The 57671-nt window shown below is 70.8% G+C and carries 35 protein-coding genes (1 of these 35 running past the window's edge); 19 read left to right on the forward strand and 16 right to left on the reverse strand.

Translation table 11 applies throughout. The annotated features are described in order from the left end of the window. Nucleotides 1-181 precede the first annotated feature (181 nt). Entirely contained in the window at nt 182-391 is a 210-nt protein-coding gene (locus tag ACWDXC_RS43155) for a hypothetical protein (protein WP_219501795.1), read from the reverse strand. A 57-nt stretch (nt 392-448) separates the two neighbouring features. Continuing rightward, nucleotides 449-925 carry an ATP-binding protein gene (locus ACWDXC_RS43160; RefSeq protein WP_219501792.1) on the reverse strand — a complete coding sequence of 159 codons (477 nt, stop codon included), beginning with the start codon at nt 923-925 and terminating at the stop codon, nt 449-451. A 256-nt stretch (nt 926-1181) separates the two neighbouring features. Here ACWDXC_RS43160 and ACWDXC_RS43165 point away from each other — a divergent pair, with 256 nt between their 5' ends. Together ACWDXC_RS43165 and ACWDXC_RS43170 are read left to right on the forward strand one after the other, a co-directional pair. Next, the gene (locus ACWDXC_RS43165) at nt 1182-2012 is read left to right on the forward strand and encodes a helix-turn-helix domain-containing protein (RefSeq protein WP_219501790.1); all 831 of its coding nucleotides are present in this window, start codon (nt 1182-1184) and stop codon (nt 2010-2012) included. After that, on the forward strand, nt 2000-2215 hold the full coding sequence (locus ACWDXC_RS43170; protein ID WP_033411412.1) for a DUF397 domain-containing protein: 216 nt from the start codon (nt 2000-2002) through the stop codon (nt 2213-2215). Before ACWDXC_RS43165 ends, ACWDXC_RS43170 begins: the two co-directional genes overlap by 13 nt. Before the next feature lie 277 nt (nt 2216-2492). Here ACWDXC_RS43170 and ACWDXC_RS43175 read toward each other — a convergent pair whose 3' ends face one another. Together ACWDXC_RS43175 and ACWDXC_RS43180 are read right to left on the reverse strand one after the other, a co-directional pair. Next, nucleotides 2493-3695: a cytochrome P450 gene (locus ACWDXC_RS43175; RefSeq protein ID WP_246644275.1), complete on the reverse strand. Its 1203-nt coding sequence runs from the start codon at nt 3693-3695 to the stop codon at nt 2493-2495. 31 nt (nt 3696-3726) lie between these two features. Then, nucleotides 3727-4548, reverse strand: coding sequence for a TetR/AcrR family transcriptional regulator (locus ACWDXC_RS43180; RefSeq protein ID WP_219501788.1), 822 nt, complete (start codon nt 4546-4548; stop codon nt 3727-3729). 110 nt (nt 4549-4658) lie between these two features. Here ACWDXC_RS43180 and ACWDXC_RS43185 point away from each other — a divergent pair, with 110 nt between their 5' ends. Genes ACWDXC_RS43185 through ACWDXC_RS43200 form a run of 4 tightly spaced genes read left to right on the forward strand, consistent with a single transcriptional unit; the run spans nt 4659 to nt 9071 of the window. Continuing rightward, on the forward strand, nt 4659-5117 hold the full coding sequence (locus ACWDXC_RS43185) for a (2Fe-2S)-binding protein (protein WP_219501954.1): 459 nt from the start codon (nt 4659-4661) through the stop codon (nt 5115-5117). After that, nucleotides 5114-6103 carry an FAD binding domain-containing protein gene (locus ACWDXC_RS43190; protein WP_219501786.1) on the forward strand — a complete coding sequence of 330 codons (990 nt, stop codon included), beginning with the start codon at nt 5114-5116 and terminating at the stop codon, nt 6101-6103. Before ACWDXC_RS43185 ends, ACWDXC_RS43190 begins: the two co-directional genes overlap by 4 nt. Continuing rightward, nucleotides 6100-8370, forward strand: a complete 2271-nt coding sequence (locus ACWDXC_RS43195) for a xanthine dehydrogenase family protein molybdopterin-binding subunit (RefSeq protein ID WP_219501784.1) — start codon at nt 6100-6102, stop codon at nt 8368-8370. The genes ACWDXC_RS43190 and ACWDXC_RS43195 overlap by 4 nt, the downstream gene beginning before the upstream one ends. Then, on the forward strand, nt 8367-9071 hold the full coding sequence (locus ACWDXC_RS43200; RefSeq protein WP_219501782.1) for a TetR/AcrR family transcriptional regulator: 705 nt from the start codon (nt 8367-8369) through the stop codon (nt 9069-9071). Before ACWDXC_RS43195 ends, ACWDXC_RS43200 begins: the two co-directional genes overlap by 4 nt. 4 nt (nt 9072-9075) lie before the next feature. Here ACWDXC_RS43200 and ACWDXC_RS43205 read toward each other — a convergent pair whose 3' ends face one another. The 11 genes from ACWDXC_RS43205 to ACWDXC_RS43255 form a co-directional block, all read right to left on the reverse strand. Then, nucleotides 9076-11964 (reverse strand): carbohydrate binding domain-containing protein, encoded by a 2889-nt coding sequence (locus ACWDXC_RS43205; protein ID WP_449992622.1) that lies wholly within the window; start codon nt 11962-11964, stop codon nt 9076-9078. A gap of 128 nt (nt 11965-12092) precedes the next feature. Continuing rightward, on the reverse strand, nt 12093-14141 hold the full coding sequence (locus tag ACWDXC_RS43210; RefSeq protein WP_449992624.1) for a carbohydrate binding domain-containing protein: 2049 nt from the start codon (nt 14139-14141) through the stop codon (nt 12093-12095). A gap of 591 nt (nt 14142-14732) precedes the next feature. Beyond that, nucleotides 14733-15983 carry a glycosyltransferase family 4 protein gene (locus ACWDXC_RS43215; RefSeq protein ID WP_219501775.1) on the reverse strand — a complete coding sequence of 417 codons (1251 nt, stop codon included), beginning with the start codon at nt 15981-15983 and terminating at the stop codon, nt 14733-14735. Next, a complete protein-coding gene (locus tag ACWDXC_RS43220) occupies nt 15980-17284 on the reverse strand; it encodes a lipopolysaccharide biosynthesis protein (protein WP_219501773.1) in 1305 nt (434 codons plus the stop codon). The genes ACWDXC_RS43215 and ACWDXC_RS43220 overlap by 4 nt, the downstream gene beginning before the upstream one ends. Then, complete coding sequence (locus tag ACWDXC_RS43225) at nt 17281-18546, reverse strand: glycosyltransferase family 4 protein (protein WP_281426851.1); 1266 nt, start codon at nt 18544-18546, stop codon at nt 17281-17283. The genes ACWDXC_RS43220 and ACWDXC_RS43225 overlap by 4 nt, the downstream gene beginning before the upstream one ends. Further along, nucleotides 18546-19313 (reverse strand): NTP transferase domain-containing protein, encoded by a 768-nt coding sequence (locus ACWDXC_RS43230; RefSeq protein WP_157383174.1) that lies wholly within the window; start codon nt 19311-19313, stop codon nt 18546-18548. Before ACWDXC_RS43230 ends, ACWDXC_RS43225 begins: the two co-directional genes overlap by 1 nt. 1 nt (nt 19314) lies before the next feature. Continuing rightward, nucleotides 19315-20016: an HAD family hydrolase gene (locus ACWDXC_RS43235; RefSeq protein WP_449992628.1), complete on the reverse strand. Its 702-nt coding sequence runs from the start codon at nt 20014-20016 to the stop codon at nt 19315-19317. Beyond that, a complete protein-coding gene (locus tag ACWDXC_RS43240) occupies nt 20013-21278 on the reverse strand; it encodes a 2-phospho-L-lactate transferase CofD family protein (RefSeq protein ID WP_449992630.1) in 1266 nt (421 codons plus the stop codon). Before ACWDXC_RS43240 ends, ACWDXC_RS43235 begins: the two co-directional genes overlap by 4 nt. Beyond that, complete coding sequence (locus ACWDXC_RS43245; protein ID WP_219501765.1) at nt 21275-22063, reverse strand: glycosyltransferase family 2 protein; 789 nt, start codon at nt 22061-22063, stop codon at nt 21275-21277. The genes ACWDXC_RS43240 and ACWDXC_RS43245 overlap by 4 nt, the downstream gene beginning before the upstream one ends. Before the next feature lie 58 nt (nt 22064-22121). Then, nucleotides 22122-22793, reverse strand: coding sequence for a hypothetical protein (locus ACWDXC_RS43250; RefSeq protein ID WP_219501763.1), 672 nt, complete (start codon nt 22791-22793; stop codon nt 22122-22124). Nucleotides 22794-23245: 452 nt separating this feature from the next. Then, nucleotides 23246-26584 (reverse strand): alpha-amylase family glycosyl hydrolase, encoded by a 3339-nt coding sequence (locus ACWDXC_RS43255; protein ID WP_449992634.1) that lies wholly within the window; start codon nt 26582-26584, stop codon nt 23246-23248. A gap of 402 nt (nt 26585-26986) precedes the next feature. Here ACWDXC_RS43255 and ACWDXC_RS43260 point away from each other — a divergent pair, with 402 nt between their 5' ends. From ACWDXC_RS43260 to ACWDXC_RS43320, 13 genes are all read left to right on the forward strand, one after another. Continuing rightward, nucleotides 26987-28012: a LacI family DNA-binding transcriptional regulator gene (locus ACWDXC_RS43260; protein WP_219501751.1), complete on the forward strand. Its 1026-nt coding sequence runs from the start codon at nt 26987-26989 to the stop codon at nt 28010-28012. Between the two features lie 327 nt (nt 28013-28339). After that, nucleotides 28340-29632 carry an extracellular solute-binding protein gene (locus tag ACWDXC_RS43265; RefSeq protein ID WP_219501749.1) on the forward strand — a complete coding sequence of 431 codons (1293 nt, stop codon included), beginning with the start codon at nt 28340-28342 and terminating at the stop codon, nt 29630-29632. Between the two features lie 23 nt (nt 29633-29655). Further along, nucleotides 29656-30636 (forward strand): carbohydrate ABC transporter permease, encoded by a 981-nt coding sequence (locus ACWDXC_RS43270; protein ID WP_308125647.1) that lies wholly within the window; start codon nt 29656-29658, stop codon nt 30634-30636. Beyond that, nucleotides 30633-31499: a sugar ABC transporter permease gene (locus ACWDXC_RS43275; RefSeq protein WP_219501744.1), complete on the forward strand. Its 867-nt coding sequence runs from the start codon at nt 30633-30635 to the stop codon at nt 31497-31499. Before ACWDXC_RS43270 ends, ACWDXC_RS43275 begins: the two co-directional genes overlap by 4 nt. Nucleotides 31500-31548: 49 nt before the next feature. Further along, nucleotides 31549-33120, forward strand: a complete 1572-nt coding sequence (locus tag ACWDXC_RS43280; RefSeq protein WP_449992639.1) for a glycoside hydrolase family 13 protein — start codon at nt 31549-31551, stop codon at nt 33118-33120. Further along, nucleotides 33114-34154, forward strand: coding sequence for a LacI family DNA-binding transcriptional regulator (locus ACWDXC_RS43285; protein WP_449992642.1), 1041 nt, complete (start codon nt 33114-33116; stop codon nt 34152-34154). The genes ACWDXC_RS43280 and ACWDXC_RS43285 overlap by 7 nt, the downstream gene beginning before the upstream one ends. Nucleotides 34155-34179: 25 nt before the next feature. Continuing rightward, a complete protein-coding gene (locus ACWDXC_RS43290) occupies nt 34180-36702 on the forward strand; it encodes an AMP-binding protein (protein ID WP_449992645.1) in 2523 nt (840 codons plus the stop codon). Nucleotides 36703-36764: 62 nt separating this feature from the next. Further along, the gene (locus ACWDXC_RS43295; RefSeq protein WP_449992648.1) at nt 36765-39833 is read left to right on the forward strand and encodes a non-ribosomal peptide synthetase; all 3069 of its coding nucleotides are present in this window, start codon (nt 36765-36767) and stop codon (nt 39831-39833) included. Between the two features lie 3 nt (nt 39834-39836). Beyond that, complete coding sequence (locus ACWDXC_RS43300; RefSeq protein WP_219501734.1) at nt 39837-40811, forward strand: hypothetical protein; 975 nt, start codon at nt 39837-39839, stop codon at nt 40809-40811. A gap of 34 nt (nt 40812-40845) precedes the next feature. Next, nucleotides 40846-42435, forward strand: coding sequence for a condensation domain-containing protein (locus ACWDXC_RS43305; RefSeq protein WP_449992651.1), 1590 nt, complete (start codon nt 40846-40848; stop codon nt 42433-42435). Further along, a complete protein-coding gene (locus ACWDXC_RS43310) occupies nt 42425-48850 on the forward strand; it encodes an amino acid adenylation domain-containing protein (protein WP_449992654.1) in 6426 nt (2141 codons plus the stop codon). Before ACWDXC_RS43305 ends, ACWDXC_RS43310 begins: the two co-directional genes overlap by 11 nt. Continuing rightward, on the forward strand, nt 48847-49017 hold the full coding sequence (locus tag ACWDXC_RS43315) for an MbtH family protein (protein ID WP_344219774.1): 171 nt from the start codon (nt 48847-48849) through the stop codon (nt 49015-49017). Before ACWDXC_RS43310 ends, ACWDXC_RS43315 begins: the two co-directional genes overlap by 4 nt. After that, nucleotides 49014-54365 carry a non-ribosomal peptide synthetase/MFS transporter gene (locus ACWDXC_RS43320; RefSeq protein ID WP_449992658.1) on the forward strand — a complete coding sequence of 1784 codons (5352 nt, stop codon included), beginning with the start codon at nt 49014-49016 and terminating at the stop codon, nt 54363-54365. The genes ACWDXC_RS43315 and ACWDXC_RS43320 overlap by 4 nt, the downstream gene beginning before the upstream one ends. Before the next feature lie 68 nt (nt 54366-54433). Here ACWDXC_RS43320 and ACWDXC_RS43325 read toward each other — a convergent pair whose 3' ends face one another. Next, on the reverse strand, nt 54434-57671 hold the 3' portion of the coding sequence (locus ACWDXC_RS43325) for a S8 family serine peptidase (RefSeq protein ID WP_449992661.1). The gene runs 113 nt beyond the window's last position; 3238 of the gene's 3351 nt are visible here — the last part of the coding sequence; its start codon lies beyond the right edge, outside the window; it ends in the stop codon at nt 54434-54436.

Consider the following 57671-nt stretch of genomic DNA (forward strand, 5'->3'; position numbering starts at 1 on the left):
GCTCGGCGGCGCAGCTCGGCGGGGTAGGGAGACTTACCTGGCATGGACTCGATCCTCTCAAGAGATCAAGTCTCCACCGAACCCGGGGCGATTCAGAGAGCACCTTGTCACGGGACACGGGAGAGCCTTCCTGTACGAGAGATGGGAACAAGCGTGAGGTAGGGATCGCGGGCCGAGGCGATCACCGGCTGAACAGGGAGCGGTCATTGGTTTGTCGGCGGCGGGCCCACAAGTGGTGCCCGAGCACGGCAACGACGAAGACGCTCTGCCCCAGCACGAGCACCGCGACGATGACCGGGAGCGGCACGCTTCCGGGGGAGGCGGTGATCCAGCCGCCGAAACCGGCAGTGACGAACAGCGGTAAGAGCACGATCAGGTGATGGCGTCGCACAGAAGCTCTTGTTTCTCTGATGTCAGCCAGAACTCCAGGGTGAGGCTCCTCCGCTGGCTAGATCGGGGTGTGGAAGAGTTCCTCTAGTTGCGCCGGGGTGGGCTCCCGGTCGAGGTGGCACCACACGCAGCGGTATCCACCACTGGGCAGCCGGTAGCTTCCCCACCGGCCGCGCGACAGGTTGTCCACGATCGCCAGCCCACGCCCGTGTTCGGAATGCAGATTCGGCCCCTGCGTCGGGATGCGGGCCGGTGCCGAACAGCGTGAACCGGGATCGGTCACCACCAGCCGCAGGATGGACTCGTCCTGAGACAACTTGAGCGTGATCTGGCCAGGGGAGCCGTCAGCAGTGGTGGCGTCGGCGTACTTCACGGCGTTGGTGACCAGCTCCGAGGTCACCAACATTGCGATCTCGAAGGCGGCACGCTCGGTTCCCAGCCACGCACGAACCTTCTGCCGTGCCAGATATGGTGCCTGATCGCTGCACGGTAGCTGGGTGAATCCGAGTTCCTCAAAGTGGATGATGGGGGTCATGGGATAGATCACCGAATTTGCCTCGCTACTTCCCGATCACCGGTGCTTCTATGTGAAGAATGCGCGAAATGATTAACACGTCTGCTCGCCGCTTCGTGTAGCTGGTCGGCGTGGTTCAAGCTGATCTGAGGAGACCATCTCAGAAAACGCCTGCGTGATGGCCCCAATGCGAAGCACTTCCCAGGCACGAACCAGGTGTGCTACTACACATGCCTGTGCTTTTCTCGTGTGTTCTCGGGACGGAGGCTTCATTACCATGGAAAACGGCGAGCCGGAAGCCGAATTGAAAGCACCGAGAGTTGAATTCGGTGCCCATCTTCGTGATTACCGCATAGCTGCAGGGAAGCGGCAAAAGGAACTCGCTGCAATGCTCGGCTGGTCAGTATCGAAGATCAGCATGGTCGAGCGTGGAGAGCGCCCAGCGCATGAAGACTTCGTCCGCGCCGCCGACTCTGCACTTGGAGCAGATGGCGGGCTGCTAGCCCGTTGGCGCGAGACCGTCGAATACGCCACCCGATGGCCCATCTGGCTGGCTCAACTGGCGGAGATCGAACAGCAGGCAGACACCCTGCAAACCTGGCAGCCACTGATCGTTCCTGGCCTGCTCCAGACTCCGGAGTATGCACGAGCCATCTTCAGCGGCAGACCCGCCATCACCTCTGACGAGGTCGAACACAATGTCGCCGCACGCTTGGAACGCCAGCGTGTACTTCAGCGTGACAGAGGGCCTACCCTATGGGCGATACTGGATGAAGGAGTCCTGACCCGACCGACCGGCAGTGAGGCGGTGATGGCCGAGCAGATGGCTCACTTGGCCGCCCTGGATGAGCACCCCCGCATCAACATCCGCGTGCTCCCGCACAACTCCTGGCTGACCACCGGCTTGCAAGGAGCTTTCATTCTCGCTGGCGGGCCAGGGATGCCAGATATGGTCTACCTCGAGTCCATCATCACAGGCCAGATCACGGCCGACAGCGAACGCGTCCGCGAGGTCAGGCTGAAGTACGAGATGCTGCACAACGAAGCCCTGCCCCGTCGAGCTTCGCTGCAGCTCATAAGGGAGATGGCAGAGAAATGGACGAACTGACCGAAGAACTTCTCAAGAACGCTGCATGGCGGAAGGCCACCCGCTCTGGCGATAGCGGTGACTGCTTGGAAGTGGCGCCCCTGCCTGACGGCCGGGTGGGCTTGCGCGACACGGAGCGCCTCGATCTCGCTCCGTATGTGGTCTCACCGTCCGTCTGGGCAGCGTTCGTCGATGGTGCGAAGAAGGGTGAGTTCGACTTCTAGTACATGCCGTCACGGGAGACGGCCGGAGGCTCTTCGGTACTAGCCGAAGACCCTCCGGCCTTCCACTCGATCGTGGCCATCTTGCGGGCGGCCTGCCGCCGACGACGACCGTGTGATCCGCATCCCCTCCACCTGACACGGCACGTGCCACCGCCGACGTCGTCCCTGGACGCGGCCTCGCCGACACGCCGTCCCGCCGATCATCACGTCTTCTCTTAACGCCTGCTCACAGCCCGTTGATTCAGACGCGAAAAGAGTTCCTCCCGCGCCTGCCATGTCACCAGGTGAGCATCAGTGACTTCAGGCCGAAGATGGCGTTGAAGGCGCGGTACTCGATCTGATCGAAGGGGTCGGCCAGGGCGAGGAGGGGGAAGCGCCGGAACAGGGCGGGGAAGGCGATGCGCATCTCCGCGCGGGCCAGTGGCGCTCCGAGGCAGTGGTGCACGCCGTGGCCGAACGCGAGGTGGCCGAGGTCTCCGCGGGTGATGTCGAGGCGGTCGGGATCGTCGATGAAGGCGGGGTCGCGGTTGGCGGCGGGCAGGGAGGCGGTCACGAGCGACCCCGCCGGGATGGTCTGCCCGGCGATCTCCACGTCGGTCGTGGTGATGCGGGGCGGCATCGTGTGCAGGATGGACAGCCAGCGCAGCAACTCCTCCACGGCCGGTTCGATCCGGGCGGGGTCGTCGCGGACCATGGCGAGCTGGTCGGGGTGGCGCAGCAGGGCCAGGACACCCAGGCCGAGCATGTTGGCGGTGGTCTCGTGCCCGGCGATCAGCAGCAGCCCCGAGATGCCGACGAGCTCGTCGGTGCTGAGGTCGTCGCCGTGTTCGCGGACCAGCATGCCCAGCATGTCCTCGCCGGGTCGCGCCTGCGCCTCGGCGACCAGGCCGGCCATGTACGCGCGGTTCTCCCGCGATGCCGCCAGCCGCTCCTGCATCGGTGACGACATGTCCAGCATGCGGGCCGAGCGTGCCTGGAACTCGCCGCGGTCGGAGTAGGGCACGCCCAGCAGTTCGCAGATCACCAGGGACGGCACCGGCAGCGCGAAGTGGGCGATCAGGTCGGCCGGCTTGCCCGCGCGCTCCAGGTCGTCGAGGGCGGATTCGACGATCTCGGTGATGCGTGGTTCGAGCCGGCGCATCCTGCGCATCGTGAACTCGGCGGTGAGCATCTTGCGCAGCCGCGTGTGCTCCGGCGGGTCGAATCCGATCAGGTTGCCGGCCCGCAGCCGGGCCTGATCGTCCTCGCTGATGTCGCTTCCGGCGGCCAGGGTGAACGGGGCGGGCCTGTTGCTGCTGAACCGGACCGGGTCCGACAGCATCTGGCGGACGTCGTCGAAACGGCAGAGCATATAGGCGGGCATGCCGAACGGCGTCATCGTCCGCACGACGCCTTCGCCGTCGCGGATCCGGGTCAGCTCCTCGACGGGGTCGAACCCGTCGCGTCGCATCTGGACCGGCAGTTGTGGAGCTTCGGACATGGTCTGCTCCTTGCGAGGTGGTGGGTGGGGCCTACGTGTGCTCGATCCCGGCTTCGGGGGTGGCGACGGCGCGCAGGAACGCCTCGGCGAAGACCGCACAGGTCTCCTCCATGCTGGGCAGGTCGAAGCCGGGGACCTGGTCGAGGGCGGGGCGCAGCACGAAGTGCATCACGGCCGGGGCGATGAGCTGCTGGATGAGCAGCGGCATCGGCAGGGGGCGGATGCGTCCGGCTGCCATTTCGTTGGCCAGCCATCCGCCGAGGCCGGCGAGCTTGCGGGGGGTGAAGTGCTCCAGCAGGCGCCGCAGGGCGGGCTCGCCCGGACGGGCCAGCGCTTCGGCGAGCATGGCCGGCATCACCCTGGGCTCGCGGGTGAGCGCTTCGGCCAGCAGCAGGTAGATCCGGTTCACGGTCCGGCTCAGGTCGGCGGGCGTGTCGGTGACCACGTCCTCGACGTTCAGGAGCGGCATGTGGCGTTCGAAGATGGTCCGCAGCAATTCGTCCCGGCCGCCGAAGGTGACGTACAGGCTGGGCAGCGAGCAGCGGGCGGCGGTGGCGACCGCGTCGAGGGTGAGGGCGGCCAGGCCGTGCTCGCCGATCAGGCGGGCGCCCGCCTCGATCGCGCGTTCGCGCACCGGGCGCTGCCCGCCGGGGTCCACCCCGGCGGCGCGTACGGCCGCGTCGAGGGCCTGGCGGGAGCCGCCGACGCGGCGCAGCAGGGTGCTCCGGGAGACGCCGGCCTCCTGGGCGATCGCCAGGACGGGCACGTCGGCGACGTCCTTGCCCAGCCGTTCGGCGGCCCGCAGGGCGGCCTCCACGAGGTCGACGGGAACGCGGCCGTCGGTGTCCGGCATCCGCGCCTCCCCTGGACCGTCACCGTCTCGCTGTGACACACTGATAATCATAACATCAAGCGAAGTTCCAATGCTGGACCCGGCAGGAGAAGCCCGTGCCCGAGATACGGATGAAGGTGAACGGCTCCGTCGCCTCGCTCGAGGTGGAGCCGTGGGTCAGCCTGCTGGACGCGCTGCGCGAGCGGCTCGGCGTGACAGGGCCGAAGAAGGGCTGCGACCAGGGCGCCTGCGGCGCGTGCACGGTGCTGGCCGACGGCGTGCGGATCAACTCCTGCCTGGCGCTGGCCGTCCAGTACGACGGCCGCGAGATCACCACGATCGAGGGGGTGTCGCATCCGCTGCAGGAGGCGTTCATCCGCCACGACGGCTTCCAGTGCGGCTACTGCACCCCAGGCCAGATCTGCTCGGCGATCGGCATGCTGGCCGAGCACACCGCGGGGATGCCCAGCGCCGTGGCCGACTCCGGGCCATTGACCGAGGCCGAGGTCAGGGAGCGGATGAGCGGCAACCTGTGCCGCTGCGGCGCCTACAACGGCATCGTGGACGCGATCATGGAGGTCTCAGGATGAGACCGTTCGCCTACGTCAAGGCTGCCGACGTCGAGTCGGCGGTCCAGGCCGCCGCCGAGCCCGGCACGAAGTTCCTGGGCGGCGGCACCAACCTGGTCGACCTGATGCGCGAGGGCGTCGAGCAGCCCGACACCCTTGTGGACGTCACCGGCCTGCCGTACGACACGGTGGAGGAGCTGCCCGGCGGCGGGCTGCGGGTCGGCGCGATGGTGCGCAACAGCACCCTGGCCGCCGACCGGCGGGTGCGCGCCCGCTATCCGGTGCTGTCGCAGGCGCTACTGTCGGGAGCCTCCGGCCAGCTCCGGAACATGGCCACCGTGGGCGGCAACCTGCTGCAACGCACCCGCTGCCCCTACTTCTACGACATCGCCTCGGCCTGCAACAAGCGCGAGCCGGGCAGCGGCTGTGACGCGCTGGAGGGGTTCAACCGCGGCTGCGCGATCCTGGGCGTGAGCGACCACTGCATCGCCGCCCACCCGTCCGACATGTGCGTGGCGCTGGCCGCGCTGGACGCCGAGGTGGAGGTGCGCGGCGTGAGCGGCACGCGGCGCGTCCCGCTGGCCGGCCTGCACCGGCTGCCCGGCGACACTCCGCAGGTCGAGACCGCGCTGGAGGCCGGTGACCTGATCACGGCGGTCGAGCTGCCGCCCGTTCCGGTCGCGGCCCGCTCCCGCTACCGCAAGGTCCGCGACCGCGCCTCCTACGCCTTCGCCCTGGTCTCGGTCGCCGCGGCCCTGGGGGTTGACGACGGGACGATCAGCGAGGTACGGCTGGCGCTCGGCGGCGTGGCGCCCAAACCCTGGCGTGCCCGGGAGGCCGAGCGGCTCCTGACCGGCGGACCCGCGGACGATGCGGCCTTCCGCCGGGCGGCCGAGGCCGAATTCGCGTCCGCGACCGTACGGCAGGGGAACGCGTTCAAGACGACCCTGGCCGTCTCCACCATCGTGGCCACGCTGCGCGAGCTGAACGAGGGAGCGGCGCGATGAGCGTCAAGTACGCCGAGACCGAGCCCGCGACCGGCAAGTCCACGTACGTCGGCCAGGGCGTCGACCGGCGCGACGGCCCGGCCAAGACGACCGGCCAGGCTCGCTTCGCCGCCGAGTTCCCTTATCCGGACCTGGCCTACGCGGCGCTCGTGCACGCCACGATCGCGCGCGGCCGCATCACCGCCCTCGACACGACGGCGGCACGCGCGGTGCGTGGCGTGATCGACGTGCTCACCCACGAGAACGCGCCGGCGATGAAGCCCGCGCCCAAGATGAGTGTCCTCGACCTCAGCTCGATCGCCTCGGGCACCTCGGTCAACTACCTGGCCACGGACGAGGTGCACTGGAACGGTCAGCCGATCGCGGTCGTGGTCGCCGAGACGCCCGAGACGGCCCGGTACGCGGCGTCGCTGGTGCGGCCGTCGTACCAGGAGCTGCCCGCCTCGGTGGACTTCGCGGCCGAAGAGCCGAACGCGGTCCCGGAAAAGGGCATTCCGATCATGGAGAGCGGGGCCGACAAGGGAGACGCGCACGCCGCGCTGGCCGCCGCGCCGGTCTCGGTGGACCTGCGCTTCAGCACGCCGCCGTACAACCACAACGCGATCGAGCCGCACGCCACGACCGCCGTGTGGGACGGCGACCACCTGACGCTGCACGAGGGCGCGCAGAACATCCCCTGGCTGCGCAAACACCTGGCGCAGCGGTTCGGGGTGCCGGAGACGTCGGTCCGGATCCTGTCGCCGTACGTCGGCGGCGCGTTCGGCGGCAAGTCGCGCGCCTGGGCGGGCACCCTGCTGGCCGCGCTGGCGGCACGGGCGACCGGCCGCGCCGTACGGCTCGCGCTCACCCGAGCGGGCGTCTACCACACCGTCGGCGGCCGCACCCCCAGCGCCCAGCGGGTCGCGCTCGGCGCTGACGCGGCAGGACGGCTGACCGCACTGATCCACACCAGCGTCTCCAGAACCGCCCGGATCGGCGGCATGCCCGAGCCGATCACCGCGGCCTCCCACCACCTGTACGCCGCTCCCAACATCCATCTGGCCCAGAACGTCGTCCAGCTCGACCTGCTGCCCAACACCTTCATGCGCGCCCCCGGCGAGTCCATCGGCACCTTCGCCGTGGAATCGGCCATGGACGAACTCGCCTGGCAACTGGGCATGGATCCGATCGAGCTGCGCATGCGCAACGAGCCCGAGCGGGGCCCGGTGGGCGGGCAGCGGTTCACCCACCGCATGCTCAAGGAGGCGTACGCGCTGGGCGCCGAGCGGTTCGGCTGGAGCGAGCGCGACCCGCGCCCCGGCGTCATGCGCGACGGCCGCTGGCTGGTCGGCATGGGCGTGGCAACCGCCTTCCACCCGTCGATGCGCATGCCCGCGCAGGTCACCGTCCGGCTGGAGGCCGACGGCACGCTCGTGGTGCGCAGCGGCATGCACGAGATGGGCATGGGCACCGCGACCGTGCAGGCCCAGATCGCCGCCGACGAGATGGGCGTCCCGCTGGAGTCCGTCCATGTGGAGTACGGCGACTCCGACCTGCCGCCCGGCCCCGGTGCGATCGGCTCGGTGCAGACCGCCAGCGCGGCGGCGGGCGTGATCGACGCCTGCGCCAAGCTGAAGAAGTCCGCCCTCGCCCTGGCCCGCCGGGCGCCCGGCTCACCCCTGCGCGGCCGCAAGCTGGAGGAGCTGCAGGCCCGCGACGGCGGCCTCCACCACGCCCGCGGCAGCCAGACCTACGCCGAGATCCTGACCGCGGCCGGCCGCGACCACCTGGAAGCCGAGTCCAAGGCGGGCATGCTCGGCTTCGTCGCCCGCACCGTGCTCGAACGACGCCGGAAGGTGCGGGCGGCGACCGGCGCGCAGTTCTGCGAGGTCCGGGTGGATCCCGACACCATGGAGGTACGCGTCTCGCGCTGGCTCGGCGTCTTCGACGTCGGCACCGTGATCAACGCCAAGACGGCGGCCAGTCAGCTGCGTGGCGGCATCGTGATGGGCATCGGCATGGCCCTGTCGGAGCAGACCCTCATCGACGGCCGCGACGGGCGGATCGTCAACCCGAGTCTGTCGGAGTATCACCTGCCGGTGCACGCCGACGTCCCCCACATCGACGTGCACTACCTGAACGAGCCCGACCCCACGACGCCGCTCGGCCTGCTCGGCATCGGCGAGGTCGGCATCACCGGCGTCGCCGCCGCCGTGGCCAACGCCGTACGGCACGCCACCGGCAGACGTGTCCTCGACCTGCCCATCACCCTCGACAAACTGCTGTGAATCAGACGAGCGACCGCGACAGCCCGATCGCGCGTTTGCGGGCCGGACGCCGCCCCGGCAATCCCGACACTCGGGAGGCGATCCTCGCCGCTGCCCGCCACCTGTTCGCCGACAAGGGTTACGACAGCGCCTCCATCAGGGCCGTCGCCACCCGCGCCGAGGTCGACCCGGCGCTGGTTCACCACTATTTCGGCGCGAAGGACAAGCTCTTCCTGGCCTGCGTCAGCGCCCCGTTCGACCCGGCGGACCTGATGCCGAAGGTCCTGACGGCACCTCGCGCCGAGCTCGGCGCCGCCTTGGTGCGGGCCATCCTGGGCATCTGGGACTCTCCCGCCGGCAGCGCGGCCGCGGCGTTGCTGGGCTCCAGCTTGAGCAACGAGTGGATCGCGCGGCTCCTGCGCGAGTTCCTCACCACCCAGGTCCTGCGGCCGGTGCTCGAGCACCTTGGTATCGGCGAACAGGAGGCACCTACCCGGGCCGCGCTGGCCGCCACTCAGCTCATCGGCCTGGTCGTGATCCGCTACGTCCTCAAGCTCGAACCCGTCGCCTCCGCCTCGCCCGACCACCTGGTGGCCGCCACGGGCCCCACCGTGCAGCGCCATCTGACCGAAGCCCTGCCCGCCGCACTGCTGAACGGGCCGGTCCCGGGACCGGCCGAAGCGGGGAGCGCACCACCGCGCGCTCCCCGCTCCATCTCTTAAGGAACTACTTGAGGTACGGCCCGTCCGCTCCGATCTTGCCCGGAGCCGGGTTGCCGGCCTGGTCGAGCACGTAGGCGCGGACGTTGCCCTTGCCGGTGAGGGCGATTGACAGGGTCTGATCGGTGACGATCTTGACATCCCCGGTGACCGCGTCGATGTACTTCCCGTTGGGGATGCCGGTGAACGTGGCGCCGGAGGAGACGGTGACCAGGACGAAGCTGTCGGTGGACCCGCTGGTGTAGCGGCGCTTGTAGGCCATCTGCCCGGTCACGCCTTCGGTCGAGTACTGCCCCATCTGCAGCGCCGGGATCGTCCGGCGGATCTGGTTGAGCCGCTGCAGGTGCTTGACCAGCGGCTGGCTCAAGGTGGTCGCGACAGGTCCCGACGCGCTGGAGACCACCCCGTAGTCACTCGCCGTGACGGTGCCCTCGATCTTGTCGCCGTAGTAGGCGCGGCCCGTCGTGGCGATCGGGCAGCTGGGCCCGCAGTCGATCTGCTTGCCCTTCTGGAACTCGATCTCCGATCCGTAGTAGAGCGTGGGAATGCCACGGAAGGTCCACATCAGACTCATGTTCTCGGCCCAGGCGTCGGTGCCGCCGGCGTAGCGGTTGTGCGACTTGTTCGGTCCGAAGTCATGGGAGTCGACGTAGACGGTGTTGTAGGTGGCGTCGTTGACGCTGTCGTCGGAGTCCTTGCCGTTGTTGAAGGCGTTCTGCGCGTCGGAGAAGTTCATGTGCATGCGCATGTCGATGATGTTCATGCCGGAGAACTTCGAGTGGTCCGGAGCGTGGTACTCGTTGCCGTTCAGGAAGGCGTTGGTGCTGGTGGGCTGGTTGCCCGGGCCGAGCTGCCCCTCGTAGTTGTACTGCTCGATCGCAGCCTTCTCATCGTCGGCGCTGTACTCCTTGCGCTCCTTCCAGGTGAAGAACTGCGCGGAGTGGTTGACGGAACCGCGGTTCCACTTGTCGTTGACGAAGGCGGCCACCTCGCCGAACACGTAGAAGTTCTTGGCCTTCTCCTCGCCGAACTTCTCCTTCACCCGGTCGTAGATCGCCGGCAGGAAGCGGCGGTTCCAGGTGACCCGCGGGATGTGCACGGCAGTGTCGATGCGGAATCCGTCGACGCCCATGTCGATGTACCGGTTGTAGGCGTCGATGAGGTACTTCTGCACGTCGGCGTTCTCGGTGTTGAAGTCGGCCAGGTCATCGTGCAGCCAGCAACTGCGCGAGTCCTCGCCCTCCCAGTTGCCGATCCAGCACGGGTGGTAGTACTTCGTGGGGAACATGCCCGAGGTCGGGCTCGGCCACTGGCAGTTGTAGATGGTGTATCCCTCGGGGCTGTACCACTGCGTCGGGGTTCCCCAGTTCCGGCAGGTGTTGCCCGCGGGCTCCGCGGTCGACCACAGGTCGCCGTTGTACGGCCGCCCCTTGGCCATCTCGTTCTGCTCGGCCGACATGTCGGGGTCGTCACCCTGGTGCTCGACCATCGGGTCGTACTCTTGGCCCGGCACCTTCTTGCTGTACATCCATTTCCACTGCTCGTCGCGTATGCCGTAGATGGGCGGGACGAACAGGCCCTTTGCGCCCCAACGGGAGCTGTGATTGTAGACCACGTCCTGGAAGATCTTCAGGCCCTTGGCGTGCGCCTTGTTGATCAGGTCCTGGTAGGTGTGTCCGGGCGTCTCCAGACGCGTGTCCACCCGGTAGAAGTCCCAGCCGTGGTAGCCGTGGTAGTCGTAGTCGGAGCGGTTCAGCACGACCGGGGTGATCCAGATCGCGGAGAATCCGAGGCCCTTGATGTAGTCGAGCTTTTCGATGAGGCCCTTGAAGTCGCCGCGGAACATCGGGTCGTTGTTCACCGCGTTGCCGGACCTGATGTGCTGGCTTCCGCCCCGGTCGTTCGAGGTGTCGCCGTCGTAGAACCGGGCCGTCATCACGAAGTAGATGGAGTCCTTGCGAGGGTCACCACCGAGCGGAGTGCCCGGGGACGACGGCGGCGGCCCGTCGCCCGTCTTCACCGAGACGACATCGGAATACGCGGACTTGTTGCCCGCGGCGTCCAGCGCCCGCACCTTGTAGGTGTAGGACGTTTGGGGGTCCAGTCCGGAGTCCTTGTACGTCCTGCCGGAGGCGGATCGGACGACCGGGGTCTCGTTGCCCTTGGCCCGGCTGATCTCGTAGCCGGTGACGCCTACCTTGTCGGTCGACTCCGTCCAGGTCAGCGTGACGGCCGTGCCCGACGCGGTCGCCGTCAGATTCGTGGGAACGGTCGGCGGAGTCGTGTCCGGCGGCTCGGTCGTACAGGGCTCGGACGCGCCCGCGGTCACGACGCCGTTCTTCACGGTGGTGGTGCCGGTGCCGAGGGTGTAGTTGTTGCCGTGGTTGTTGTCCCAGGTGCCGTTGTTGTTGAAGGTGGCCTGGAAGGTGGTGGCGGTGCCGAGGTCGACGGTCTTCTTTTTCCAGCCGGTGCAGGCGGTGTCCATGGCGATGCCGGGGACGGTGGTCCAGGTGCCGCCGATGCCGTAGTGGATGTTGGCTCTGGTCCAGGTGGTGGAGTAGTAGACGGTGGCGGTGTTCTGGGGGTTGGTGCCCTGGCAGGGGTCCGTGGCGTTGGCGGTGGCCACGCCGTCCTTGACGATGGTGGTGCCGGTGCCGAGGGTGTAGTTCTTGCCGGTGTTGTTGTCCCAGGTGCCGCTGTTGTTGTTGAAGGTGGCCTGGAAGGTGGTGGCGGTGCCGAGGTCGACGGTCTTCTTCTTCCAGCCGGTGCAGGCGGTGTCCATGGCGATGCCGGGGACGGTGGTCCAGGTACCGCTGATGCCGTAGTGGATGTTGGCGTTGCTCCAGCTCGACTTGTAGAAGACCGTGGCGCTGTTCGCGGCACGGGCTGCGGTCACCGGTATCAGGCTTGATAACACTATGATCGCCGCGGCCGCGGCTGAGTACAGGCGCTTCATTGCCGTTCCTTCTGTTGGGGGATGAGAGTCGTCCCGGCCCGGACGAGGCCGAGACGCCCCGGCGTCGTCTAGCTGCCGCAAGGGTCGGTGGCGTTGGCGGTGGCCACGCCGTTCTTCACGGTGGTGGTGCCGGTGCCGAGGGTGTAGTTGTTGCCGTGGTTGTTGTCCCAGGTGCCGTTGTTGTTGAAGGTGGCCTGGAAGGTGGTGGCGGTGCCGAGGTCGACGGTCTTCTTTTTCCAGCCGGTGCAGGCGGTGTCCATGGCGATGCCGGGGACGGTGGTCCAGGTGCCGCCGATGCCGTAGTGGATGTTGGCTCTGGTCCAGGTGGTGGAGTAGTAGACGGTGGCGGTGTTCTGGGGGTTGGTGCCCTGGCAGGGGTCCGTGGCGTTGGCGGTGGCCACGCCGTCCTTGACGATGGTGGTGCCGGTGCCGAGGGTGTAGTTCTTGCCGGTGTTGTTGTCCCAGGTGCCGCTGTTGTTGTTGAAGGTGGCCTGGAAGGTGGTGGCGGTGCCGAGGTCGACGGTCTTCTTCTTCCAGCCGGTGCAGGCGGTGTCCATGGCGATGCCGGGGACGGTGGTCCAGGTGCCGCCGATGCCGTAGTGGATGTTGGCGTTGCTCCAGCTCGACTTGTAGAAGACGGTCGCGGTGCTGTCGCCCGTCGGGGTCGGGGTCGGGGTCGGGGTCGGCGTCGGGGTGGGGGTCGCGGTCGGCGAGGGCGAGGTGCCGGCTCGGATGGCGACGGCGCTCTTGGCTGGCACGGTGACCGTCGCCGTGCCGGCGGCATCCACCGTGACCGAGCCGCTGCCCGCGACGTTGGGGTACGTCCCGGCGGGCAGGCCGGTGGTGAAGGTGCGGGTGACGCCGCTGTTCTCGTTGTTGATGGCCACCCAGCCCCTGTCACCGCGGCTGAAGGCGATCAGGTTGCTCCCGTTGTCGGTCCAGTTGCCGACGGAGGTACCCCTGACGGCGTTGTGGAAGCCCACCATGCCGGACATCTCGCGGTCGAAGCAGGTCCAGCGGCCGTTGGAGCAGTCAGTGTCGGTGACGAACCCGCCGTTGGCGGAGGGTGGCCCGCCCTCCCTGTCGCTCCAGGTGAAGGAGGAGTAGACGTTGGGCTTGCCATACGGCCAGGCCAGCATGAACACGTTGGCCAGCTTGTAGGTGGCGCCGTACTTGTACGTGAGCGTGGAGTCGCCCCGTTCGGTGTCGTGGTTGTCCACGAAGACCATGGCCTTGTCGCTGCCCACCGACAGGCCCCAACTCTGGCCGAAGGTCTGCAGCGACTTGATCTGGCCGGTGAACTGCTCCTTGAGCTTGCGGCCGTAGACGAACTCGTCCACGTCGCCGACGCCGGTGTACTGGCTCGGCTGGACCGCCTCGTTCTGGCCGTAGATGACTTCCTGATGGATGTAGGGCGACCCCTTGAGCCTGGACTTGATCGCCGCGAGGTCGTCGGGGCTCATGTGCTTGGCGGCGTCGATACGGAAACCGTCGACGCCCAGGTCGATCAGCTTGTTCAGGTACGCGGCGATCTGGTCGCGCACGTGGTCGGAACCGGTGTTGAGGTCCGACAGGCCGACGAGCTCGCAGTTCTGCACCCGCCAGGCGTTGTTGCCGTAGTCGGCGTCGTTGATGCCGCAGGCCGGCTGGTGGAAGTCCTGGGAGGAGTACAGGCCGGGGTAGTCGTACTTGCTGAAGCCGTAGCCGCCGTAGCTTGTCGAGCCTTGTCCGGTCATGTGGTTGATGACCGTGTCCACCTGGACCTTCACGCCCGCGGCGTGGCAGGCGTCGATCATCTGCCTGAACGCGTCCTGGTCACCGAACTTGCTGGTCAGGTCGTACCGGGCGGGCTGGTAGATGTCCCACCAGACCGAGCCTCCCTTGGACATGGAATCGGACGGCGGGGACACCTGCACCGATCCGTAGCCGGCCGGGCCCAGGACGTCGGTGCACTCCCTGGCCACCGACTTCCAGTTCCAGTTCCACAGGTTGACGGTGACGCCGGGGCCGGAGGCGGCGTTGGCGGGCTCCTCGGTGAGAACCGGCAGCGCCACGGCGGTGGCCGCCACCGCGGCCGCGCTTAACGCGCCCGCAACGATTGCTTTGTAGAGTCTCATGGTGGGGGTCTCCAGATTGAGGACGGGATCCCGTGAGGGCGGGCCGGGTGGGCGAACACCTGGCCCGCTTCCATGCGAAACGCCTGCCGAGAGGCGTACGGGTTGGCTCGGCTCGACGACGCGAGCCGGCGTGACGATGCTGTGTCGTCCTCGTTCCGCGCCGCTGCGGAGTGCTTGAGAACGGAACACGGAGACGAACTGGCCGCCCGGCCCCGTACATCGTGGGCGTTGGGGGAGGGGGCGGCGCCCTCGGAGGGGTGGGGGATGGGCACACCGTAGGGGCCTCCATGTTCAGGTTTCCTAGGTGTTGCCTGGAAGTTACTCAGTGGCCATCCGGATTGCAATAGTTTGCAGAGAATTCCAGAATATCTCTCGGTCTATCTCGCCACTCTTGCTATCAAGTGTCCGTTTTTTCGTGGACATCCACACGCGTCAGTGACTAAAAGTAACGGGAAAGAAGCGGTCCGCGTGAAGCCGGGGAGGTAATTGTGGATCATTGCAAAGAGCGCGGAAAGCTCTTGCGGTGACCGTAGAGGGGTCCGCAACGTTGCTGTCTCAAGTCCATGCAATGGCTCTGTTCGGGGGAGAGGTTCACCCGTCCGAGACGACGGGGCGCAAGGCGGCCTTGTACACCGCGTGCGTCTCGTCGGCGGCGCGGGCCCAGCTCAGCCGCTCGCGGACGAGCCGCTCGCCGCGCTCGGCCAATGCCCGGCGCAGGTCTGGATCGGTCATGACCTCGATCACCGTACGGGCGATGTCGCCAGGCTCATCGGCGCGTACGAACCGGACGGCGGGCTGATCCTGGTCGCCGAGGAAGACCTTGGAGAAGCCATGGCCGAGGATCGTCGGTCTGGCCATCGCCATGGCCTCGGTCGCCACCAGGCCGAACGGTTCGAAGAGGGAGGGAAAGACACAGGCATTGGCCATCTCGTAGTACTCCAGCAACTCCTGGCGGTCCACCCAGCCGCCGGAGTCGAGCACCCGCCCGTCCAACCCGCTCTGAGCGACGATCCGCCGTACCCCGGAGTGGTCACCCTCCCCGACGATAACCAGCCGCAGCCCCGGGACGGCGGCCGCGATCGGCCGCATGGCCTCCAGCAGCTGGTAGATGCCCTTCTGCCGTTCGAGGCGGCCCACGAACAGCAGCACGGGGTCCCCGGCGGAGATCCCGAGCCTGGCGCGCAGGGCCTTGCCGCCTGCACGAAGCCTGTCCCGGGCGCCGCCGGTGGCCAGAAGCCGTTCGAAGGTGCCACCCAGGCACACGACGTCGATCGACGCCCGATCCCAGCCGGAGGCGGCCAGTTGCTCCCGGACCTCGGGCGTGGGGACGATCACGCGCCGGGCGACGCGCGCCAGCCACCGCTCGATCGCCGCGAACACCGCGCCCGCGAGGTCGCTCCGCCCGCGGTGCACCCCGTACTCCGTGGTGTGGACGTGGAGCACCACAGGGAGCCGCAGGACATGGTGGCAGAGTAGGCCGGCGAGGAAGTTCGTCGAGTCGTGGACGGCGACCAGGTCGGGCCGCCCGTCCCGCCCCGCGCGCCACAGCCGCAGAAAGTACCGCCAGTTGCTCGTCACGACCGTCAGCACGAGCAGGACGACGTCCGTGCCGCGCGTGCGGTTGAGGCGTCGGCGGCGGCCGAGCACGCCGAGGACGCGGCTCATTGGCCGATACACGGTGACCCCGCCGTTCCGCTCGTGCACCGGGAGGCGGCCGTCGTTGAGCGTGAACACGGCAAGCCGGTGACGGGCCGCCAGATGAGGGGTGATCTCCTCGATGTAGCGGCCGAGTCCGGCCGTGATGTTGGGCGGGAACTGGGTGATGATCTGGGCGATCCTCATGGTGACGTCTCCGGGGCGGGGCAGGCGTCCACGGTCTCCGCCCGGCTGTACGTCCGCCGGCAGACGGCGACGATGAGGGCGACCAGGACGAGGTTGGACAGCGCGAACGCCCACAGTCCGCCGGCCAGGCCCTGCCAGGCGATGAGCGCCGCCTGGCAGCCGAGCACGAGGGGAGTGCCCGCGACCTGGGCGACGATGAGGGCCCTGGCCCCTCGCACCCCGTCCATGAGCAGAGCGAGCGAGTACAGATTGAAGACGGTGTGGACGCCGATCCCCACGGCCGAGAGCGCCATCAGCCCTGGCGAGTAGGGGTAGTCGGCACGCAGCAGTAGGAAGAACACCGCGCTGGCCGCGAACGAGACGAGCGCGGTCACGGCGAAGACGGCCGGGGACAGGCGGCCGATGCGCCGCAAGGCCGTCGGCTTGTGCATGGTCGCCAGCGTGGGGAGCAGCACCAGGCCGACGCCGTCGGTGAACAGCACCCCCAGCAGCCGCTTGGGGAAGTTGTTGTAGATCGAGTAGACGCCGACGTCCGCCTGGGCCGCCCAGTGGTTCAGGAAGATCACGTCGACGCCGAACAGCACGGTGGTGAGGGCGGTGAGCGCGGTCAGATAGGCGCCGTGACGGTACAGCGTGCGCGCCAGCGCCGCCGACCAGAGGCGCGGCACGACCCGGAAACCCGCCGTGGCGGCGACGGCGAAGAGCACGTTCGACGCGATGAGGGCGGCGAGGTAGAGGTAGGCGTCCCCGATCCCGGGGACGAGCAGGCAGTACGCCGATGTGCCGAGGTAGGCGACGGCCACGGCGAGCTTCAATCCGGCGGTGAGCGCGTACCTTCCGAGCCCGCGCAGGAAGCTCTCGGTCAGGTACGCGGCCGTCAGGGACAGCGCCAGGGCGAGCCCGAAGCAGAGCGTGCGGACGTCGACGCCGAACACGGCGGTCAGGACGGGGGCGGCCAGCACTCCCGCGACGCACAGCGCGGCCCCCAGCACCAGTGTGGAGAGCAGAGCCGTCGTCACGAGGGCGGGGCGGTCGGCGGGCTCGGCCCGCGGCAGTTCCTGGTACATCACGAAATGCAGGCCCATCACCATGGGCACGACCACGATCAACCCGATCGACAGGACCACCGTGAACCGGCCGAAGGCGGCGGCGCCGAGCCCCCAGGCCACGGCCAGTGTGGTCGCCGCCGAGATCCCGCTGGCGAAGGCGTTCACCAGAGCCGGTCCCACCGGCCGGCCCTGGACGGCGAGGAGCCTGGCGACCCGCGCGGGCACGCCGGTCGCCGTCCGCGCCGGGGTCACCGCGTCGCCTCGCCGTACGCCGCCAGGGTGTGCTCGGCCGTTCGGGCCCAGCTGTAATGCTTCCGCACGTACGCCGCGCCGCGCCGGGCGAGCCGGTCCGAGCCCTGCGGGTCGTCGAGGCAGCCCAGCAGGAGCGCGGCCAGCTCGTCCGGATCGTCGTGGCCGCAGCGCAGCGCCCCGTCGCCGACGACCTCCGGCGAGTAGCCGGGACCGACGACGACAGGCCGGGCCAGTGCCATGGCCTCGACGGCGACCAGGCCGAACGGCTCGTACACGGAGGGGAAGACGCACACGTCGGCTGCGAGGAAGTGCGCGAACACCTCGGCGGACGGCAGGAACCGGTTCCCCGCGACCACGTGGGCGGCGGTGCCGGTCTCCTCGATCAGCCGGGCCAGCACGGCGGCGTCGTGGGTCTGCGGGAGCTCGGCGCCGACGAGCACGACCCGGGTGCCGGCGTGCTCCTCGACGAGCCGGGGTACGGCACGTACCAGGGTGTGGACGCCCTTGTGGGACGACAGGCGGCCGGCGAAGACGACGAGCCGGCCCTCGCCGCCGGGCAGGTAGCGGCGCCGGACCTCCGAGCGGATCCGGTCGCGCTCCTCCTCGGGCAGGGCCGCCAGCCGCAGGAGCTCGGGATCCTCGAAACCGTGCGGCACGACGCGCACCCGGTCGGCCGGCCAGCCCCTGGCCGTCAGCTCGTCGCGCATCGCGGCGCTCGGCACCACGATGAGGCGCGCCAGCCGGGCCTGGGCCGTCTCCAGCGCGTCGAGGACGAGGGCGTGCCGGGGGCGACGCCGTCCCGGAGCCGCGTTGAGTTCGCGGGTGTGCACGTGGAACACGACCGGCAGGCGGCCGAGCACCCGGCACAGGATCCCGGCCGGGCAGCTCATCCAGTCGTGCACCGCGACGACCGCTCCGGCTCGTCCTGGCCCGGAGCGGCCCGCCTCGGAGCGCAGGATGCGTGCGGCGGCGCGCAGGTTGAACACGAGCAGCCCGGCCGTCCTGCCCAGCAGCCGCAGGGGCCGAGGAAGACGGGGATTCCCGACGAGGCCCAGGCCGGCCGAGGTCAGCCTGTGCAGCGTGAGGTCGCCGGAGCGTTCCGTCCGGGGGGTCCGGCGCCGCCCGGCGGCCCCCAGCACCTCGATGGGGATTCCGGACTCGCCGAGAGGGGCCGTCATCCTCTCGGCGTACCGCCCGAGACCTCCCACGATCTCCGGGGGAACCTCTGAGCAGACGGCGTAGATCCGGCTCGGACGGTCCATCAGTCCGCCCGCCGCAGGTAGGCCGTCCGGGCGAACTCGAGGTCGGCCGGAGTGTTGATGCCGCGCGCCTCGTCCGGGTCGCCGACCGGCACCGCGGTCACCGGCCGGCCCTGCCGGGACAGACAGGTGAGGAACGGCAGGAAGTTGATCTCGCCGGTGACCGCCCCGGGAACGGCGTCGGCCAGGAACCGGTTCCATGCCTCCGTGAGCTCGCGGGTGCCGAGACAGAAGACGCCGACGTCGCCGAGCCCGCCCGGACGGCACCGGTCGCCCTCGCGGGACATCCGTACGCGCAGCAGCCTGGAGGTCGCGGCGTCGTACTCGTACTCGACGTACGGGTCGGGCAGCGGGACCAGGGGGAGGACGAGTCCCGGCCGGTCCGGCGAGGCCGTCCGCGCATGAGCGCGCACGACCCGTCCGAGCGTCGCGGTCGACACGTTCGCCTGGTCGCCCCAGACCACCAGGATGGCGTCGTACCCTAGCCAGTACGGGGCCGCGCCGAAGACGGCGTCGCCCATGCCGGTGGGCGTGGCCTGGACGCTCACGGTGACCTGCCCGCGGGCGATCTCCTCGGCCGCGAGCCGCCGGAACGGGCCCTCTCCGCTGGGGGAGAGCACGACGTGGATGTGCTCGACCCATGGCCGCAGGCGGCGCAGGAGCAGGGACCAGACGGTCACACCGTCGGCGATCTCCAGCATGATCTTGGGGATTCCCGTGCCGAGTCGGCTGCCCTGCCCGGCCGCGGGAATCACCGCACAGGTACGCAAGTCACTCACTGTCGTCCGTCTCCACGTCGATGAGGTGGGCGAGCTGGTCCAGGTGCCGCACCGGCAGCGCCCCCTGGGCAGGCAGGGCCGCGTGGACCTGGAGGGTCACCAGCCCGGCGCCGAGGGCGGAGGCCACCCCGTGGGCGGAGTCCTCCAGCACGAGGCAGTCGGCCGGGTCGAGGGACCACAGCCGGCAGGCGTGCAGGTAGAACCGAGGGTCGGGCTTGGCGCAAGCGACCTCGTCGGAGGTCAGCACCGCTCGGAAACAGCCGGTCAGGGCGCAGGCCGACAACACCCGCCGCACCGACTCACGGCTGCCGCTGGTGACCAGGTAGAGCGTGCGGCCGGTGCGGTTCAGGCGCTCCAGGAGCCGGCGGGCGCCGGGAAGGAGGGACACCATGCCGGCCTCGACGTGTTCGCGGTACAACTCCTGCTTGCGCCGGATCAGACGCTCGGCGTCCGCGGGGGCCGCGCCCAGCGCGGTCACCACCTCGCGTGTGCCGGCCCCCGCGTGGTCGCCGTAGCGGAAGGAGGTAAGCAGCTCCGGTGCAATCTCGGCGAGGGCCTCGCGGAAGGCCGCCTCGTGGACGGGAGAGGAGTCCACCAGCGTGCCGTCCAGGTCGCACAGCCAGACTCGCCGGGTGGAGACCAGCCTCGCCAGGTCGGCGGACAGGGCGTCCGTCCGGACGCGGACCACGCTCATACGGTCCTCACCAGGGCAGTCTCGCCGGCGGTCGTGCCCACGACGTCCGCAAGGGCGGCGAGCGTACGCCGGCCGCAGTGCACGCCTGGGCGCTCGGGATCCTCCAGGTCCGTCACGATCCAGCGCGCCCTTTCCCAGCCGCCGCCGTCCACGGCGCCGCCGAACGTGACCCGATGGCACAGGACGTGGGTCACCGTGCGCCGCTCGTTGTACGGATCGCCGAGATAGGACAGGGTGCGCCGCACCAGCGCGCGCGGGCCCAGCCCCTGGACGTCGTGGTCGTCGTGGATGTTGACCACGAAGACCTTGGCGGCGGCCCGGCTGGCGGAGACGGCGTCCGCGACGCCGGGAGTGAGATACGTGGGCAGGAGCGAGGAGTGCGGTGTCCCGGGACCGTACACGATGAGGTCCGCGTCGCGGATCGCGCGGTCCGCCTCGGGGTTCAGCGTCACCTCGGCCGCCGCGCCGGACAGAACCGGCCGGACGAGTTCGGCGGGAAGCGCCTGGAGCTCGGCGCGGCGCTCCCGGCCGACCGGCTCACGCAGCAGGTACAGGTCGGTGATGGCGGTGTCGCACTGAGGGGCGACGATGTCGGCCTCGTCGGTGAGGATGAGGCCGTCCTGCTTGAGAGCGGTCAGGTAGGCGTTCTCGCCGTTCGTCACGTTGAGCAGACGGGCCGGTGACCGGAAGGTCGCGGCGCACGCGCGGACCGCGGCGTTGAAGTCCTCGCCCAGTCGCAGGTAGGCCCCGGCGAACAGCAGGTTGCCCAGCGCGCAGCCGGTGAGGTCGAGCTCCTCGGGGTCACGGCCGAGCCGGCCCAGGATGAACGACAGGTCCCGCACCGCTGCGGCACGCGTCTGGGCCGGCAGCGCGGCGAACGTCCGCCGGTCCTGATGACCGCCGATGCCGTCGCTCGGGGAACCCTCCGCCGATTCCGGGGCCGCCAGCGCGCGGACGATGGCGGCGAGGTCGTGGTAGGTCGCCCCCGGCGGTAGCCGGTGTTCCAGCAGGGCGATCATGGCAGCCTGCGCCGGAGTGCCGGCGTCCAGGTGAAGCAGGAGGTTCTTACGGAAGTCCGACGGGCCCAGCATGCCGGGGAGGTAGCGCCGGAGCATCCCGGTGGACGAGCCGTTGTCGTACCCGTTGATCACCACCGACAGGGTTGTCCCGGGCATTCGTACGAGTCCACGAGCGATGCTGGACCCGCCGCGGCCGCCGCTGAACAGCACCGCGGCCACTCCTTCGAGGTGTTCCACGGTCATCCCGCCTCCTCCGAGCCAGAGGCAGTGCGTAGGACGCCTCGGCGCAGCAACCAATGGCGGTAGCCGAGATAGGCGACGAACAGGGCGCGGTCGCACGCGCCGCGCCAGAACCGCCAGCCGCGTCGGCCGCTGCCGCGCTCCCGATGCTCGATGGGGACCTCGACCCACTGGTGGCCGATCTCGGCGACCCGCGCGGTGATCTCGGTCGAACAGTTCATCCCGCCCGCCTCCAGCGGCAGCGCCCGGAACAGCGGGCCGTGCATCACCTTGAAGACCGAATTGAAGTCGCGGTAGCGCGTGCCGTGGAGCAGGTTGCTGATCGCGCCGCTGGCCGCCGACCCCCACCGGTACGCCAGGCCGTCGGCCTTCCTGATCCGCGCACCGGAGAACGCCACAGCCTCCCCTGCCTGGACCCTCGGCAGGACGCGGTCGAGGTTCGCGATGGGAAACTGCCCGTCGGAGTCGAGCAGTACGACCCAGTCGAACCGGGTGCGGGCGACGGCGGCGGCGATCGCGGCGCCCGCCCCGCGATTGCGCTCGAACGTGACCACCACCAGCTGAGGGCAGTCGTCCGACAACCCGGCCAGGACGGCGCTCGTGGCGTCGACGCTGCCGTCGTCGCAGACGACGATCTCCCACTCGCCGACCGACGGATGCCGCTCCAGGTACTCCCGCCACTCGGTGACCACGGCCGCGATGGTGTCCGCCTCGTTGTAGGCGGGCGCCGCCACGGAGACATCGATGGTGCGGGCAGCGGTCGAGAGGCCGCGGGGAATGGTCAGCATGGTTCCACCTCCTCTGGCTTCGGGTGAACGGGTGGGCTGGTTCCGACGACGAGGCCGGTCATCGCACCCGGGCGGAGGACGCGATTCCCAGCAGGCGATCGATCCACCGATCCAGCGGGAGCAGCGCGACCCCGACGACGATCGGGACGTGCGCCAGCGCGAACAGGATCGTCGCGCCGAAAGAGATGGGGCCGCCGGTGAACACCGCGATGTGGGGAGCGTCGATACGTTCGGGGATCGGGATGGGGTTCACCAGCTGCCACATGATGTCGAGGAAGCCGGAGAACACGATGAGGACGCCGTTCACCGCGATCTTGAGGCAGTTTCCGGGGCTTCCGCCCCCCAGCCGGTAGGCCGCGGCCACGCTCAGCACGATCCCGGGATAAAGCAGCAGGTAGAGGTGCGTGTAGAAGCTGTCACCCTGCACGCGGGCGGTGTCGCCGTAGTAGAAGTAGCTGATTCTGGGGAGCACGTAGCCGGTGAAGAAGACGAGCGGGACGTACAGCAGCCAGTACAGGCGCCGCGATGCCCACGGGAAGAACGCAATCCCGCAGCACAGACAGGCGAACGCCAGCAGCTTGAGTCCGAGTTGCCACGCCGCCTGGATCTCCCGGCCGTGCGGCGTGGCCAGCCAGACGAACGCGGCTCCGCCCCCGCCTCCGAGCAGGGCGATCCACCAAAGGTGAGGAGCCCAGGCACGCGGTGACCTGAGAACGATGTCGCCGGGCAAGGGATTCTTCTCACTCACTAAATGCGGGGCGTCACTGTCCGCCGTCATCGACCGGCCTCCGGGAAAAATAAAGGAAGACGCACGTGCTGCGCGCAAGGGAGTTCTACGGGCGAAAGACTGTGGCCAACTTCGCCTTACTGTCAACACTCTTGCAATAATTCCCGCAGGTCAGAAAAGGAGATCACGCTGACGAGCTGAAATGAGTTTCCCTTGGTGCCGCATCTTGCAATGGGCGGAAGGGCGATTGAACTTTCGCCGGCGAAAGGTGGCGAAGGGAAGAGGTCGCCAGCAGCGGGGACAGAAGTAAGGGTGGCGCCTGCGATTCCGAAAAGGCGCAGAGTGAATCGCAGGATGTTGTCGCACTTCTTGCCTGCCGAAGCCCCGTTCCATGGAACGAGGTCAGGTCCACGGGCTGGGCGCTCGACGCCCAGCCCGTGGCGATGGGGTCCGGGCTAGCCGGCGAGGCGGACGCCTCGGGCGGTCAGCAGTGCCCCCTGTGCGTCGCGCTCCACGGCCACGACCTGGCCGCGGCGCGCCTGGTCGATCAGATCCTCGTCACGCGGATCCACGCGCAGTGCGGCGTAGGAGGCCAGCTCGGGCCAGGCGGCCCGCTGCTCGTCGGTGAGCGTGCCCGGCACCAGGCGGATGACGCGGTAGTCGCCGGTCAGCTCGCCCTTGTCGTGGCCGATGCCGTCCGGGGCGAACGCCAGCGTGTACTGGCGCGCGGGCCCGGGCCGGACGTTCCACGCGATGGTGGAGCGGTCGATCCAGTGTGCCTCCGCCTTGCCGAGGTCCACGTCCGCGACGCGGGCCGGCGGTTGGGGCAGGATGTGGCCCGGCGAGGCGGCCAGGCGCCACACCTCGTGACCGGTGGCCGTCACATCCAGCGACTGATCGTCGGGAAGGTCCTTCTCGTCGCCCTTGTGCAGGATGTAGCTCACGCTCTTGCCGCCCTCGGTGAGCGGCACCTCGAAAACCGCGCCGAACGCGTCGTACCGGGCCGGTCGCAGCGGTGCCGACCACTCGGTGGGCTGCCGGACGTCACCCCACAGATGCAGCCCCCAGCCCTCGTAGTCGCTGCCGGGCCGCCGGTAGTGCAGGATCATGGTGTTACGCGCCGCGGCCTCCGAGGGATGCACCCGCTCGGAACCCGAGTTCACGTACGCCTCCGCCTGAAGGCCGGGCGTCACCGCCTGGTCGCCACCGGGGTCCTTGGCGTCGCCGCGGTGGATCACGAAGTTCACCGGGATGTCCGCGTCACGCACCGGGACCCGCCAATAGGCCCCGAACGCGTCGGTTCCGTCAGGCACGCGCGGATCGCTCCACTGCGTGGCCGCGCCGTCGGCCAGGCCCTCGCCCCACAGATGCAGGCCCCAGCCGGTGTAGGCCGCGTCCGGCCGGTTGTACCGGATGGTCACGAACCCTTGGGCGGCGGCCCGGGAGACGTGCACGTCCTGTTTGCCCTGGACGAGCCAGATCTCACCGTTTCGTGTCGGATTGACGGTGCGTGGGGCGCCGTCGGCGCCGTTCGCGCCTCGCACGGTCAGGGTGACGTTCGCGGCGTTCTCCCGGAGCTTGATCCAGGCGAAGCGACCGAACGCGTCCTGGCCGGTGAGCGGCGCGGCGCCCGGCTGCGCGACATCGCCTGAAACCTCCAGGTCCCAGCCGTCGTAGTCGCCTCCCGGCCGCGCGTAGTGCACCACCAACCAGTCGCGTCGTGCCGCCCCGGGCTCCGGCGCCTGTGGCTCGGGGCCGACCACGGCGGAGGCCCTGGCCGAGGCCAGCCGTCCTGCGGAGTCCTCGACGACCGCCTTGTAGGCGATGGGTGTCCCCGCCCGCAGCCCCGTCAGGTCGTGGAAGACGCGGAAGGTGCGCCCGTTGGGCGCGGTGTCGGTGCCGAGGACCCGCCAGGGCCCCGAGCCGGCCTTCGCGGCGAAGGTGACGCGGTCGAAGCCGGTGCCGGGAACGGTCGCCTTGATCTCGACGCGGCCGTCGCCGTCGGCACCGCGGATCTCGGCGGCCGGCAGTTCGAGGGCGATGGACGGGCGCGCGGCGGGGGCGTCGAGCGGACGTGCCGCCTTGTAGACGACAGCCGACAGCGGCGGGACGGTGGTGGTGAGGACACGTGCGGCGTCGGTGCGCAGAACGTGGGGACCGGCGCCGTACAGCCTGGTGAAGCTCATGCCCGCCGAGTAGGTGAGGATGGCGGTCTTGGCCGGTTGTTCGGCGTTGTTCACCGCGACGACGTACTCGACGCGCCGTCCGGCGTCGATGCGGGAGAAGGCGTACACGCCGCCCTGCGCCAGGCGCTCGATCTGCGCGCCGTCGGCCAGGGTCGGGTGGGTGTCGCGGAGCCGGGCCAGGGCGGCGATCCCCTTGTAGAGCGGGTGCCCGGTGTCGTAGTTGTCCGTCGCGTGCGTGGAGGTGGTGCCGATCAGGTCGTCCGACAGGTAGGACGCCGCCTTCGAGGCGAACATCGGCTGCCGGGCGTCCCTGTCGCCGCCCTTGCCGGTGAAGCCCTGCTCGTCACCGTAGTAGACGACCGGCTGACCGCGCGTCAGGTACATCAGCTCGTGCGTGAGCAGGTCCCGGCGCAGCAGTTCCTCGTCGCTCGCGCCCGGATTGTCCTGTGTCAGGAAGCGGCCGATACGGCCCATGTCGTGGTTGCCGAGGAACGTGGGCAGACTGGAGGCGTCGGAGTCGGCGTCCGTGTAGGAGTCGTCGGCGGCGTACAGGCGCGACAGGCGGCTCGCGTCGGCGGTGCCGCCGCCGTAGGACCGCGCGGCCTCCTGGAACGGGAAGTCCAACGTGGCGTCCATGCCGCCGCGGGTGGAGTAGCGGCTGGTCTCGGACGGGTCGCTGGAGTACACCTCGCCGAACATGAAGAACCGCTCGTTGCCGAGCCTGGCGGCGTAGCCGTGCAGCGCAGGGGAGAAACGCTCCCAGAACTCCATGTTGACGTGCTTGGCGGTGTCGATGCGGAAACCGTCGATGCCGGTCTCCCGCACCCACGTGCGGTAGATGTCGATCATTCCCTGGACGACCTCGGGCCGCTCGGTCCACAGGTCGTCGAGCCGCGAGAAGTCACCGTGCTGCGAGCTCTCCCCGGCGAAGGTGGAGTCGCCCCTGTTGTGGTACATGGTGACGTCGTTCAGCCACGCGGGCTTCTTGACGACGCCGTCCACGGGCACGGGCGTGTACGGGAACGCCCCTTCGTCCACCTTCGGGAACGGCGTCGAGCCGTCGGCGTGATCGCGGTCGTCGAAGGGTTCGCCCTTCGCGTCGACGTACGGATAGGCGGCCTTGGAGCGGTAGCCGTACTGCTTCTCCTGGTAGTCGATGCCGTCGGCGGTGTGGTTGGTGATGATGTCGAAGAAGACCTTCATCCCGCGCCGATGGGCCTGCTTGACCAGCTTCTTCATGTCGGCGTTGGTGCCGAGATGGGGGTCGATGGAGGTGAAGTCGGTGATCCAGTAGCCGTGGTAGCCGGCCGTCGTCCCCTGCACGGGACGGTTGCGGAACGCCGGTGTGATCCACAGAGCCGTGGTGCCCAGGCCCTTGATGTAGTCGAGCCTGGCCATCAGCCCCGCAAGGTCTCCACCCTGGTAGAAGCCGGTGTCGGTGGGGTCGAAACCGGTGGCGAGCCGGTCGCCGGACAGCCCGCCACGGTCGTTGCCGGGAGCGCCGTTGGCGAAGCGGTCCGTCATGGCGAAGTAGAACCGCTCGCGGCTCAGTGGGAGTTCGCGGCGCTGTCCGGCCAGCTGCCGGTCGCTCGGTTCGCGGTCGCCCATCCTCTGAAGGGCGGGTGGCGCCGTGCCGGCTTGGTGGTGAGTGGCCGCCTGGGCGGAAGGGACGGGAAGGGGCGGCGTGAGCGGGAGCAGCAAGGGGAGCGCGAGCAGAGCGGACGCAAGCCCGAGCCGGGGTAAGCGGTGAGAAGGGGCGTTCAGGGGCACAGAGGCCTCCAGAGGGCGATCAGTGTTTCGCAACTGGTTCCCGGAAACTACTCATGAGATGAGGCTTCTGCAAGAGCTTGCACAACTGTTGCAGGACAGAATCTGGGCGACGGACACCGCTGCAGGGCTCCGTGTCCGGCGGTTCAGCGCCTCCCGGCAGCTCACCGAGTGTCGTTTCCGCTTGCAAGCAGTGAAAAGGCGCGCGTCATGGCGGGAAGAGGAGACGGTAAAATCACCGGCATGACCATGCGCCTCGCCGACATCGCCGCCCAAGCGGGCGTGAGTGAGGCGACTGTGAGCCGGGTGCTCAACGGCAGACCGGGAGTGGCGGCCGACACCAGGCAGGCCGTCCTCACCGCTCTTGACGTGCTGGGCTACGAGCGTCCGCTGAAGCTGCGGCAGAACCAGACCGGGCTGATCGGCCTGATCCTGCCCGAGCTCAACAACCCCATCTTCCCCGCGTTCGCGCAGGTCATCGAGAGCGCCCTGGTGCTGTCGGGCTACACGGCCGTGCTGTGCACGCAGACTCCCGGCGGCGTCACCGAAGACGACTACACCACCCTGCTGCTCGAACGCGGCGTCGCCGGAATCATCTTCGTCAACGGGCTCCACGCCGACTCTCGCTCCGACCGCACCCGCTACGTGCGGCTGGCCGAGCTGGGCCTGCCGATGGTGCTCATCAACGGCTACCGTCCCGACATCCCCGCGCACTTCATCTCCAACGACGACGTCGCCGCGCTCGACATGGGGGTCAACCACCTGGTGTCCCTGGGCCACCGGCGGATCGGTCTCGCGGTCGGGCAGGAGCGTTTCGTGCCGACCATCCGCAAGACGCAGGGGTTCGAGCGGGCCATGGCCGCCTACGCCGACGTCACCGACGTCACCGAGCTCGTCGTCAACACCCTCTACACCGTCGAGGGCGGCCAGTCCGCGGCGCAGCAGTTGCTGGAGCGCGGCTGCACGGCCATCTGCTGCGGCAGCGACATCATGGCCATCGGTGCGATCAGGGGCGCCCGCCAGCTCGGGCTTCGCGTGCCGGAGGACGTCTCGGTCGTCGGCTTCGACGACACGCCGATGACGGCCTACCTCGACCCGCCGCTGACCACCATCAGGCAACCGGTCCGTGACATGGCCCTGGCGGCCGTCGCGAGTCTGCTGGACGAGATCCGCGGTCTACCCGCGCCCCGCGCGGAGCTGCTGCACCGCCCTGAGCTGGTGGTCCGCCGCTCGACGGCGCCGGTCCGCGCCGCCGTTCCCACTCGCTAGACCCCTGCCGGGTCCCCGTGAGGGCCCGGCTTTCGCCATTCCCTCTTCCGGGCGGATGCCGGCGTGGACGTCGTCCCCTAATCGCTCCGTTTGGGTGGGTGCAAGCGGAATGTCCTCGATGTGTGTCCTGTGTCCTGAAGGTGTCTCATTCAACTACGAAGAGTAACGGCCTGACGTCTTGCTGCAAAGATAACGAAAAGATGGTCTGGCATTGAAAGGTCTTTCATTTTTTCTTGCAGCCGCGTAACGTCCTCCTCACTTCCCAGGACCCCGGCGGCGAGGACCGCGAGGTGTGTCCTCTATCTGGCCTGAATCGAGGAGACAGAGATGCGGCAAGCCCTTTCAGCCGTGACGGTGGTCGCGGCGCTCGCGCTCGCGGTCAGCGCGTGCGGCGGTGGCGGCACCACGTCCTCGGCGGCGCCGTCCAGCGCGGCCCCCGCGGACCCGACCCAGATCAGTGGCGAGATCACCTGGTGGGACACCGTCCGTCCCGACAGTGAGGGCCCGACCTTCCAGAAGCTGATCAAGGAGTTCGAGGCCAAGTACCCGAAGATCAAGGTCAAGTACGTCAACGTCCCCTCCGACCAGGCGCAGAACCAGTTCCAGACCGCCGCCCAGGCCGGCACGGGCGCTCCTGACGTGATCCGTTCCGAGGTCGCCTGGACGTCGCAGTTCGCCGAGCTGGGCTACCTGCAACCGCTGGACGGCACCCGGGCGATCGACAACGAGGCCGACTACCTGCCGGGTCCCCTGAGCAGCACCAAGTACAACGGCAAGACGTGGGCGGTGCCGCAGGTCACCGACACGCTCGCGCTGCTGTACAACAAGCGGCTGCTGAAGGAGGCCGGTCACGACGAGGCCCCCAAGACGATGGCGGAGCTCAAGCAGACCGCCCTGGACGTCAAGGCCAAGACCGGCGCCAACGGCCTGGCGCTGAACGTGGACGGCTACTTCCTGCTGCCGTTCATCTACGGCGAGGGCGGCGACCTCCTGGACGTCCAGAACAAGAAGGTCGTGGTTAACTCGCCGCAGAACGTCAAGGCGATGACCGAGCTGCAGGACCTCATCACGTCGGGCGCGGCGGCCAAGCCGGCGCTGCAGGACAGCTACGCCAACGCGATGACCGCGCTCAAGGACGGCAAGACCGCGATGATCTACAACGGCCCGTGGTCGCTGTCGGAGGTCTACCAGGGCAAGGAGTTCAAGGACAAGGAGAACCTCGGCATCGCCCCCGTGCCCGCCGGCTCCGCCCGCGCCGGAGCGCCGACCGGCGGCTGGAACCTGGCCGTCTACGCCGGTTCGAAGAACATCGAGGCGTCGTACGAGTTCCTGCGCTTCATGAGCTCCTCCGCCTCGCTGGCCACCGTCTCCAGCGAGCTGGGCCTGCTGCCGACCCGTTCCTCGAGCTTCGACGACCCGAGGGTCAAGGCCAATCAGGACGTCGCGGTCTTCAAGCCGATCCTGGACACTGCGGTGCCGCGCCCCTGGATCCCGGAGGGCGGCCAGCTCTTCCAGCCTCTGCTCGAAGCCTTCCAGGGGCTCGTCGGCGGAGCCAAGCCTGAGGAGACCCTGAGCAAGACTGAGCAGCAGTTCCAGCAGATCATGAAGGCCTGGAGCTGAGCGTGGCGGTCTCGACCGGACGTGTGAGAAGCACGCCCAGCACCGGCGCCCATCACGGCCGGCGCCGAGGCGGTCGCTCCCAGGGCCCGCTGCGGCGGGCCCTGGGGCGGCACTGGTACGCCTGGGCCATGGTCGCGCCGGTGCTGATCGTCATCGGCGTACTGATCGGCTGGCCACTGCTGCGCGGCGTCTACCTGTCCCTGACCGACGCCACCGAAGCCAACGTCGGCCGCACGATCGGCGTCAACGTCATCCCGGCCAGCTACGAGTTCGTCGGACTGGGCAACTACCTCGACATCCTGACCAGCAGCCTGTTCTGGGACAAGCTCACCTGGACGGTGATCTGGACGGTGTCCTGCGTCGGCCTGCACTACGGCCTCGGCCTGGGCCTGGCCATGCTGCTGCACCGCCGGATGCGCTTCCGCTCGGTCTACCGCATGCTGCTGATCCTGCCGTGGGCGATCCCCGGCTTCGTGGCCGCCTTCATCTGGCGCTACCTGTTCAACAGCGAGTTCGGCGTCATCAACGCGATGCTGAAGGCCGCCGGCCTCGGCACGGTCGGCTGGCTCGACGATCCGACCACCGCCAAGCTGGCCGTCATCGCGGTCAACGTGTGGGTCGGGGTGCCGTTCATGATGGTCGCCCTGCTGGGCGGCCTGCAGGCGATCCCGTCCGATCTCTACGAAGCCGCGGCGGTCGACGGCGCGACCCCCTGGCAGCGCTTCCGGCACATCACGCTGCCGATGCTGCGGCCGGTGTCGGCGACGGTCGTCCTGCTCGGCACGATCTGGACGTTCAACATGTTCCCCGTGATCTTCCTCATCACCCGGGGCGGCCCCGGCAGTGACACGGAGATCCTCGTCACCTACGCCTTCAGGGAGGCGTTCACGGGGGTCCGCAACTACTCCGGCTCGGCCGCGTGGGGCGTGATCATCCTGGCTCTGCTCATCGTGCTGGCCAGTGTCTACCGGCGCGCGCTGCGCAGGCAAGGGGAGGTCTGGTGAGTACCGTGAACACCCGCCCGGTCGCCGGTCGTGGTGACAGGCGCGGCCCTCTCGCCTCCGTGCTGCTGCACGCCACCTTGATCGCGGCCAGCGTCGTCTCGCTGTTCCCGGTCGTCTGGCTGGTGCTGACGTCGCTGAAGCCGCGCGACGGCTGGCTGTCGGCCGAGCTGGAGCTGTTCAACCAGCCGTCGCTGACGAACTACTCCCGGGTGTTCAGCGAGACCGAGTTCCCCGTCTGGCTGCTCAACTCGGTGGTGGCCGCGGGCCTGACCACCGTGCTCGGCGTCTTCCTCGCCTCGACCACCGGGTACGCGCTCAGCCGGTTCTCCTTCCCGGGCCGGCGCGGGATCATGTGGCTGCTGCTGATCACCCAGATGTTCCCCGTCGCCATCCTCATCGTCCCGCTGTACAACCTGATGGCGGCGCTCGGGCTGCTCAACCAGATCCCAGGGCTGATCGTCGCGTACATGACGATCGCGGTGCCGTTCTGCGCCTGGATGATGAAGAGCTACTTCGACTCCATCCCGCGGGAGATCGATCAGGCCGGGCTGATCGACGGCCTGACGCCGTTCGGCACGTTCTGGCGCGTCATCTTGCCGCTGGCCCGGCCGAGCCTCGCCGTCACCGCGTTCTACTGCTTCATGACCGCGTGGGGCGAGGTGGCGTACGCGACGGTCTTCATGTCGCAGGAGGACAAGCGCACCCTCGGCGTCGGCCTGCAGCAGTTCGTCGGCCAGCACTGGTCCGACTGGGGCTTGCTGACCGCCTCCGCCGTGCTCATCGCGGTCCCCGCAGCGGCGGTCTTCCTGGTCGTCCAGCGCCATCTCGTGGCCGGCCTGACCAGCGGCGCCACCAAGTCATGAGGCGGGCCGCGAACCTTCCCTCCAGCCATCCGACCGATCGGGGAGACACATGACCGAACTGGCCGAGGACGCCGCGCGGACGGCCGCCGCCACCCGCTGGTGGCGGGACGCGGTGATCTACCAGGTGTACGTGCGCAGCTTCGCCGACAGCGACGGTGACGGGGTCGGCGACCTGCCGGGCGTGCGCAGCCGGCTGCCCTACCTGGCGGACCTGGGCGTGGACGCCCTCTGGCTGACCCCGTTCTACCCCTCGCCCATGGCCGACTTCGGCTACGACGTCGCCGACTACCGGGACGTCGACCCGCTGTTCGGCACGCTCGCCGACGCCCGCGAGCTGATCGCCGACGCGCACGCGCACGGCCTGCGCGTCATCGTCGACGTGGTGCCGAACCACACCTCCGACCGGCATCCATGGTTCGCTCGGGCCCTCGGGGGCGGCCCCGACCGCGATCGCTACATCTTCAGGGACGGCCGAGGGGTGAGCGGCGAGCTGCCGCCGAACGACTGGGAGTCCGTCTTCGGCGGCCCCGCCTGGACCCGGGTGGAAGACGGCCAGTGGTACCTCCACCTGTTCGCCCCCGAGCAGCCGGACCTGAACTGGGAGCACCCGGAGGTGCACGCCGAGTTCGAGGACGTGCTCCGCTTCTGGCTCGACCTCGGCGTGGACGGCTTCCGCGTCGACGTCGCCCACGGCATGGTCAAGGCGCCCGGGCTGCCGGACGTCGGGCGCACCGGACAAGTCGAGATGATCGGCACCGCCGTCGTGCCGTTCTTCGACCAGGACGGCGTGCACGACATCCACCGCGCCTGGCGGCGTATCCTCGACTCCTACCCGGGAGAGCGGATCGGCGTGGCCGAGGCATGGGCGCCCACCGCCGAGCGGCTGGCCGGCTACATCCGCCCGGACGAGCTGCACCAGGCGTTCAACTTCCACTTCCTGAAAACCCCCTGGGACGCCGCGCGGCTGCGCGCGGTCATCGACGAATCGCTGCACACCGCCGCGCTCGTCGGCGCGCCCTCGACCTGGGTGCTGTCCAACCACGACGTCAAACGGCACGTCACCCGCTACGGCGGCGGCGAACGGGGGCTGCGCCGGGCCCGCGCCGCGGCCCTGCTCGCGCTGGCGCTGCCCGGCTCCGCCTACGTCTACCAGGGAGAGGAGTTGGGCCTGCCCGAGGTACTCGACCTGCCGGAGGAGTGCCTGCGCGACCCCCAGCGGCTGCGCGACCCCGACAGCGGTCGGGACGGTTGCCGCGTGCCCGTTCCCTGGACGCGAGAGTCCGGTTGGAACGACCCGTGGCTGCCCATACCCGAGGAGTGGGCAGGGCTGAGCGTCGAGGCCCAGCTGGACGACCCCGACTCGACCCTGGAGCTGTACCGGACGGCGCTGCGGCTGCGTCGTGACTGCGCTGAGCTCGGTGACGGCGTCCTCACCTGGCTCGACGCGCCGTTCGGGACGCTCGCCTTCACCCGCGGCGACGGATTCACCTGCGTCGTCAACCTCAACGACCACGAGGTGGAGCCACGCGTCGAGGGCGAGTTGCTGCTGGCCAGCGCCCCGCTGATCGACGGCGCGCTCCCGCCCGACTCGGCCGCCTGGTGGAGGCGGCCCTCGTGGTAGCCGCGGCCGGGAACGGGACGCCCCGGCTCATCGACATCGCCGCGCTCGCGGGGGTGAGCGAGGCGACGGTCAGCCGGGTGCTGAATGGCCGGCCGGGAGTGTCGGACCTGACCCGGCGGTCCGTGTTGACCGCGCTCGACCTCGCGGGGTACGAGCGGCCGGCACGGATCAAGCAGCGCAGCCGCGGGCTCGTGGGCCTGGTGACGCCCGAGCTGGACAACCCGATCTTCCCGGCCTTCGGGCAGGCGATCGAGAAGGCGCTCACCCAGCACGGTTACACGCCGGTGCTGTGCACGCAGCTGCCCGGCGGCGCCCCCGAGGACGAGTTCACCGAGTTGCTCCTCGAATGCGGCGTCAACGGAATGATCTTCGTGTCGGGGCTGCACGCGGACACGACCGCGCGTGCCGACCGCTACACCAAGCTGGTGGCGCAGAGCGTGCCGATCGTCCTGCTGAACGGGTACGCCGCCGACGTCGAGGCGACGTTCCTGTCCACCGACGACCGGTTGGCGGCCCGGCTCGCCGTCCAGCACCTGCACGACCTTGGGCACGAGCGGATTGGCCTGGCGGTCGGCCAGGCCAGGTTCGTGCCCGTGGTCAGGAAGGTCGAGGGCTATCGGCAGGCCATGGTGACGCTCGGACTCGGCGGGGCCGACGAGTCGCTGATCGCCCATTCGCTCTTCTCCGTCGAGGGCGGGCAGGCGGCCGCCTCCCAGCTCTTGGACCGCGGCTGCACGGGACTCGTCTGCGCGAGCGATCTCATGGCGATCGGTGCGATCAGGGCGTGCAGGGAGCGCGGGCTCGACGTGCCGCGCGACGTGTCGGTGGTCGGCTACGACGACTCCACGCTCATCGCCTACACCGATCCGCCGCTGACGACGATGCGCCAGCCGGTGCAGGTCATGGCGACCGCGGCGGTCGACGCGCTCCTGGAACTGATCGCCGGGGGACCGTACCGGCACCAGGAACTGATGTTCCGGCCGGAGCTCATCGTCCGCGCCTCGACCGGCTCAGGGCCCAACATCATCCGTTGACCGAAGGAAGAAGGGAGGCGGCGGTGTGAATGCCGAGCAGACCATCCCGGGGCTGTTACAGGCCCGCGCCGAGGCCGAGCCGGGCAGCGCGGCCGTCGTCGTGGACGGCCGGCGCGAGCTGACCTTCGGTGGATGGGCGTCACGCTCCAACGCCGTGGCGCGCGGCCTGCTGGATCTGGGGCTGCGGCCCGGCGACCGGGTGGGGCTGCGCTTCGGGGGAACCGGGTGGATCGACTACGCCGTGGCCTACTGCGGGGTGCAGAAGGCGGGCGGGGTCGCCGTCCCCCTGGCCGCGGCGCAACCCCCGCGCGTCACGGACGACATCCTCGACCGGTGCGGCGCCGTCGGCGTTGTGCAGGAGGACACCGGCTGTGCGGCCGGGCCGGGCCGATGGGCGGCCACGATCGAGGAGGTCGAGTCCGCCGACGACGCGCCGCCCGGCGTCGAGGTGCGTCCCTCCCAGCTCGCGCAGATCGTCTACACGTCGGGGACGACCGGCGATCCCAAGGGCGTGGCCGCCAGCCACGCCAACCTCACGTACGGGCGCCACCCGGCGCCGCGCCGCCGCGCGTACGCGCACTCCCGGCATTTCCTGCACGCCTTCCCCATCGGCACGAACGCGGCCCAGATGATGCTGATGGACGCCCTCACCGCGCACCCGGCGGCGCTGGCGCTGCCGCGTTTCGACGCCGGGGAGTTCTGCCGGCTCGTCGAGGCGTACCGGGTGGGGACCGTGTTCCTGGTGCCGTCCATGGCGATCGAGCTGCTCGGCTCGGCTGCCAGGCGACGCCACGACCTGTCCAGCGTCGTGCTCGTCGGCTCCTCGGCCGCCGCCCTGCCGCCCGCTCTGGCGCAAGACCTGGCGGCAGCCTTCCCCGGCGCCGTCCTCGTCAACACCTACACCTCCACCGAGGCGGTGCCGGCCGGGACCACGATGGTCCTGGACCCTGAGCGGCCGGGGTCGCTCGGCAGGGCGAGCGACCCGGGCGACCTTCTGATCCGCGACCCTGGCGGGCGTGTCCTGCCGCCGGGCGAGGTGGGCGAGGTCTGGCTGCGCTGCCCGGCGCCACCGCGCTCGTACTTCGCAGACCCCGGCGGCAGCGCCGCCGTGTTCAGCGACGGCTGGGTGCGCATGGGGGACGTCGGCCACTTGGACGACGCCGGATACCTCTATCTCGCCGACCGCGCGGGTGACGTCATCAAGTCGGGCGCGCTCAAGGTCTCGACGCTGCGCGTCGAGGCCGCTCTGTACGAGCACCCGCTCGTGGCGGAGGCGGCGGCCGTCGGGATTCCCCATCCCGTGATGGGCGAGGTTCCGTCGGCGGCCGTGCGGCTTCGGGGGCCCGCACGGCTGGAGGAGCTGCGCGACTTCCTCACCACGCGCCTGGCCAGGCACGAGCTGCCGACCAGAATCGCGGTGGTGGACGACTTCGCGCGCAACGAGGCGGGCAAGGTGCTCAAACCGGCCGTGCGCGCCCTGTTCGCCGGCGCTTCCACGCGGGTGCCGTTGACGGCGGCGCAACTCGCCGCCCTGGCCGGCGACCCGTCGCCGCACGAATCGGCGCTGCGCGTGCACGATCCCCTCGACCTGGCCGCGCTCCGCCGCGCGCTGGCCGACCTCGCCGCCCGGCACGACGCCCTCCGCATGACGTTCCCCGGCGGGGACGCCGTCGCCGAGATCACCGACGGCCTGACGCCTGGCCTGGAACGGGTGGAGGGAGGGACGGCGGCCCTCGCCGAAGCGCTGCGAGCCGCCTTCGACGCAGGGCACGGGCCGCTGCTGCGCGCCGTGCTCGCCGAGACGCCGGACGGCGGGCGCCTGCTCGGGCTCGCCGCGCATCCCCTGGTGTGCGACGCCTGGTCACTCGGCCTGCTCGTCCAGGAGCTCGGCATCCTGTACGGCGCCGCGTACCACGGCAGGCCGGCCGGCCTCCCGCCGATGGAGACGACGTACGCGGGCTTCGTCACCGCCGCCCATGCCCGGTCAGGCGCTCCGTCGCCCGTCACCCAGCCGGACCGGGTGTCTGGTACCGGCCCCGCGGAGCGGGTTCCCGTGGTGATCCTCGCCGGGACGGCTGGAAGGCTGCGGCGCGCCGCCCGAGCCAGGGGCACTGCCCCGAGCAGCCTCGCGCTGGCGGCGTGGGCGTCCGCGCTCGTCGAAATGCATGGTTCCGCCCGTGTGCTCGTCCGCTCGCCGGGCCGTACCGCTCCGAGCGCTGCCGGACTGGTCGGTCCCTTGAGCGTGGACATCCCCGTTCTTCCGGAGCAGGTGATCGAGGTGGCCGACGCGGATGCGGAGGCCCACCGGTTCCGGCCCGTGCCCGCGCACGCCGGCCGGTTCGCCTTCGATGGGCTGCGGCCCGAGCCTGACCTGCCCGGGCTGCGGACCGAGCCGCTGCCGCTCCCTCCGCCCACGCCTCCGCACGGGCCACCCCGGCTCACCTTGACCGCGCAGCCCGACGGGAACGTGTCCGGCCACTGCGAAGGGCGTTCGGCGGCGCGGGCGGCCGAGTCCTTCACCCACCACCTGGGCCTGCTCCTGCCGTGAGTACCCCCTGAAACATCGCACCTCGTGATCGGAAGTGAACCTCCGCGATGGCCATTCCCACGATGACCGATCATCCGCGCATCCGGGCCTCCCTCGCCCAGCAGGGCATCTGGTTCAACGAGCGCCTCGGCGGCCTCGGAACCGTCTACTCCATGCCGTTCTCGGTCCGGTTCACCGGGCCGCTCGACGTGGCGGCGCTCGACGCCGCCTGCACGGCGCTGGTCCGCAGGCACCCCGTGCTCGCCGCCACCGTGGCCGAGGACAGAGGCGAACCGTACCTCGTCGAGGCGGCACGGCCGCCCCGGCTCACGGTCGTGGAGGTCGCCGGGCGCGAGCCGGACGAACTGGTCCGCGCCGAGCTCCTGCGCCCGTTCGACCTGCGCACCGGCCCGCTGTTACGGCTGACGCTCCTCGTCGAAGGGCCGGAACGGGCCCTGTTCCTCGTCGTGGCCCACCACCTGGCCTTCGACGGGGAATCCACCTCGGTCTTTCTCGACGACCTGGCTGAGCTCTACCGCGCCGAGGTCACCGGCCGGGCAGCGGACCTGCCTGACGTCCCGTACGACGGCCTGGCGGAGAGGGAGAACAGCCGCGTCACGGCCACACTGGCGCAGGCACGCGACTTCTGGGCGACGCGCCACCGGGAGCGGGGCGAGGTGGTGCTGCCCGGCTTCACCGGGGAAGCGGCGACGGCGGCGACCGGCGAGTCCGTGGAGTTCACGCTGACCGGCGAGCTGTCGTCAGCGCTCGACCGCCTGGGCCGGGACACCGGCGCGAGCCGGTTCGAGATCCTGCTCGCCACGCTGCACGTCCTGCTTCACCGGTACGGCAACGCGGAGCCGACCGTCGCCGTCGACCTCGGCACCCGTACCGCCGACACCCGCCACCACATCGGCGCCTTCGTCAACGAGTTGCCCGTGACCGCCCGGCTCGACGGCTCGTGGAGCTTCCGCAGATTCCTCCAGGACCAGCGGTTCGCCCACGGACTGCGCTCCGACCTGCCGGGCCTGTTCCGCGTCCGTGAGGTGCCGCTGTCGCGCGCCGTGCGCGACGTGCGGCCCGGGGTGGCGCTCGCTCCCGTGTCGCTCGGCTACCGCAGGCGGCGGGCCGCGCCCGCCTTCCAAGGGGTGCGCGCCGACGTCACGTGGGCGCTGTTCAACCACACCGTGCGCGGCGCCCTGCGCGTACACGTCGTGGACGGGCCCGACAAATGCGGCGTCATCCTCCAGTACGACCCCGCCACCATGCGCCGCGAGAGCACGCAGCGGGTCGCCGCGCACTGGCTGCGCCTGCTCGCCGAGGTGACCGCCGCCCCCGACACGCGGCTGTCGGAGGTGGAGCTGCTCGGCGCTGACGAGACCGAGCTGCTGCTCGGCTCCTGGATCGACACGTCCGTCGCCTATCCGTCGGCCACGCTGCCCGAGCTGGTCGTCCGGCAGGCGCGGCACGCCCCCGAGGCGGTGGCGGTCCGCCCCGGGCCCGGCGCGACGACGTACGCGGACCTGGCCGCCGAGGTGGAGGGCCTGGCCGTACGGCTGCGCACGGCCGGAGTGGGACCGGGCAGGCTCGTGGCCGTCCTCGCCGAGCGGTCGCCGCGTACCCTGGCCGTCCTGCTCGCCGTGCTCAGGGCAGGGGGCGCGTACCTGCCGCTCGATCCCGAGCACCCGGCGGACCGGCTCGCCTTCATCCTGGACGACTCCGGAGCTCAGGTCGTCGTGGTCTCCGAAGCCCTGCGCGAGCGGCTGCCCTGCGAGAGCGCCACGACGGTCCTCCTCTCCGACAGCCTGGAGCCCGCCGCGGGGGACGCGGGGCCGTGGCCGGAGCCCGGCAGCCTCGCCTACGTCATGTACACCTCGGGCTCCACCGGCCGCCCCAAGGGCGTCGAGGTTCCGCACCGGGCGCTGACAAACCTGCTGTGGGCGATGCGTGACCGTCTCGGCTCAAGGAGCGGCGACGTCTGGCTCGCCGCCACGTCCCTGGCCTTCGACATCTCCGCCCTGGAGCTGTACCTGCCGCTGATCACCGGAGGAGGCGTCGTCCTGGCGCCCGACGCCCTGACGCGGGACGGGCGCGCGCTCGCCGCACTGGCCGACACGTACGGCGTCACCCACGTCCAGGCCACGCCCTCCGGGTGGAGGATGCTGCTCGACGGCGGGTTCGACCGCCCGGCGGTGACCGCGCTCGCGGGCGGCGAACGGCTGACCGCCCCACTGGCCGCCGAACTGCTGGCCAGGACCGGCCGGCTGATCAACGTGTACGGGCCGACGGAGACCACGATCTGGTCCACCAGCGCCGAGGTGACTCAGGCGGGAGCGGGCGTGCCCATCGGGACGCCCCTGGCCAACACGCGGGTGTACGTCCTGGACGACCGGCTCCGGCTGCGGTCGGTCGGCGTGCCCGGCGAGCTGTGCGTCGCCGGTGACGGCGTCGCGGACGGCTACCGCGGCAGGCCGGAGCTGACCGCAGAACGGTTCGTCGCCGACCCCTTCGGCAAGGGCCTCATGTACCGCACCGGGGACCTCGCGCGTTGGCGCGAGGACGGCGTGCTGGAATTCCTCGGACGCCTCGACGACCAGGTCAAGCTGCGCGGCCACCGTATCGAGCCAGGAGAGATCGAGGCCAGGCTGGCCGAGCACCCGTCGATCGCGCACGTGGCGGTGGCGGTGCGCGGCGACAGGCTCGTCGCCTACGCCGTGCCTGCCGCCGGCGCGCCCGGCCTTCCCGCCGGGCTGCGGGAGCACTGCGCGAGGACGCTCCCGCCGTACATGGTGCCGGCCGAGTTCGTGGAGCTGGACGCGCTGCCGCTCACCCCCAACGGCAAGGTGGACCGCGGCGCGCTCCCCGAGCCACCGGCCAGGGACGCGCCGCCGCCCGAGACGGGCGCGCCCGTCGCCGCGCTCACCGGCGCCGCCGCCGTGGTGCACGACATCTGGTGCGACGTGCTCGGCGTGGACCGGGTCGGCCCGCATGACGACCTGTTCGACCTGGGCGGCCACTCGCTGACGATCACGCAGATCGCCGCACGGGTACGCTCCCGGCTCGGTGCCGACCTGCCGCTGCACCTCTACTACGACGACCCCACGATCGCGGGCATCGCCGCCGCCGTCGAGCGGTCGCGCGGGGAGGGCTGAGCGGTGGCGTTGACCGCGGCGCACGTCGCCTGGACGGGTCCCCACCGGGCGGGGCTGCGCAGACACCGCGACAGGGCGCTGGAGAACGGCCCCTACGCGATGCCCGTCGAGGAGATCCTCACCTGCGTGCACGGGATCCGGGCGTGGCGGGCCTTCCACGGCGGCGTCGAGCTGGTGACCGACACACTGGGCGCCAAGTACGCCGCCGAACAGGGGCTGGACGTGCTCTACGACCGCATCGACACCGCCCTCGACGCCCTGGACGAGATCGACGTCGACCCGCTGTTCTACTTTGCCGCCGGCAAGAGTCTTCTGGCGACGCTCCGCCGAGCCCCGTTCGCCGTCATCGACACCGATCTCTACCTGCGCAGCCCCATCGAAGGGCTGGACCGAAGCGGCTTCGTCTTCGCCCACTGGGAGTCGACCGGCAATGCCGTCTACCCGCCGGTCGCCGAGGTGCCCAACCAGAGCGGCGCCGACCTGTCGCGCTGGGTCTTCGACACCCCCGCCGCGAACATGGCGATCTCGGTGTACCTGGACGACGAGCACCGGGCCGCGTACGCGACCGCGTCGATGGAATTCATGACGGGCAACGCCGCGCCGTCGGCGGTCGACCCACTCGTCCGGCAGACGTTCGCCGAACAGCGCCTCGCCCCGGCGGTGGCGCGGGCGCTCGGCATCGACCTGCGCCCGGTGACCGGCAGGTTCTGGATCGTCGAGGCGGAACGGTGGGACGGCCCCCCGCACGCCGGGCTCTTCCACCACACCTGGCACCACAAGCGGATCCTGCGCGACCACCCCGAACTGCGGCCCGCCTACTGGCGCTACCTGCTGGAAGACCTGCTGTGGACGTTCCCCGACACCTATGACCTGCTGATGTCCGCGCCTGGGCTGGGGGAGTGCGCGGAGCTGATCCGCCGGACCCGGCGCGACCTGGAGGCCGACGGCCCCAGCCTGCTCGACTGGAGGAAGCGATGACCGCACTGGCGACGGCGCTCGACTGGGGGAAGCGATGACCGCACCGGTCGCGTCGCCGACGCTCGACGTGCTCGGGGGGATCTGGCGCGAGGTGTTGCGCCTTTCGCGCGTCTCGCCTGAGGACAACTTCTTCGCCCTGGGCGGCGACTCCTTCCGCGCCACCAGGCTCGCCGCGCTGGTCGGCGAGCGGTTCGGCGTGCCCGCCACCGCCGCGCTCGCCTTCGACCGGCCCGAACTCGCCGGGCAGGCCCGCTGGATCGACGGCGCGCGGGCCGGTGACGCACCCCTCACCCCGCTGCCGCAGGCCCCGCCGTCGGCCGTCCCGCTCAGCACCCAGCAGGAGGACTTCCTGTACTGGATGTTTGAGCCCCGGCTTCACGGCTCCCAGGACGTGCGCGACATCGGCTCCTGCTGCACCGCGATCAGGATCAGGGACGAGCTGGACGTGCCGCTGCTCACCCGTGCGCTGAACGCGCTCGTGGCCCGCCACGAGGCGCTGCGCACCGTGGTCCGGCCCGACGGGACGGTGGAGATCGTCGCCGACCGTCCGCCGCAGGTCGCCGAGAAACGGGCGGCGGACGAGGCCGAGGCCGGCCGCATCGTGTGGCACGAGCGCATGCGCCTCGACGACGCCATCGCCGGCCCGCTGGTGCGAGCCCTCGTCGTCCACATCGGCCAGGACGACGACGCGGACGACCACGTCCTCGTCCTGGCCGTGCACCACTTCGCGTTCGACGGGTTCTCCTTCGGCGTGCTGCTGAGGGAGCTCGCCCTCCTCTACTCCGCGCTGTCCACGGGACACCCCGACCCGCTGCGGCCCCTGCCGATCACCTACACCGACTACTGCCGCTTCGCCCGCGAGCAGTGGCCGGTCAACCAGCCGTACTGGGATCGCGTGCTGGAGGGCGCTCCCACGGACCTGAGCCCGTTCCCGGGGCGCAGGGAGACGAGCCGGTTCTCCCGGCGGCGGCACGCCTTCGAGGTCGAGCACGCGCTGCGCGACCGGCTGGCCGAGATCGCGCGCGAGCGCGGCGCCACCACGTTCATGGCGGTCGCCGCCTGCTGGACCTGGCTGCTGGCCGAGTGGACCGGCCGCACCGACATCGTCGTGATGTCGCCCGTGCCAGGTAGGACGTTGCCCGAGCACGAGACCCTCGTCGGCTGCCTGGTGCAGTCGCTGATCCTGCGCTTCGACGTCTCCGGCCGCCCCGGCTACGCCGAGCTGCTCGACCGGGTGCGGGACGTCGCCGTGGGCGCCGTGGCCCACCAGCTCCACGCGTACCAGGACGCCCGGCTGCGCGTGCCGTTCCCGTCGCGCATCCACTACGAGAGCTTCGGCGCGCCGCACTTCCCCGGCCTGGCGTCCGAGCCGTTCCCGTTCCCGCGCGAGCAGGAGGCGCTGGAATGGTCGGCCAACCCCGGCGAGCTGGACCTGAGCGCCCCCGAGCTCATCGTCGAGGAGCAGCGGGACGGCTCCATGCACTGCGCTGTCGTCTACAACCACCACGGCTATGACCCTGAGACCGCGGCCGAACTGGCCGACGCCTTCCTCCGGTGCGCCCGCGCCGCCGCCGACCGCCCCGGTCATGTCCTTCCTCCGCTCGCGGTGCGCCATGCGGGCTGACGTCTCCTACGTTCAGGAACGGTTGTGGTTCCTGCAGCGGTACGACCCCGCCGACTCCTCCTCGAACCTGTTCATCTCCGAAAGGCTTCGCGGCCAACTCGACGCGGACGCGCTGGAACGGGCCCTGGCCGCGCTGGTGTCGCGACACGAGACGCTGCGTACGCGCTACCCGGCCCGCGACGGTGAACCGGTCGCGGTGCCGGGACCGATCCCCCCGCTGGACCGCCTCGACCTCACCTCCCACCCCGAGGGCGAGCGGGAGCGCCGGGCGGCCGACGCCGTGGCCGAGCGCACCCGGACGCCGTTCGACGTGGCCGAGGGGCCGATCCTGCGGGCCGCGCTGATCCGGCTCGGGGAGCGCGACCACGTGCTGCACCTGGCCGTGCATCACATCGCGGCCGACGGCTGGTCGATCGGACTGCTCACCTCGGAGCTGGCGTCGCTCTACACGGAGTTCGTCACCGGAGTGCCCGCCGACCTCCCGCCCCCGCGCGGCCACGCCCTGCACGCCGCGGACGAGCGCGCACGCGCCGTGGACGTGGCCGCGCTCGCCTACTGGCGCGAACGGCTGAAGGGGGCCCCGGTCCTCGACCTGCCGACCGACCGCCCTCGCCGCGACGGCGCGTCCCGTGCGTCCGGCGGGTCCGCCGCGTCCGGTGCGGGCACGGTCGTGCTGCGCTTGCCCGCCGGGCTCAGCCGCGGTGTCGCCGAGCTGGCCAGAAGCCGGAGATGCACCCCTTTCATGGCGTTGCTCGCCGCCTACCAGCTCCTGCTGGCCCGGCAGACCGGCCAGGACGACGTCTGCGTCGGCTCGGCCGTCTCCACCCGGGACCGGCCGGAGCTGGAGGAGGTCGTTGGCCCGCTCATCAACACCGTCGTCCTCCGGGGCGATCTGACCGGTGACCCGTCCTTCGCAGAGCTTCTCACCCGTACCAGGACCGCCGTGCTGGGAGCGTTGTCCCGGCGGGACGTGCCGTTCTCCCGCGTGGCCGAGGAACTCGCCCCCGGCCGCCACGGAGGCAGGAACCCGCTGCTGCGCGCCCAGTTCGGCCTGCACCACGAGAACACCGTCCGGCCGGCCCTCCATGGTCTCGCGGCCGAACCGTTCACCGTGGACACGGCCCACGCCCAGGCCGACCTCTCCCTGGAGGTCCACCCGTCAGCGGACGGGCTGACCGCGAGGTTCGTCTACGACGCCGGGCTGTTCGAACACGGAACCGTCGAACGCGTGGCGGCCCGGTTCGAGGCGCTGCTCGGCCAGGTCGTCGCCCATCCCGACACCCCGCTGGCGCGGCTCGACCTGCTCGCCCCCGGAGAGCGGGCGGCGATCCTCGCCAGGGCGGGCGGTCCCGAGACGTCCTGCCCCGGCGTCACGCTCGCCGACCTGCTCGGCGGCAAGCCCGGCGCGGTCGCGGCGATCTGCGGGGACGAGCGGGTCACCTACGCCGAACTCGACGCCCGCAGCCGCGCGCTGACCCGGCGGCTGCGCGCTGCCGGCGCCGCGCGGGGCACACTCGTCGCGATCTGCGCGTCGCGCTCGATCGACTTGCTCACCGGGCTCCTCGCGGTGGTCCGGGCCGGGGCCGCCTACCTCCCGCTCGACCCGGGACACCCTGCCGAGCGGCTGGCGTACGTGCTGGCCGACTCGGGCGCGCAGCTGCTGCTCACGCAGCGTGGCCTGAGCACGCGCCTGCCGGGCGACCTGCCATCGCTGCTCCTCGACGAGCCGTACGGGGAGGAGCCGGAAGACGAGCCCGGCGAACCGGCTGTCGCCTCCGACCTCGCGTACGTGATCTACACCTCCGGCTCCACCGGCAGGCCCAAGGGCGTCGCCATCAGCCACGGAGCCCTGGCGAACCTGCTGCTGTCGTTCCGCGACCAGCTCGAAGCCGGCCCGGACGACGTGTGGCTGGCCTCCACGTCGCTGTCGTTCGACATCTCGGCCCTGGAACTGTACCTGCCGCTGATCACCGGCGGCACCGTCGTGATCGCCTCCGACGAGGACATCCGCGACGGCTCCCGGCTCGCGGCCCTGGCCGCGGCCGCCGGCGTCACTCATCTCCAGGCCACGCCGTCAGGGTGGCGCATGCTGCTCGACGCCGGTTTCCACCGGCCCGGCGCCGTCGCGCTCACGGGCGGGGAGGCGCTGCCGGGGCCGCTCGCCACCGAACTGCGGCCCCGCGTCGCACGACTCTGGAACGTGTACGGACCCACTGAGACCACCATCTGGTCGTCCTGCTGGGAGGTGCCGGCCGGCGTCACCGGCGCCGTCCGCGTCGGCCGTCCCATTGCCAACACCCGCCTGTACGTGCTGGACCGCCGGATGGAGCCGGTGCCCGACGGCTCGACCGGCGAACTGTTCATCGCCGGTGACGGCCTGGCCAGCGGATACCCCGGCCGGCCGGGGCTCACGGCCGAGCGCTTCCTCCCCGACCCCTACGGGCCGCCGGGCACCCGTATGTACCGCACGGGCGATCTGGCCAGGTGGCGCGGTGACGAGGTCGAATGCCTGGGCAGGACCGACGAGCAGGTGAAGCTGCGCGGCCACCGCATCGAGCCGGGCGAGGTGGAGGCGCGGCTGATGGAGCACCCCTCGGTCGCGCAGGCCGCGGTCGTGGTGCGCGGCGACCGGCTCGTCGCCTACGTCGTGCCCACGAGCGCACCCCCACCGCCGGACAGCTCCAGCACACCCTTCGCGCCGGACAGCTCCGGTACCCCCTTCGCGCCGGAAGGGTCCGGCGCGCTCTCCGGGCAGGACAGGCCAGGCGCCCTCTCCGGGCCGGACAGCTCCGGCGAGTCCTCCGCACCGGAGGGGCATGGCGAGGCGATTCCGCAAGCGCTGGCCGCGCACGCCCGCGCGATGCTGCCGGCGCCCATGGTGCCCGCGTCGTTCGTGCCGGTGCCCGCGCTGCCGCTCACCCCCAACGGCAAGGTGGACCGGGCCGCGCTGCCCGACCCGGACGTCGTACGCGGTGACCGGCCGCCCGCGACGCCGGCCGAGCGCCTGGTGGCGGAGGTCTTCGCCGAGGTGCTCGGCCTCGACGCCGTGGGCGCGGACGACGGCTTCTTCGACCTCGGTGGCCACTCGCTGCTCGCCTCCCGCGCCGCCGCCCGCCTCACCCGGGCGCTCGGGACCGAGGTGGCGGTACGGGCTCTGTTCGACCACCCCACGGTCGCGGCGCTCGCCGCGGAGCTCGACACCGGGGACGGCACCGCGGCCCGGCCGGGAGGCGACGTACGGGTCGTCCCGCGCCCGCCGGGCACACCGCCGCCGCTGTCGGCGGCCCAGGAGCGGCTCTGGTTCCTGCAGCGGCTCAATCCCGACGACAGCTCCGCCAACATGTACTTGGTCCGGCGGTTGCGTGGCCCACTGGACCGGGCGGCGCTCGCCCGCGCGGTCGCGGGGGCCCGCGCGCGGCACGAGTCGCTGCGCACCAGCTTCCCCGAGGCGGACGGCGTGCCGATCGCCGTCGTCCACCCCTCGGCGGGACCGGAATGGGAGGACCTCGTCGCCTCCGACGAGGACGAACGGGCGGACCTCGCCGCCCGCGACAAGGACGAGTGGGAGGATCTCGCCGCCCGTGACGAGGACGAGGCCCGCAGGCTGGTGGCCGCCCGCGTCAACGCGCCGTTCGACCTGGCCGCCGCGCCGCCGTATCGCCTCACCCTCGTCCGGCTCGCCGACGACGACCACGTCCTGTGCTGGGTGATCCACCACATCCTGGGCGACGGCTGGTCGCTCAACGTCCTCATGGACGACCTGGCAGGACTGTACGCGGGCCGCCGGCTCACCGAGCCCGTCCTGCAGCACGGGGACGTGGCCGCCTGGCAGCGCGGCAGGGACCTGTCGGCGCCGTTGGCGTACTGGCGGCGCAGGCTCGCCGACCCGCCGGTGCTCGACCTGCCCACCGACCGCCCCCGGACGTCCGCCGGCATGCGGCGTGGGGGCCGCGTCCGTGCCCACCTGCCGGAGGAGACGGCAGCCGGGCTGGAACGGGTGGCAAGGGAGCACGACGCCACCCTGTTCATGGTCCTGCTGACCGCGTACCAGGTGCTGCTGTCGCGGCACTGCGGCCAGGACGACGTCGTGGTGGGCTCAGTGACCGCCGGACGGGACCGCGTCGAGCTGGAGCCGGTGTTCGGCAACCTCACCCACACCGTCGCCCTGCGCGCCGACCTGCGGGGCGACCCGTCGTTCCGCGACCTCCTGGCCGCCGCCCGGCGGACCGTCATGGAGGACCTGGCCGGCCGGGAGGTGCCGTACGAGCTGCTCGTCGACGAGCTCGGCATCGGGCGCGACCTCGGCCGGACACCGCTGTTTCAGACGATGATGATCCTGCACAGCCAGGACACCGGTCCGCACGCGCCCGGCGCCCGCTTCGGCGGCCTGGAGGCGGAGTTGTTCGAGGACGGCCACGCCCAGGCCAAGCTCGACCTGGCGCTCGACGTGTGGCGCGAGCCCGGCGCTCTGTCGCTGGTCCTCACCTACGACGCCGATCTGTTCGACGCGACGACGGTGGAGCGGCTGGCCGAGCGGTTCCACACCCTCTGCCAGGGGATCGTCGCCGACCCCGGCCGCCGGATGAGCTCGCTGCCCCTGCTGACGCCCGCCGACGACGCCGAGCTGCGCGCCCTGGCCACAGGCCCCGCACCCGTCGCCGCCGGCCCCGCACCCGTCCTCGCCGCAGGGCTGGTGCCCGCGCTCGTCGCCCGGAGCGCCGAGCACACTCCTGACGCCGTCGCCCTGCGGTGCGGCGGCGACCTGCTGTCCTACCGACAGCTTGTGACGCGGGCCGACGCGCTGGCCGCCACCCTTCACCGGAGCGGCGTCGGCCGCGGGCACGTCGTCGGAGTGGCGCTGCCGCGTGGCATGGACGCCGTCGTCGCGCTGCTCGGTGTGCTCCGGGCCGGCGCCGCCTACCTGCCGCTCGACCCCGCCGACCCCGCCCCCAGGCGGGAGCGGCTGGTCGCCGACAGCGGCGCCGCGGCCGTGCTCACCCCCGCCGACCTGCGGAACCTGTCCGGGCAAGCGCTCGCGCAGCCGGAGCCGCGCCCGCGTGACGCCGCGTACGTCATCTACACCTCCGGCTCGACCGGCACCCCCAAGGGTGTGGTGGTCGAGCACGCCGCGCTGACGGCCCGCACCCGCTGGATGGCCGCCGCGTACGAGCTGGGACCCGGCGACGTCGTCGTGCAGTTCGCCTCGCTCGGCTTCGACGCCCACGTCGAGGAGGTGTACCCGACGCTGGTCTCGGGGGCCACGCTGCTTCTCCTGCCGGACGGCGGCGCCGCCCTGCCCGACCTGCTCGCCTCCCCTGAGGGCAGGGACGTCACCGTGCTCGACCTGCCCACGGCCTACTGGCACCACCTGGTCGACGTCGTGGACGAGGTGGACTGGCCGCCGTCGCTCCGTCTGGTCATCCTCGGCGGGGAGCAGGCGGACGCCGCCGCGGTGTCGAGGTGGAAGCGCCGCTTCCCCGGCGTCCGGCTGGTCAACACCTACGGCCCGACCGAGGCGACGGTCATCGCCACGTCCGCCGACCTGGTGGACGACGGCTTGCGCCCGGCCATCGGCCGGCCGGTGGGCGAGACCACGGTGTGGCTGCTCGGCGAGGGCGGCGAACCGGTGCCGCCGGGCGCTCCCGGCGAGCTTTACGTAGGAGGCGCGGGGGTGGCGCGCGGCTACGCGGGACGTCCCGCGACGACGGCGGCGTCGTTCACACCCGACCCGTTCACACCGGGAGGCGGAAGGCTCTACCGCACCGGCGACCGGGGCCGGTGGCGGCGCGACGGCACCCTGGAGTTCCTCGGACGGCTCGACTCCCAGGTCAAGGTGCGCGGCTACCGGATCGAACCGGGCGAGGTCGAGGCCTGCCTGCTCGCCCATCCGGACGTGGGCCAGGCGGCCGTCGCCGCCCGCGGCGACCTGCTGGTCGCGTACGTGGTGGGACGTGCGACGGCGGAGGAACTGCGCCGCCACGCGGAAGAACGGCTCCCCGCGCACCTGGTGCCGGGCGCCTGGACGCTCCTGGACCGGCTTCCGCTCACCGGGAACGGCAAGGTCGACCGCGCGGCGCTTCCCGCCCCCGGGCCCGCCAGGGAACGTTCCTTCGTCGCGCCGCGCACCGACGCCGAGGCGCTGGTCGCCGAGGTCTGGGCGGACCTGCTCGGCGTCGCCGCCGTCGGCGCGTACGACGACTTCTTCCACCTCGGCGGGCACTCGCTGCTCGCCGTCCGCATCGCGGCCAGGCTCAGGGCGCTGATCGGCGTCGAGGTGCCGATCCGGGCACTGTTCACCCGGCGCACGGTGGCGGAGTTCGCCGGCGCGGTCGAGGCACTGCTTCTCGACTCGCTCGCCGGGCTGTCCGACGAGGAGGCGCTGCGCCTGCTCGACCAGAAAGACGAGGATCAGTGACGACGTACCACGTAGTGATCAACGACGAGGAGCAGTACTCCCTCTGGCCCGGCGACCGGACGGTTCCCGAGGGCTGGCGGCGGACCGGTTTCACCGGCGGCAGGGAGGACTGCCTGGCCCACATCGACGAGGTCTGGACGGACATGCGTCCGCTGAGCGCCCGATGACCACACTCGACGACGGGCTGTCCCCGGCCAAGCAGGCGGTGCTGTCCGGGCTGTTGCGCCGCCGCGCCGCCTCCTTGTCCGTCCTGAGGCGCCCTGAGGGTCGGACGCCGCCGCTGTCGCACGCCCAGGAACGCCTGTGGTTCATGGAGCAGTACGCGCCGGGGACCGCCGCCTACACCGTGCCGCTCGGCACCAGGCTCTCCGGCGACCTCGACGCCGAGGCGCTGGCCCGCGCGCTGCGGGAGGTCACGGCCCGCCACGAGAGCCTGCGCACGCGCTTCGTCACCGACGGCGAGGGACGGCCCGCGGTCGTGATCGACGACGAGCCCATGGTGGAGTTCACCGTCGTCGAGTCCGACGAGGCCGGCGTGGCGGAGCTGTGCGCCGCCCAGCTCGCCCGGCCGTTCGACCTGACGACGGGGCCGCTCCTGCGCGCCCTGCTCGTCCGGCTCGGCCCGGAGGAGCACGTGCTGCTGCTGACCGCTCACCACGCGGTCATCGACGGCTGGTCCTACGACCTGGTGCTCAGCGAGGCGCTCACCCTGCACGACGCCTTCCGGGCCGGTGAGCCGTCCCCGCTGGAGGAGCCCCCGGTGCAGTACGGCGACTACGCCCTCTGGCAGCGAGCCCAGGAAGAAAGGCAACAGGAGCCGGCGTACTGGACGCGGCGGCTGTCCGGCGTGCCGGCACTCGACCTGCCCACCGACCTGCCCAGGCCGGCCGAGCAGATGTTCACCGGCGCGGGGCTGCGCTTCAAGGTCGGGCAGGAGACGACCGGACGCGTCGCCGACCTGGCGAGCGGCCGAGGGGCGTCTCTGTACATGACCCTGCTGGCCGCTTTCCAGGTGTTGCTGTTCCGCCACTCCGGCCAGCGGGACTTCGCGGTCGGCTCGCCCGTCAGCGGCCGGGAGACGCCGGAGCTGGAACGCACCGTGGGCGTCTTCGTGAACACGCTGGCGATGCGGGCGGACCTCAGCGGCGACCCGTCCTTCACCGAGTTGCTCGACCGGGTGCGCGATGCCACGCTCGACGACTTCGCCCACCAGGGGTTGCCCTTCGACCGGCTCGTCGGCGAACTCAACGTGAAGCGCGACGTCAGCCGCTCGCCGGTGTTCCAGGTCATGTTCGCCCTGCAGAACTTCCAGGCCCCCGCCCGCTGGGCGACCGGGCTGCGCATGGCCGAGTACCGCGTGGACGCCGCCACCACGCGCTTCGACCTCACCCTCTACCTGCGGCAGACCGGCGACGGGCTGGACGGCCACATCGTCTACAACACGGCGCTCTTCCTGCCCGAGACGATGGAATGCCTGGCCGCCCGGTTCGTGGCCCTGCTCGCCGCCGTCGCCGCCGAGCCGTCCACCCGGATCTCCGAGCTGAACCTGCTCGACGCCGCCGAACGGGCCGAGGTGCTGGCGTTCGGCACCGTGCCCTCCCTCCCACGGCCCGAGCGGCGGCTGCTCCACGAGCTGACCGGTGGCCACCCGTCCGCCACGGCGGTGGCCTGCGGCGACACCACCCTCACGTACGGCGAGCTGGAGCGCAGGGCCAACCGGCTGGCCCGGTTCCTGCGACGGCGCGGCGTCGGCAGGGACACGCGGGTGGCGGTGTGCATGGAGCAGTCGGCCGACGTGGCGGTCGCCGTCCTCGGCGTGCTCAAGGCGGGCGGCGCGTACGTGCCGCTCGATCCCGAGCACCCGGCGGGCCGCCTGGCCCACGCCGTGTCCGACTCGGGCGCCCTGGCCGCCGTCGTCACCGAGGGGACGCGGGACCGGCTGCCTCCCGGCCTGCCCACGTTCACCCTGGACGACACCGATGTCGAGGAGGACGGCCCGGTGGACGCGGACGTGCGGCCCGGGGACCTCGCGTATGTGATCTACACCTCCGGGACCACCGGCACCCCCAAGGGGGTCGCGGTCCAGCACCGCGAGGCCGTCACCTACCTCCTCGGCGTCCGCGAGCGGCTGGGCGTCGTGCAGGGGGGCGTGTTCGTGCTGCTCCAGTCGCTGGCCTTCGACTTCGGCGTGACGGTGTTCTACCTGTCGCTGGCGACGGGCGGGACGTTGCACCTGGTGCCCGCCCGCACCTCGGCCCCCGAGCTGGCCAAGACGCTCGCCGGCATCGGCCCGGACTACATGAAGATCACCCCGTCGCATCTGGCGGCGCTGCTGGCCGATGCCCCCGCCGCGGAGCTGCTGCCCAAGCGGCTGCTGATCCTCGGGGGAGAGGCGGCCGGTCAGGCGCTCGCGGACGAGGTGGTGGCGGCCGGACGGTGCGCGGTCGTCAACCACTACGGTCCCACCGAGGCCACCGTGGGCATGACGACCTATGCCGTCGACCCGGCCGGCGCCCATGGCGGCGCGACCCTGCCGATCGGCAGGCCGCTGCCCGGGGCGGTCGTACGCGTCCTGGACGAGCACCTGCGTCCCGTCGGCGTGGGCGTCCCCGGCGAGATCCACCTGGGCGGCGACCGGCTGGCCCGCGGATACCTCGGCAGGCCCGGCCTGACCGCCGAGCGGTTCGTCCCCGACCCGTACGGCCCGCCGGGGGCGCGGCTGTACCGCACCGGCGACCTCGGCCGCTGGCTGCCCGACGGAAACCTGCAGTTCCTCGGCAGGACCGACCACCAGGTGAAGATCCGCGGCTACCGGGTCGAGCTCGGCGAGATCGAGTCGGTGCTCACCACGCTGCCGGGCGTCTCCCAGGCGGTGGCGGAACTCCGGTCGGACCGGCTCGTCGCCTACCTGGCCGGGCCGGAGGCCGGTCCCCGGCCCGGCGCGGCGGACCTCCGCGAGGCCCTGCGGGCGCTGCTGCCCGACTACATGATCCCCAGCCGGTACGTCTGGCTGGACACCCTGCCGCTGAAGGCGCACGGCAAGGTCGACCGGGACGCGCTGCCCGAGCCCGGCCTCGACCGCGAGACCGAGTGGGAACCGCCCGCTACGCCGACGGAGCAGGCGGTGGCCGCCGTCTGGTCGGCCGTGCTCGGCGTGGACGAGGTCGGCGCGGCCGACGACTTCTTCGACCTCGGCGGGCACTCCCTGCTCGCGATGCAGGTCGTCGCCCGGTTGCGCGCCGTCGCCCCGGGTCGGCTGGTCACCATCATGGATCTGTTCCGCCATCCCACCGTCCGCGAGCTGGCCGGGCTCCTGGAACGCGGCGAGGACGGGCCGCGCGTGCTGCTGCACCGGCTCACGCCCGCCCGGCAGGCGACCGGGACCATCGTGTGCGCTCCGTACGGCGGCGGCAGCGCCGTCATCTACAAGCCGCTGGCCGACGCGCTGTCCGCCCGCTGGGCCCTGTACTCCATCGCGGTCCCCGGCCACGAGCTGGGGGAGGAGTCCAGGCCGCTCGACGAGGTCGCGGCCGCGTGCGCCGAGGAGATCCTGGCGAAGGTGGCGGGCCCGCTCGTCCTGTACGGCCACTGCGGGCTCGGCGTCATGCTGACGGTCGAGATCGCCCGCCGACTGGAGGCGGCCGGACGCGAGGTGGACGCCGTCTACCTGGGCGGCACCTTCCCCTTCGCGAGAACCCGGTGGACGGGGGTCACCGAGGCGCTGGAGCGCCTGCGCAGCGACCAGCTGTGGGCCAACGCGCTGCGGGCGGCCGGACTGGAGGTGGACGAGCTGGGACGCGACCAGCTCAAGCTGGTCATCGACAACCGCAGAAAGGGCACCCGGGAGGCGGAGCGCTACTTCACCCGGCTGTTCGAACAGGACGGACGGCCACTACGCGTCCCCATCATCTCGGTCGTGGGCGAGCGCGACCCGGCGACCGAGTTCTACCAGGAACGCTTCCGCGAATGGCACCTGCTGAGCGCCACCACGGCCGTGGCCGTGCTGGACGAGGCGGGCCACTTCTTCCTGCGCTACCGCGCCGCCGAGCTCGCCGAGATCGTCACCCGGACGCACGTCGCCCTCGCCGAGGCCGAGCCCGATCGGCTCGGCCGCACCGAGACCTCCACCTGGTGGCTGCAGGACGCGTCCACGGCGGACGACCCGCCGCCCGAGCACCGAGGACCGCGACCGAGCATGCGTCGCTTCGGCGTCATCGCGGCAGGTCAGCTCGTGTCGATGATCGGCGCCGCGCTGACCGAGTTCGCGATCCCCATCTGGATCTACACCACGACGGGATCCCTGGTGAGCTTCGCGCTGCTCGCGGTGCTCGGACTCGTGCCGGGCATCCTGATCGCGCCGCTGGCCGGAGTCGTGGTGGACCGCTTCGACCGGCGCAGGGTGCTGCTCGCCGCCGACGCGGCGGCGCTGTCCACCCAGCTCATCTTCGGCGCGCTGCTCTGGACCGGGGGACTGACGACCTGGCACGTCTACCCGCTGCTGGCCTGCCTGTCGGTCGCCCTGACGTTCCAGCGTCTGGCGTACACGTCGGCGATACCGCAGCTCGTGCCCAAACGTTTCCTCGGTCATGCCAACGGCGTCGTGCAGATGGCGACGGGCTCGGCGCAGCTTGTCGTGCCCCTCGTCGCGGCCGGGCTGATGGCCGCCATCGGCGTCGAGGGCATCCTCGCCATCGACGTGGCGAGCTACGTCGTGGCGATCGCCGCGGTGATCGTGACGCGTTTCCCCCGGACGATGGCCGCCACGCGCAGGGAACCGATCGTCACCGAGATGCTGAACGGGCTGCGTTACTCCTGGGGCAACCGGGGTTTCCGCGGCATGCTCGGCTTCTTCGCGGTGCTGAACGTCTTCCTCTCGCCGCTCTTCCTGATAATCTCGCCGCTGGTGCTGGCGTTCGCGGGCCTGCCGGACGTGGCGCAGGTGTCGTTCGCCGGGGGCCTCGGCACGCTCGCGGGCGGCCTGGCGATGGCCGTGTGGGGCGGCCCTCGCCGGCGGCGGCTGCGCGGCGTGCTGCTCGCCACCCTCGCCCTGTCGCTCGCCTGCCTGGTCACGGGGCTGCACGCGAACGTGCAGACGATCGCCGTGGGCGCGTTCGGCATGTCGCTGTGCCTCACGCTCGTCAACGGGGTCTACGCCACGATCATCCAGGTCAAGGTGCCGCAGCGGTACCACGGCCGGGTCATCGCGCTCAACACCCTGGTCGCCTGGTCCACCCTCCCGATCGGCTTCGGCCTGGTGGCGCCGTACGGCGCGGCGCTGTTCGAACCGCTGCTGGCCCCAGGCGGACCGCTCGCGGGCACCGTGGGCGCCGTCATCGGCGTCGGCGCCGGACGCGGCATCGGCTTCATGTACGTCTGCTTCGCCGCCGCGATCGCCGTCATCGCGCTGGCCGCCATGCGGGTCCGGGTGCTGGCGAGATTCGACGAGATCGTCCCCGACGCGGTCCCCGACGACCTGATCGGCTACGAGACCGTCGCGGCACGCCGCCGAACCTGACGCGTGGGGACACTCGACGCTGAGAAGACCGGGCTTCCCGCCCCGCGGGAAGCCCGGTCCGGTCTCGGTCAGAAGGTGGGCGTGATCTCCTGGGTGGTTCCTCCCACACCGTGGTAGTTGCTCCCGATCGACCACACAGAGTCGTTGATCAACGGCTTGTACTCGAACGCCTGGCCGGCCGGGATGCCCGGCACCCAGCAGTCCCACACAGCGGTCGAGACCTTCACGCAGTCACGACCGGCAGACCAGGTGAGCGGGCTGACGTTGCCGCGGATCGTGATCCTGTTGCCCGCCCCCGCGTCCTTCTGCACGCGGATGCGCGTCGACCCCGGCGCCTCCTTCACCTGGTATGCCCGGATGATCGTCTGCTTGGCGGTGTTGCCCGCCTGATCGGCCAGCGTCGCGCGCAAGGACACGAAGCCGGGGCCGGCCGGGTTGGTGATCTGCGGGGTCCCGCACGTCGACCCTTGGGACACCGTCGTCCAGGTGGAGCCGTCGTCGACGGAGGACTCGATCAGGCAGGAGGTCAGGGACGTGACGGCCTGGCCCGGCTCCCGCTGGACGGTGGTGACCACGGGGGTCACGGTCCCGGCCGCAGCGCGGTTCATCTCGTCCAGTCCGTCCGGCCGATACCGCACCACCATCAGCGGGAGCGGCCCGTTCGCCGTGGCATCGGAGGTGAAGGTCCATTCCGTATCGATCTGAATGGACGTGGCGTCATTTCTGTTGGTGGCAGAAGCGGTGAGCTTGTACTGCGAGCCGGCCTCCGGGACGGTCACCGGGACGAGCCAGGTACGCGGCTTCACGAAATTGGACCAGATCTGCTGGCCGTCGCGGAACAGGCGCATCGACCCCTCGGTGTCGGCGTTCTCACCACCGTGACCGGCTTCCGAGTCGGAGTGGAGCTTGATGTAGTTGAACACCATCTCGTTGTTGTCACGCCAAGCCGTACCACTCCAGTAGGTGCTTTTCGCGGGGAGCGCGGGGCCGATGACCGCGCCGTTCCACGTCTCCGTGTTGTCCAGGCCGGGGCCGAACTCCCGGGGATCGGCGAGAACCTGCTTTCCGTCGAACCGGAGCAGGCCGCGCCAGCGTCCCGGCGTCCGGTACTCGGTCACCACCGACGGCATCTTGACCGGCGAGTAGATCAGGGCCGCCGGAGAGCTGAGCCCCGTGTCGAACTCGGGCTGGACGAGCAGGCTCGCGTACGAGGCCGTGCCCCGGTAGGTGACGTCGACCTTCGTCAGGTTGGCCGGCGTTCCCTGGAAGGTCGGTTCGCTGGGCACCCCGCTGCGCTGGTCGACGATGCGGTAGAAGTACGGGCTGGGAGTGGTCGCCGAGGAACCTTCCTTGTCGAAGTAGGCGATGGCGGTGTAGGTGATGCCCTGGTCGCTGACCGGGAGGACGTAATCCGCCATGCTGAACCCGGTATAGAGCCCGTCGTCGACGCCGTAGTGGAAGTTCACGTACGTCTCGTGCAGGATCTGCCGGGCGGTCGGCTCGCCGACCGTGACCGTGGCCTTCCTCGCCTGCTGCGCGTCGAGGGTGATCGTCCGGTCCTGCGACATGTCCGCGGGCACGACCGCCATCGTCCACGTGTCGTCGGTCTTGATGAGAGCGCCGAGGTAGTAGGAGCCTGCCGGCAGGTTGACCGTGCCACTGCCGCCGGCGATCGCGACCGGCGTCTCGGTGTCCGACTGGCGGGAGAAGACCCACACCGTGGTGTTGGCCGGTGCGCCCAGGCGGTCCTTGACGATGAGGTCCAGCGTGTGCTGCTCGGGCTGGACGTAGGCGCCGATGGCCGTGCGAATGACCTCGCTGCCGGTGGTGGCCGTGAGCTGCCCGGAATAGGAGCCGACCGGCCGGCCGTGGCCGTCGACGGTCACGGTGACGTCCGCGGTCCCGCTGGCGGGAACGGTCACGCTGGTCGCGCTCACCGTGAAGAGGCCGGCCGGAGCCCCGGCCGCACTCACCTCCAGGATCAGGGTGACAGGTGTGCTGCCGAGGTTGCGATAGCTGACGGTACGGGTGACCGGCGTGTTCGCGGTCGAGGGCACCGAGCCGAAGACCGGGGCTCCCTCGGCGATCACCGTAGCTGTCGCGGCGGCGTTCACATTCACCCGGCCGGTGCCCTGCTGGAAGGCGGTCAGCCCAGGGGTGGGAACGGCGCTGCTGGTCAGAGCCGCCTTCAGCCGGGTGACCGGCCAATCCGGGTGCAGCTCCGCCAAAAGCGCCGCCGCGCCCGCCACGTGCGGCGCCGCCATCGACGTCCCCGACGCCGAGCGCAGGCCACCGCCCGCTCTCGCGGCGACGATGTCCACTCCCGGCGCGGTGATGTCGGGTTTGACGGCGAGGTCTCCCACGCGGGGCCCGCTGCTGGAGAACTCGGCCAGCACGTTCTGCTTGTCGACCGCCCCCACCGTGATCGCGGCGTCCGCCGAGCCTGGAGAGCCGATGGTCTGCGAGCGAGGCCCCTCGTTGCCCGCGGAGATGACGAACAATGCGCCCGTCTGCGCGGACAGGTCGTTCACCGCCTGCTCCATGGGGTCGACGCCCGCGGTGTCCGGCCCGCCGAGGCTCATGTTGACGACCTTCGCGCCGGCGGTCGTCGTGGCCCACTCCATCCCCGCGATGATGTCGGATTCGACGCCGGAGCCGTCGTTGCCGAGCACCTTGCCGACGACCAGGTCGGCCCCCGGCGCCACGCCCTTGCCCGCCCCGCTCGTGGTCGCCCCGGTCCCGGCGATCGTGGCGGCGACGTGCGTGCCGTGTCCGGCCACGTCTTCCACGCCCTGGCCGGTGAAGTCCTGCGAGTCGATCACCTTGCCCGCCAGGTCCGGATGGTCGGTGTCGTAGCCGGTGTCGAGCACCGCCACCTTCACACCCTCACCGGTGTGACCCGACTGCCAGACCTGCGGAGCGCCGATCTGCGGCACACTCTCGGTCAGCGTGGCCTTGACCCGGCCGTCCAGCCACAGCTTGCCCACCTCACCGGCGAAGCTGCGCGGCGAGCGCTTGCCGCCCACCAACGCCTTCCACTGTGCGGTGGTCTTCGTCTTGTCCACGGCGAAGGAGCTCATCCCGAGCCGTGGCAGCGACTTTCGGAGCTTGGCATCCTTCATCACCTGTTGGGCTCCGGCGGCCGAGCGGCCCTTGGGGCTCTGCACGAGTACGGCCAACACCTTGCTCTTGTCGTCGCCATAGTGATCGTCGATCAGGCGGTCAAGGTCGAACAGACGCGGGTCCAGCCGCCCGTTGGCGAGTAGGTCGAGGGCGTCACCCGGGACGACCGACAGGGCGCCGTCG

The organism is Nonomuraea sp. NPDC003214, assembly GCF_053590035.1.

Bases quoted from the DNA above. Each gene is read 5' to 3' on its own strand.
- ACWDXC_RS43185 (WP_219501954.1), top strand. From the start codon at position 4,659: ATGAAGGTGAACGGCTCCGTCGCCTCGCTCGAGGTGGAGCCGTGGGTC.
- ACWDXC_RS43265 (WP_219501749.1), top strand. From the start codon at position 28,340: ATGCGGCAAGCCCTTTCAGCCGTGACGGTGGTCGCGGCGCTCGCGCTC.
- ACWDXC_RS43295 (WP_449992648.1), top strand. From the start codon at position 36,765: ATGACCGATCATCCGCGCATCCGGGCCTCCCTCGCCCAGCAGGGCATC.
- ACWDXC_RS43245 (WP_219501765.1), bottom strand. From the start codon at position 22,063: ATGCTGACCATTCCCCGCGGCCTCTCGACCGCTGCCCGCACCATCGAT.
- ACWDXC_RS43160 (WP_219501792.1), bottom strand. From the start codon at position 925: ATGACCCCCATCATCCACTTTGAGGAACTCGGATTCACCCAGCTACCG.
- ACWDXC_RS43190 (WP_219501786.1), top strand. From the start codon at position 5,114: ATGAGACCGTTCGCCTACGTCAAGGCTGCCGACGTCGAGTCGGCGGTC.
- ACWDXC_RS43280 (WP_449992639.1), top strand. From the start codon at position 31,549: ATGACCGAACTGGCCGAGGACGCCGCGCGGACGGCCGCCGCCACCCGC.
- ACWDXC_RS43170 (WP_033411412.1), top strand. From the start codon at position 2,000: ATGGACGAACTGACCGAAGAACTTCTCAAGAACGCTGCATGGCGGAAG.
- ACWDXC_RS43320 (WP_449992658.1), top strand. From the start codon at position 49,014: ATGACCACACTCGACGACGGGCTGTCCCCGGCCAAGCAGGCGGTGCTG.
- ACWDXC_RS43210 (WP_449992624.1), bottom strand. From the start codon at position 14,141: ATGAGACTCTACAAAGCAATCGTTGCGGGCGCGTTAAGCGCGGCCGCG.
- ACWDXC_RS43255 (WP_449992634.1), bottom strand. From the start codon at position 26,584: ATGGGCGACCGCGAACCGAGCGACCGGCAGCTGGCCGGACAGCGCCGC.
- ACWDXC_RS43215 (WP_219501775.1), bottom strand. From the start codon at position 15,983: ATGAGGATCGCCCAGATCATCACCCAGTTCCCGCCCAACATCACGGCC.
- ACWDXC_RS43240 (WP_449992630.1), bottom strand. From the start codon at position 21,278: ATGACCGTGGAACACCTCGAAGGAGTGGCCGCGGTGCTGTTCAGCGGC.
- ACWDXC_RS43225 (WP_281426851.1), bottom strand. From the start codon at position 18,546: ATGGACCGTCCGAGCCGGATCTACGCCGTCTGCTCAGAGGTTCCCCCG.
- ACWDXC_RS43165 (WP_219501790.1), top strand. From the start codon at position 1,182: ATGGAAAACGGCGAGCCGGAAGCCGAATTGAAAGCACCGAGAGTTGAA.
- ACWDXC_RS43175 (WP_246644275.1), bottom strand. From the start codon at position 3,695: ATGTCCGAAGCTCCACAACTGCCGGTCCAGATGCGACGCGACGGGTTC.
- ACWDXC_RS43195 (WP_219501784.1), top strand. From the start codon at position 6,100: ATGAGCGTCAAGTACGCCGAGACCGAGCCCGCGACCGGCAAGTCCACG.
- ACWDXC_RS43180 (WP_219501788.1), bottom strand. From the start codon at position 4,548: ATGCCGGACACCGACGGCCGCGTTCCCGTCGACCTCGTGGAGGCCGCC.
- ACWDXC_RS43260 (WP_219501751.1), top strand. From the start codon at position 26,987: ATGACCATGCGCCTCGCCGACATCGCCGCCCAAGCGGGCGTGAGTGAG.
- ACWDXC_RS43305 (WP_449992651.1), top strand. From the start codon at position 40,846: ATGACCGCACCGGTCGCGTCGCCGACGCTCGACGTGCTCGGGGGGATC.
- ACWDXC_RS43310 (WP_449992654.1), top strand. From the start codon at position 42,425: ATGCGGGCTGACGTCTCCTACGTTCAGGAACGGTTGTGGTTCCTGCAG.
- ACWDXC_RS43235 (WP_449992628.1), bottom strand. From the start codon at position 20,016: ATGAGCGTGGTCCGCGTCCGGACGGACGCCCTGTCCGCCGACCTGGCG.